Origin of the sequence: Eudoraea chungangensis, from assembly GCF_029360665.1 — a bacterium.
In the GTDB taxonomy this organism is placed as follows: Bacteria; Bacteroidota; Bacteroidia; order Flavobacteriales; family Flavobacteriaceae; genus Eudoraea; species Eudoraea chungangensis.
In genome coordinates, this window is the sequence record NZ_JARDUB010000004.1 from 1 (window position 1) to 57,671 (window position 57,671).

The window sequence follows — 57,671 nt, forward strand, 5'->3', positions numbered from 1 at the left end:
GCACCATCGCCCGTAGCAACATAGGTGTCCCGAAACTGAGAAGACCAGGTGATTAAACGACCATCAGGTAGGTTAGCAACCGCTACAGGAACTATTCCAAATCCTATGGGATCACTCCACGAACCTTCCACAGAGGCGTCCTGGGCCTTAAGGTTAAAGCCGCATGTAATTGCGAGAATAAGAAGTGTAAAGATGAATGAGTAATTTTTTATCATAGCAAAAATTTAAATCACAAATATCCGAAATGTCAACAAAGTTACATATTAAGATGGTGTTAAGATATTCTGTTGTCCTTTAATCGATTAAGCCTAGCAAAATATCGGTAAGAGGTTCTAAAAATCCCCCCTATTCCATTAAAAAAAGAACCGTTTTAGCTGATTTTAGCAATTGTAAAACTGACTATATAAACTTAGAGTCTCAGCCAGAAAGTAAAGATTCTAAATCCCCAAGGCTTTTTGGATAAAAAACAATAGGCCCTGACTAAATAATTTAATTAAACTTCCACCAGGCTTGGGTAGTTTTTCCGTAGCCATAACCGTATTTACCGCCATAACCCAAATTAGTAGATTTAACACCATTGACAATAAAAGATAGGCCTTTTAATTTACCTTCTTTTCGCAGTCGCACCGGGAACTCTAAAGCTTTTAATTCCGTAAAACCTGCCCGTGTGACATATAAAATTTGATCCGCAAATTCACTTATTAACAAGGTATCTGATACTACCATTAAAGGTGCCGTATCTACAATAACATAATCATAGTCTTCTGAAGCTTTATCCAATAACTCCTTCATCCTTTCACTCAACAACAACTCCGCTGGATTTGGAGGTATCTTACCAGAAAAAACAACATCTACCGTCTGTTCATGGGCTAGAATGGAAGTAATAATTTCACTTTCAGAAACTGCAGGGTTTACCAAGTAATCCGTAAGTCCTAAGTTTTCTTTATTTCTATAAGGTTTGCCCAATTTATCTACATGTTTTCCAGAATAAAACTGGTATATTTTTGGATTACGAATATCTGCTCCGATTAGAAGGACCTTCTTCTTAGTATTGGCAAAAATCATCGCCAAGTTAGATGCGACCAGTGTCTTTCCTTCTCCGGGAACACTAGAGGTTACAAATATTATATTTCCCTTATGACCCGAAACTTTCCCTTTTAATAGATAATCGAGGTTTGTTCTCAAAATTCTTAAGGCCTCGGATAAAACTGTTCGTTCACCACTCCTCACTAGGGTACTTTCATTTTTGCCTATTTTAGGTAATTCTGCCAAAACTGGTATGCTCCCAATATGCTTCTCAAGACCTACCTTATTATGTACTTTATTATCTAATAATTGATGAGCATAAATTGCAGAAAAAGGAAAAATAAACCCTAATAATAATGCAACTAGTAAAACAATAGATTTTTTAGGTGAAACTGGTAAATTATTTGCCGCATATGCTCTATCGATAACTTTAGATTTAGGAGAGGTAGAGGCAAATGCAATTTGAGATTCTTCTCTTTTTTGAAGTAAATACAGGTATAATGCCTCTGTTGTTTGTTGTTGTCGGGTAATATCTCTTAAGGCTCTTTCATTACCTGGAGCCGCATAGATACTAGCATTAATAGAAGATTGCTGGCGACTTAAATTATTAACCTGCAGGTTAAGATTGTTCGTCATACTGGCTAAACTAGACTGTAAATTCCTTCTTAATCCCTGTAATTGTTGATCTACATTAACAATAATTGGGTTCTTTTCATTGGAACTTTTTAATAGTCTATTTCGTTCTAAGACCAATTCATTATAACGGGCAGTAGTATTAGCAATTGAAGGATCATCCAAACCAACATTTGAAGGAAGTACTTCGTATTCTGATTGGTTATCCACAATATCCTTCATGGAAGCGGCTATATTTAATTGAATAGTCCTGTTCTGAAGTTCTTGTCTATTAGAAGCTCCAACATTTAAATCAATATTAGATTGCGAAGCCACATCGGTAATCCCGCGTCCTTCTTTGAAATCTTCAGCACTCTGATCAACCTGACTAAGATCTCCGTAAATATCGGTTATCCTGTCATTAATAAACTCCGTTGTACGGTCTGCTATAATTCTCTTGTCTTCTATGGCGTTTCCGTTATAAGTATCAATTAGTGTATTAATTATATCCAAAGATTTTTTAATTACTGGACCGTTAAGACTAATAATAACAATGTTAGAGTATTCTTCCGCGATTGAAATGAGGAGGTTCTTTTGAAAGAACTGAGCAACTAATGAAACTGGACTAATAGTAACTTTGAAATCTCTATCCAAATGCTTTATCATGTTGTCTTCATTTGGCAGTACTACAAATTCCCCGATCGGCGAAGTAATTGTATTTCCAAAACTGTATACCTTAATTGGGCTGTCTTTTTCGTCTGCATACGAAAAAGTCGTTTCCGACAGTACCTCGATAAAAAATTCGTCTGTGGAAAGGTATACTAAGGAATCTGGTATAAGAAAATTTATCTTAAATGGAGGATTTTCGTAAAGCTCTGTATTATGTATATTTCCTAGTGATAAGATCTTAACATTTAGCCCCAAATCCTTGACAACCTCCATTAAATTGGTTCTGGAATTAAGGATTTCTATTTCATCTTCAACTTTTGTATTCCCACCGCCTAATAGTTCTAAATCCCTAAAGGCAGTAAGTTCTGAAGTACTGGCCTGATCTTGAACAACCTGTATTTTGGCCTGCACGGCATATTTCGGGGTAGCATACCTAACATAGACGAATGCAAGAAATAATGTGCAAATAACAGATAGTACAAACCATCTCCAATGCTTCAAATAAGGCCGTATTAATTCCTTGTAATCCAGCTTGTTATGGCTAGAATGTATTGTGTTTTGATTCTCCATAAGTATAAAAAATGCTATTTCTTAAATAAAATTTTCGTTAACGACGTGTAATAATAAGAACAGCAGAAGTAACAAATAAAGAAAACAGTGTAACATAAATGGCGGTTTGAGGACCAATCTGTGTTGCGTTTCTTCCTGCTTTATTAGGTTCGGCGTATATCACATCATTTTGAGTTAAATAATATACCGGGGACTTTGCCAATTCCTTAGAGGTAAGGTCTATTCTCGTATATACTTTTGTGCCATCAAAGTCGCGAACTACCAAAACATTTGTTCTCTCGGCATATAAGGAAAGGTCACCGGCCAATCCCAAACCTTCCATAACAGTAATCCTCTCTCCTGAAACCGGGTAAGTTCCTGGCCTATTAACAGCACCTAAAACAGTTATAGTAAAATTTCTTAATCTTATATTAATAATTGGATCCTTTAAATAGTCAGACAACAAATCCCTAAGCAACACGCGGAGTTCATCAGGAGAAAGTCCTTCAACACTAACCTTTCCGATTACTGGAAAATCAATCATCCCATCCTGATCAATTAGATAATCCACTTGTTCCGGTCTAAACCCACCTTCAGACTGTCCTCTATAGAGATTAAAAGGTGCGCTGGCTTCAGGATCTAACGAAGACACATGAATAGAAATAACGTCGTCTACCTTAAATTTTGTAGACGAACGGTTGTTGTCTACAATGGTTTCGAAATCCCCTGTGTCCTGGAAGTAAACTACTTCTTCTCTCGTTGCACCACAAGAAGCTAACAGAATTGTTAGACTAAATAGTACTAACTTTTGTAAAATGGTTGCTTGTTTTTTTAAATACATAAGTAAATGGCTTTTGGCAAGTAAAATTTATGATTGAAATATTCTTTTGATCTCTTTGTCCTTTTTAGTAGGCATTACTTTCCCGCTTTTTGATTCTTCTTCATCTAGCTTACAGAAATCCGAATTGTTCGAAACATATTCCGGCACAATTTTTTTCATTAAGCCAACCGTATCTGCATTGAAAAACATATTAGAAACACATAATTCGTCAATTTTAGACCTTACATCTGCATAATCCAACTCTCGGACTTTACTAATCATAATTTTTTTATGATAAGTAGGCAGTGTATTTTCTCCACTAGCTAATAATTCTTCATAAAGCTTTTCTCCAGGTCTCAATCCAACTACTTTAATATCTATATCATGCGGATATCTTAGTCCGGATAGTTTGATCATGTTTTTAGCTAAATCAAAAATCTTCACCGATTTACCCATATCAAATATAAATATCTCCCCTCCTCTACCCATGGCACCAGCTTCTAGCACTAACTGAGACGCTTCTGGAATGGTCATAAAATATCTAGTAATATCTTTATGAGTCACTGTTAGGGGGCCTCCTTGATCTATTTGCTTCTTAAACAGTGGGATAACCGAACCATTAGACCCTAAAACATTCCCGAATCTTGTAGTAATGTAACGGGTTTTACTTTCTTGGTGTTTACAACTAATGTACATTTCAGCTATTCTTTTGGTAGCACCCATGACGTTAGTTGGGTTAACAGCTTTATCTGTAGATACGAAAACAAATTTTTCTACCTTATAGTTAGCGGCAAGATCTACCAATACCTTTGTTCCTGCAACGTTTATTTTTATGGCTTCATATGCGTTATATTCCATTAAAGGAACATGTTTATATGCGGCTGCGTGAAATACAATATTGGGTCTATACTCCTGGAAAAAAGAATTCATTCTATTTTTATCCCGAATATCTCCAACGATCGGAATAATATTATGTATTCCTTTTTGCTTTAATTCTTGTTGTAAGTCATAAAGTGCTGATTCGGCATGATCAATAATAAGAAGAGACTTATAATCATAGCTGGTTATTTGCCTAACAATTTCACTACCAATAGAACCGGCACCACCAGTAACCATTATCACTTTATCCTTTAATTCATTAGATATTTTGGAATTCTTTATTGAAATAGGTGCCCTATTTAACAAGTCCTCTATTTGTACTTGTTTTATCTGGGACACCTTTAGCTCTCCGTTGATCCAATTGTCTACCGGAGGAACAATTTTAACCTGTACCGGAAATTCTACAAGACTTTCTACTAACTCCTTTAAAAATCCGTTCCCCTCGTTATGAATGGCAACAATTATTTCTGATACATTTCTTTTATCAATTAGAAAAGCATTTAATTCATTACGTCCATAGACTCTTATTCCGTTAAGGTTCTTACCGACCTTTTTGGGATCATCATCGATATATCCAACAACATTTGTATAACTTGCTGTATGAGCCGTAAGAGCATTAAATGTAAGTAATCCAGCCTCTCCCGCTCCGTAAACCAATACATTTTTCGAAGCTTTAAATCCTCTTTTAAGGTTGTAATACATCGCCTTAAAAAGGTACCTAGAAGCAGTTAAGACTATAAAACTTATTAAACTATGTATTATTATAATCGACAAAGGAATCGTAAACCCATCCATAACACTTATCTGCCTATTTACAATAACCAAGAAAATGGTCACTATACTTGACAAGCAAATAGCATTAAAAATATTATAGACATCTCGAACCCCGGTATGCCGAACCACTCCTTTATAAGAACCAGTTAATAGAAAGGCTATACATGCAATTCCTGCAACTAGAGGTAGCTGAAGGAAAAGACGTTCGGTATCAAAGTTTAGGGTAAGATTAAACCGTATAAAATACGATAGAATAAAACTTATTGATATCAAGGTAATATCAATAGCCAAGACAAGCCATTTAGAGGCATATCTATGGGCATTGTTAACAAGGTAGTCTTTAATCATAACTTTACTTTTAGGATTAAGTTCACTATTCTGTGTAAGTCATCCTCACTCAGATTGGACCCGCTGGGCAAACAAAGTCCACGTTTAAAAAGATCTTCTGATACACCATTCGTATAAAATGGGTTATCCTTAAATATAGGTTGCAAATGCATAGGCTTCCAAAGTGGTCTTGTCTCAATATCCTCCTCTTCAAGGCTACGTCTTATTTTTTCTCGGGCTTCATAAGATGGAGTTAACATACAAGATAACCATCTATTGGAATACGAACCTTGCGGTTCATTTAAAAATTCAAAACTTGATGAAAGTTCCAAAGAATTTTCATAAAAGTTATAGTTAAACCTTCTGGCTTTAACTCTATCTTCCAAAACGGCCATCTGACCTCTTCCTATACCGGCAAGAACATTACTTAACCTATAATTATATCCAATTTTTGAATGTTCATAATGCGGTGCTTTATCTCTTGCCTGGGTGGCCAAATGAATGGCTTTATTTTTTATATTCTGGTCCTGACACACAAGTGCACCGCCACCAGAAGTTGTAATAATTTTATTTCCATTAAAAGACAATACTCCTAAAGTACCCAGCGTGCCACATTTACGGCCATTAAAAGTACTCCCCAAAGCTTCAGCACTATCTTCCACTATCGGAATATTATATTTTTGGGAAATTGTAGTAATCTCTCTGGCTTTATATGGCATACCATATAAATGTACTGCAACGATTGCTTTTGGTTTTTTACCAAGGGCCATACGTTCAATAATGGCCTCTTCTAATAAAACAGGATCAATGTTCCAGGTATCCTTTTCACTATCTATAAATACAGGAGTAGCTCCTAAGTATGTTATAGGATTAGCAGAAGCTGAAAATGTAAAACTTTGACACAACACTTCATCTCCATAACCAACCCCTAAAATCTCTAATGCCAAATGCAATGCTCCTGTACCTGAGCTCAAAGCTGCCACCTTAGAATCTTCTTCCAGATATTCTTCAAGGGCAATTTCGAACTGATTGACGTTAGGTCCTAAAGGAGCAACCCAATTGGTATCAAAGGCTTCTTTTACATATACCTGCTCAAGATTTCCCATGTGTGGGGAAGAAAGCCATATTTTGGTCTTGGTCATCAAGGATTTGTAATTTTTAATTAAATTAACCTTTGGCATGTCGTTCTCGAGACATGTTTGCTTTTTCAAAACTAATTTTTAGTCCATCTACAAGATACAACATATTCAGTTCTTTCTAAAAGCCTTGGAAAAGTAAAACTCCTATACTTTCCGGGTGTAAAAATAAGTATCCTTCATCATAGACCATAAAAAAGAATATCTTATTTCGTTAAAATGATCATATTGTCGGTTTTTAAGAATTACTATTGCGATTTACCCAATAAACATACTTAACAACCTCATTATTTTAAAAGTAGCACCATTCAAAACTCTTTTGAACTAACGTATAACATCTGGCACATCTAATATTTTGACTTTTGTGCCTTTCAACATCAAAATTGATGCGTTTAACAACAATATTAATTATGGTTCAATAATTATTTATAATATTTGCTCCTCATTTATCAAATCTCACTATGAAAAGTATAAAGAATATTTGTTGTATTGGTGCTGGTTATGTCGGTGGACCGACAATGTCTGTTATTGCCAAGCAATGTCCAGATATCAATGTTACCGTTGTTGATATTAATGAAGATCGAATCGCGAAATGGAATAGTTCTAATTTGGATGAACTTCCAGTTTACGAACCAGGTCTAAAAGAAATTGTGGCCGAAAGCAGGGGAAAGAATTTATTTTTTTCTACCGAAGTAGATAAGGCCATTGATAATTCCGAGATAATTTTTATTTCAGTAAATACACCGACTAAAACCTATGGAAAGGGCAAAGGCCAGGCTGCAGATTTAAAATATATCGAATTATGTGCTAGAAACATTGCCAAGGTTGCTAAGACTGATAAGATTGTAGTAGAAAAATCTACCCTGCCGGTAAGAACGGCGGAGGCCATTAAAAGTATATTAGACAACACTGGGAATGGGGTAAATTTTGAAATTTTATCCAATCCGGAATTTTTGGCAGAAGGTACAGCTATTGATGACCTCCTAAATGCAGATAGGGTCCTAATTGGCGGACAGGATACTCCTAGTGGTCAAGAAGCCAAAGATGCCTTAAGCTCCATTTATGAACACTGGTTACCTAAGGAGAGAATACTTCAGACAAATGTATGGTCTTCTGAGCTTTCCAAACTAGTAGCAAATGCCTTTCTAGCGCAAAGAGTGTCTTCGATAAACGCTATTTCCGCGCTCTGCGAAAAAACGGATGCGAATGTGCAAGAGGTTTCAAGAGCAATAGGGTATGATAGCAGGATTGGTTCAAAATTTTTAAGCTCTTCCGTAGGATTCGGTGGATCTTGTTTTCAAAAAGACATTTTAAACTTGGTTTATATTTCCAGAAGTTTTGGCTTAAACGAAGTTGCTGATTATTGGGAGCAAGTGATTATAATGAATGATTACCAAAAGAGACGTTTTGCAGAAAATATTATTACTACTCTATACAATACCGTAGCAGGGAAAAAAATAATTTTTTATGGCTGGGCGTTTAAAAAAGACACCAATGACACCAGAGAATCTGCTGCCATTTATGTTGCCGACGCCTTATTGGACGAAAAAGCAGAATTAGTTATCTATGATCCAAAAGTATCCGCAGAAACAATTTATGCGGATCTAGATTACCTTAACACAAGGTCCCCAGAAGAAAATCGGAAACTATTAAAAATTTGTTCGGATCCGATTGAAGCCTCTAAGGATGCACATGCTATAGCAATCCTAACAGAATGGGACGAGTTTAAAGCATACGATTGGTCTGAAATCTACAATTTAATGCTAAAACCCGCCTTTATTTTTGACGGTAGAAGACTTTTAGATAAAGATACTATGGATGCCATAGGATTTAAATATTATAAAATTGGTCAGTCATGAAGATTTTAGTTACCGGCGCGGCCGGTTTTATTGGATTTTACGTCTCTAAAAAGTTATTGGATCATGGTCATTCGGTAGTTGGTTTGGACAACATAAATGATTATTACGATGTTGGGCTTAAATTCGGGAGACTTACGGAACTCGGCATAGAAAGAAATAAAGCTGAGATTTTTAATGTTATTTCTCGCAGTAATAGTAATCCAAACTTTAGTTTCATTAGACTATCATTAGAAGACAGAGAAAATCTTCCACTTCTATTCAAAGAGGAGGGTTTTGAAGTAGTATGTAATTTGGCTGCTCAGGCAGGGGTACGTTATAGCCTTGAAAATCCTGAGGCATATGTAGATAGTAATATAGTAGGCTTTTTAAATATACTTGAGAATTGCAGAAACTTTAATATAAAACATTTGGTCTACGCCAGTAGTTCCAGTGTTTATGGTTTAAATAGCAAGGTACCTTTTGAAACCACAGATTCGGTCGACAATCCCATTAGTCTCTACGCTGCCTCTAAAAAAAGCAACGAACTAATGGCCCATACCTATAGTCATTTATATGGATTTGCTTCAACAGGATTGCGTTTCTTTACCGTGTACGGACCTTGGGGAAGACCAGACATGGCCATGTTTTTGTTTACAGATGCCATCCTTAAAGGCCAACCAATTAAGGTATTTAATCATGGGAATTTAGAACGTGATTTTACCTATATTGAAGATATTACGGAAGGGGTTGTTAGAATTATTGAGTTGCCTGTAAATGAAAGAAAGGATCCAAATACTTTGTACAAAATATATAATATAGGTAACAATAATTCTGTAAAATTAATGGATTTTATAAAAGCCATTGAAGAAACCTTATCTATTGAAGCTAAAAAAGAAATGCTCCCAATGCAGGCAGGTGATGTAACCAGAACATGGGCAAATGTAGATGCTTTAATAAAAGACTATAATTACCAACCAAATACCCCAATTAAAAAAGGAGTTGAAGAGTTTATTTCATGGTATAAGTCTTACTATTCCATCGAACATGGAAATTGAGAATATAGCATATTTACAAATAATTATATAAAAGATTCTTTCTAAAGTACAAACCTAAAAGAACTATCCAATGTCTGAAACAGAACAACGAGAAAAATTAAAGGTAATATATTGCATGGGTTCTGGAAGGTCCGGATCAACCCTTATGAGTATTATTTTAGGGAATCACCCAAAAATTTCTGGTCCTGGAGAAATATATACTATTCATAGGCTTAAAGAGGAGAATTTTAGTTGTTCTTGTGGTGAGCGTGTAGAAGAATGCACTTATTGGGCCAGTATACTGGAGGAATGGAAATCCAATGTGGGTATTGATTCATTTAACCAATATGTTTTTCAATCAAAAAATGTGGTTGAAAATTTTAAGTCCCCGATTGCCTGGCTTAATTTAATTTTGAATTATCCAAGTAAAAGAGCTCTTTATAAAAATTACCAAGATAATACTTATCACTATCTTTCATCAATAATCAATCATAGTAAAAAGCCAATATTAATCGATATTTCTAAAAATCCTTTGCGGGCTTTTGCGCTTTTAAAGCATCCCAATATTGACTTAAAGCTGATTCATTTAGTTAGAGACGGTAGGAGTTTAGCCTTTTCATTGAAGAACTCCAGAAGAGAAAACATTAGAAAGAGAAAAGTATCAAGAACTGCCCTATTTTGGTTAATAGCAAATAGACAATCTGATTTTGTCTTAAAGCGGGCGAAAAATGGCTTACGTATAAAATATGAGGATTTAGCTCTGCATACCGACAGAACTTTAGAGCGAATAGCAAAAGTTGCTGAAGTAGATCCGAAACATCTTTTGGATGTAATAAAAGGAAGTTTGGCTAATGACAAAAGCCATATTATGGAAGGGAATAGACTCAGAAATCAAAAATCTATTAAAATTAAATTGAATACGGATTGGGAGGAACAATTAGATTTTGAAAAGCAGAGAACATTTTATAGGATTGCAGGAAAAACATTAAGAAGATATGGTTACCAGCCTTTACCAAAGAATAAGGGTGTTTCTTAAAATAGATTTAAAGCCTAATCGATAGTTGTTTACTATTCAAATAAAAGAACCAAACTACAAAAATTTAGAAGGTATGAGTATAGATAATGTAATTTTAGAAACAGTAATTAGAGCTTCTGTACAGGCTGGGGTTTCAATACTCGAAGTATACAATGCCCCTTCTTATGTATCCCAATTAAAAGAAGATAATTCTCCTTTAACTGAGGCAGATAAAGCTGCAAGTTTAATTATAAATAAGCATCTCGAACCCACTGGGATACCAATTATAAATGAAGAAATAAAAAATAAACCCTATAATGAAAGGAAGTCATGGGCTAAATGCTGGATCGTTGATCCATTAGATGGAACCAAAGAATTTATAAAAAGAAATGGCGAATTTACAGTTAATATTGCGCTATTTAGCATAAACGAACCAAATATTGGAGTTATTTATGTCCCTGTAAGCAGAGAATTATACTATACAAATATAAAAGGTACGGCTGCATATAAAACTAAATTGGGGGAGAATCATAAATTAGACTTTGACAGTTTATTTCAATCAGAAGATGAAATTAAGCCTAGTATGACTAATACAAATTCAATAAGAGTAGTTGGTAGTAGATCTCATATGAATTCTGACACTGAACTATTTATTGAAGAGCTTAAGCATAAATATGAAGGAGTTGAAATAGTTTCGAAAGGAAGTTCTTTAAAGTTTTGCTTGGTTGCTGAAGGGAAAGCGGATGTATATCCTCGATTTGCACCTACCATGGAATGGGATACTGCAGCTGGACAGGCCATCTGTGAAGCCGTAGGTCTCCAAGTAATATCAAAAGAAACGGATAAACCCTTGAAATACAATAAAGAGAATCTATTAAATCCTTATTTTATAGTCAGACAATAGGCTAATGCGAAATATTTCACATAAAAGACATTTGGCTAAAACCATAACATGGCGCCTTGTAGGTAGTATCGATACTATTTTGCTGTCGTGGATTATTTCAGGCAACCCGCTTACTGGCTTAAAAATTGGATTTTCAGAAGTAGTAACCAAAATGGTTTTGTACTATTTTCATGAACGTATTTGGTTTAATATTGGAATTGCAGATAGTCGTAAAAGGCATGTTATAAAGACAATTACATGGAGGTTAATTGGGACTATTGATACTATTCTCTTGTCGTGGTTGATTTCTGGTAACGCTATGACAGGCCTGAAAATTGGAATGGCCGAAGTGATAACTAAAATGGTTCTATACTATCTTCATGAAAGAGCGTGGTACCGAATCAATTTTGGTTTACCCAAAAGAAATAATGCAGAAGAATGGAAAAAAATATAATAAAACACTCCTATAAAATAAATAGGAAGGCCAGAAATACGGCTTATGGACATAAGTCATTTTTAATCTTTTTTACAGGACTTTCTGGTTCCGGCAAATCCACTATTGCAAATATTCTAGAAGAATTGTTATTTCAAAATGATTATAAAACCTATGTTCTGGATGGGGATAATGTCCGAAGAGGCATAAATAGAGGATTGAGTTTTAGCCCGGAAGACAGGTCTGAAAATCTTAGACGAATAGGAGAAATTTCTAAACTATTTATTGATGCTGGCATAATTGTACTAGCCGCATTTGTTGCTCCTTACAAAAAGGATAGAGCCTTTATTGCCAAAACTGTTGGTACTAAAAATTATATAGAGATATTTGTAAACACAAGTTTAGAAGTTTGCGAAGCAAGAGATGTTAAAGGTCTATATAAAAAAGCAAGAAATGGAGAGATTGAAAATATGACCGGAATTTCAGCTCCATATGAGAATCCTGATAATGCAGATGTCATTGTCACAGAAAAAAATACTGCAGAAGAAGCGGCAGCATTGATATTTGATAAAATTAAAAACAAATTAACTCTTTAAAAAATGAGTAAGTATTTTTTGAATTATTTAGATGAATTAGAATCTGAAGCGATTTATGTTTTAAGAGAAGTATGGGCCCAATTCCAAAACCCTGTAATTCTTTTTTCAGGTGGTAAAGACTCTATTGTGGTAACACATCTAGCCAAAAAAGCATTCTATCCCAGTAAGATACCTTTTGCATTAATGCATGTAGATACGGGACATAATTTTCCAGAGACGATTAAGTTTAGAAATGATTTAGTGGCCGAACTCGATGTGAGACTAATCGTAGGTTTGGTACAAGATTCAATTGATCAAGGTAGGGTTGCTGAAGAACAAGGAAAACATGCAACGAGAAACGCGCTTCAAATCACTACCTTATTAGACACTATCGAGGCCAATAAAATAGACTGTGCCATTGGTGGTGGACGTAGAGATGAAGAAAAGGCTAGAGCAAAAGAACGTTTTTTCTCCCATAGAGATGATTTTGGGCAGTGGGATCCGAAAAATCAGAGACCTGAACTATGGAATATCTTTAATGGTAACCATTTCGAGGGAGAACATTTTAGGGTATTTCCAATTAGTAATTGGACCGAAATGGACGTTTGGAACTATATTAAAAGAGAACAAATAGAGATTCCATCTTTGTATATTGCCCATGAAAGAGAGGTAGTATGGCGTAATGATTCTTGGATCCCTAATTCCGAGTTTTTAACACTTCATGAAAACGAGACAATAGAGAAGAAAAAGATTAGATTTAGAACCTTGGGTGATATTACGATAACAGGAGGTATTGAGTCGGAGGCCGATACTTTAGAAAAAATCGTTCAGGAAGTTTCAGCAATGCGACAAACAGAGAGGGGTAATAGAACCGATGACAAAAGATCGGAAAATGCCATGGAAGACAGAAAAAAACAAGGTTATTTTTAAAATTGATAAAAGATGGAAATAAATAACAATCAATTATTACGATTTACTACTGCAGGAAGTGTAGATGACGGAAAAAGCACACTTATTGGAAGATTATTGTATGATTCTAAGTCAATTTTTGAAGACCAACTGGAGGCTATTGAGAATACTAGTAAGCAAAGAGGTCATGAGGGTGTGGATCTTGCCTTATTTACCGATGGTTTAAGGGATGAAAGAGAGCAAGGAATTACTATAGACGTAGCGTATAGATATTTTACAACACCCAAAAGAAAGTTTATCATTGCGGATACTCCAGGACATATTCAGTATACCCGTAATATGGTTACAGGTGCTTCCACAGCTAATGCAGCAATAATACTTATCGACGCAAGGCACGGGGTTATAGAACAAACAAAAAGACATGCATTTATTGCATCTCTTTTGAATATCCCCCATGTTATTGTGTGCATAAACAAAATGGATTTAGTAGACTTCTCTGAAGAAGTTTACAATGATATTATTAAGCAATTTGAGGCCTTTTCTTCAAAATTCATTGTAATGGATATTCGATTTATTCCTATAAGTGCCCTTTTAGGAGATAATGTAGTGAATAGATCAGAAAATATGGACTGGTACCAAGGAGGTGCTCTCTTACACACTCTTGAAACGATACATATTAGCAGTGATATCAATAAAGTGGATGCTCGATTTCCTGTACAAACAGTCTTGAGGCCCCAAAGAGAAGGGTTTATCGACTACCGTGGCTATGCAGGCAGAGTAGCCGGAGGCGTATTGAGAACTGGAGATAGTGTTACGGTAATGCCATCAGGGTTCACCTCTGTAATTGAATCCATACAAGGACCTAGTGGTAAGTTAGAGGAGGCATTCGCTCCTATGTCCGTAGCACTGACATTAACAGACGATATTGATATTGGAAGAGGTGATATGATTGTAAGGAGTACTAATGTTCCTGAAGCCTCTCAAGATATAGAAGTATGGCTGTGTTGGCTACACAACAATCCGGCCAAACCAAGAGCTAAATATACCATCAGGCATACGTCTAATGAACAAAAAGCTATGATCAAAGAAGTAGTGTATAAGATAAATATTAATACACTGGGTCGTAACACAGATGACAAAGACCTGAATATGAATGATATTTCCAAAGTTAAAATAAGGACGACAAAACCTTTAATGATTGATCCCTATCGAGAAAACCGGACCACTGGGAGTATTATACTCGTTGATGACACTACCCATGAGACAGTTGCAGCTGGGATGATTGTTTAATCGGTAATCCGATTAAAAAATAGGATAATATAGTTCATGAAAAATCGTTAATATTAACTTAACGGTGTGCTTATCGATATTTTTTAATATTAATCGAATAAAAAATAAAATCGTTAAGCTTTAAGCAGATAGTACTTTTCTTTGGTTTATGAAAAAATTGCGATTATATTTTATTGGAATTGTTGGTTTACTTATTTTTTCTGTCCTACTTGCCTCTAGCATAAGGAATATTTATGAATCGAAAGATGGAGGAATAGGGCGATTAGGATTTATGGCCAAGCCACTCAAATTTATGGCGGAAATACCGTCAATTATCAAACATGTTGTTTCACCTGCAGAGTTTTTTGTCTTAAACAATAATTCCAAGGACGGTCTTAATAGTTTTGATAGTAAAATAGACAAGACATACCCAAAACTCTTAGTTACTTATAAAGATGAGCCGTTTAATCAAAAAATTGATTTAATAGACTTAAATAACGGTCAAGTACTAAAACAATGGACGCCGAATAACAAAGAACTTTATGCAATGGCCTATAACGAGGATAATCCTAGAAGACCGGCAGAAGGTAGTGATCTTTATTTTATGCATCCATTATTGTTAGAAGATAACACTTTGATGTTTACTGCCCAATTAACGAGTTTATTGGCTAAAATTGATGGTAATAGTGAGATACTCTGGTTAAAAAATGATCGGACTTATCATCATACATTGGAGTTAGATCATGAAAACAATATCTATTCGTGTACAAGACCTTTTATTTCAGATGAGTACGATTTTTTTCCAGATGACTACGAAATGTATAAAAAGCATTTATTAGATGATCATATTACCAAAATAGACCCAGAATCGGGTAATGAAATATTTGATAAGTCGGTGATTTCTATTTTGATAGAAAACGGTTATCAAGACTTGTTAACGGCAAAAGGGCAAACAAACAGTGACCCTATTCATTTAAATGATATTCAACCGGCCTTAACCGATACAGAACATTGGAATAAAGGCGATCTATTAGTTTCTTGCAGAAATTTAAGTGCCATCTTTTTATATCGACCTTCGACGAATAAAATTATTTGGCTTAAATCTGGTCCCTGGTTTAATCAGCACGATGTAGATTTCTATGGCAATGATAAGGTATTAGTATTTGGCAATGACGTAATCCGAGAGGAAAGTATTATAGACCCTAGATTAACGACAAAAAACCTTTATTTTCCTAAGGCCAGACCCAATAACAATGCGTATGTCTACCACATTTCAAACGATAGCGTTTCCAGGCCTTTTTCTGAACTATTTAGGAAGGAAAACATTCAGACATATACTTCAGGTAGATGTGATGTTTTATCTAATGGAGATATTTTTATTGAAGAAACCAATCAGGGAAGAATAATTATAGGAGATTCCATAAATAAGAAAATGGAATATGTAAAAAGACTAAATGAAGAATATATTTCAAGTCTTTTTTGGAGTAGAATAATAAATTAAAAATAACTATTATGTTTTTGTATTTAGGTCCAGGCCTCGGTGGAGGTATTATCGCAATTATTTCAGGTATTTTTTTAACAATTTTCGCCTTTTTAGTAGCTGTTTTTTGGCTTCCATTAAAACGGTTTTTCGGTTTTATTAAGGGAAAATCAAACAAGAGCTAGTTTGCCATATTTAGTAGTAATTTTATTAACAGTTCTATCCTGTGTACTGTTTGACAAGTCGAAAATTAAAAACTCCTTAGATGAACTTCTAAAGGCTTACAAAGAGCAATTTCGGGTGATGTCAGACAAAAGTATGGCTGATGATCAGAAACAGAAGGAGCTGATGCAATTAATTCCTAAACAACTAAAAGGGTTAGGAAAACTAATTTTTGGAATAGTACTTTTTATTTCACCTTTTTTAAGTCTGTTTGTCTTAGAATATTTAAATCCAGAACTAAACCCCAATATTTTAGTCACGTGGTGGGGCTTATTGCTTCCCATTTTAACGGTGTTTGTATATATCATCTTAAAGAAAAAATATGGCAGGCTATAGTAAAACGGATAAGTTTCTACACCGCTTTTATCTTTCAAATTATAGCATTTCCAAAGCCACTTTGGAAATGGAGGAAATTGTCAATGGAGCAAGAATAAAAAATTTAAATATAGAGCAGCTTGTATTTGTAACCGGGCTAGCGAGATCTGGCACAACTGCGGTGATGCGAAAGATATTCAATACCAATGCTTACGCTTCTCTGCAGTACGCGAATATGCCGTTTCTTCTCTGCCCTAACCTATGGAATAGAGTTTCCAAGATTGAATCGCATGAGAGGGCTCACAAGGACGGTATTGTAATCGACGGAAATTCTCCGGAAGAATTTGATGAATACTTTTGGAAAGCATTCTTAAACGACTCCTATATTAAGGAAGAAGGTTTAGAATTACATGAACCAGACGAAGACATACTAAAAAAGTATGAGACCTACGTTTCTCTAATTTGTTTAGCAAAAAATAAGAAGCGTTATATCTCAAAGAATAACAATAGTATTCTTCGTATATCTTCCTTAGAAAGAATCCCAAACAGCAAAGTCATAATTCTTTATAGGCATCCAATTGACCATGCCTCTTCGTTAATGAAATTAGATAAGAATTTCTCGAAGGATCATTCCGATGACCCATTTAACTTGGAATATTTTAATTTTCTTGGTCACCATGAATTTGGAATGAATCATAAACCATTTTTATTAACAGATGAATTTGAATCTAACAGAATAAAATATGACAAAAGCAGTCTAAACTATTGGTTGAGTATATGGCTTAATTATTATGAGTATGTTTTAGCACATAAAAATGACGCACATCTCCTAGTCTCTTTTGAAGAGCTTATTGAAAAACCAAACCTAAATTATAAGCGAATTGCCTCATATTTAGAAGTTGATTTTAATATCAAGGATGCAAAACCCTATAAACCAACAAAATACCACAATACGGAGTTTGATGAGGTTTTATTGGAAAAATGTATCAAAGTATATAATACGCTTAACGCAAATGAGTAAAAACTTGGATAATTAGTATCCAATAGACTAAATAAAAAATCAAGGCCATAGCTACCTAATTAACTATAAATGAAACAAAAGCCATTTACATTACCTTCTAAAAAGACAATACTTGTTACCGGAGGAGCTGGTTTTATAGGATCAAATCTTTGTGAAGTCCTCTTAAAAAATGACAACAGCGTTCGATGCTTGGATAATTTTGCAACTGGTAAAGTTTCCAATATTGAACCTTTATTGGACGATTCCAATTTTGAATTAATTGAAGGAGATATCAGAGATCTAACCACCTGTATAAATGCTGCTAGTTCTACAGACTTTATATTACATCAGGCAGCTTTAGGTTCTGTTCCCAGATCCATAAAGGACCCTATAACAAGTAATGAAGTGAATATTTCTGGTTTTCTAAATATGTTAACCGCGGCAAAGGAGGCAGGGGTAAAACGATTTGTTTATGCCGCTAGTTCGTCCACCTATGGCGATTCTAAGGAAATGCCCAAAATTGAAGATCGAATAGGTAAACCCTTATCCCCATACGCAGTAACAAAGTACGTAAACGAGTTATACGCAGATGTCTTTAATAAGACCTACGGACTAAATACTATAGGCTTACGTTATTTTAATGTATTCGGTAGAAAGCAGGATCCAAATGGCGCTTATGCCGCTGTTATTCCAAAGTTTGTAATGCAGCTTATGAGACATGAATCGCCTACTATCAATGGAGATGGAAGCTTTTCTCGAGATTTCACCTATATTGATAATGTCATTGAAATGAATATTCGTGCAATGATGTCAGAAGATAAAAATGCCTTAAACACGGTGTATAATGTAGCCTTTGGCGAACGTACAAACCTAAATCAACTTGTTGACCTTTTAAAGCAATATCTGTCAAAATTTGATGAGAACATTTTAAATGTTGAGGTAAAACACGGGCCCAATAGACTGGGAGATGTACCTCATTCACTGGCATCTATCGAAAAGGCAAAGAGACTTTTAGGTTATGATCCAAGATTTGATATTAACCAAGGCTTAAAAAATGCCGTAGATTGGTATTGGAATAATTTATAAGACTAGATACTAGTTTATCGGAATAAACCCTGAGAAATGAAAAATAAAAAAATTGCAGTAATCGGATTGGGCTATGTTGGATTACCATTGGCTAGGTTGTTCGCAACAAAGTACGCCGTTGTGGGCTTTGATATTAATTCCAATAGAATAAATGAATTGTCTAATGGAATTGATTCTACAAAAGAGATAGATAGCAAAACCTTGAAGAAAGTACTAAAACAAGAAGCAAATTCTGATATTGGCTTGCTGTGTTCCAATTCTATGGACGACTTAAAAGAATGTAATTTCTTTATCATTACCGTTCCAACCCCAGTAGATAACACTAACAGACCAATTTTAACCCCCCTGTTTAAAGCAAGTGAAACAGTAGGTAAGGTACTTAAGAAAGGGGATATTGTGGTATACGAATCTACCGTTTACCCAGGAGTCACGGAAGAGGAATGTATCCCTGTTTTGGAAGATATCAGTGGTCTAACCTTCAATAGGGACTTCTTTGCCGGATATTCGCCGGAAAGAATTAATCCAGGCGATAAAGAGCATACGGTTGAAAAGATTTTAAAAGTTACCTCGGGCTCCACTCAAGAGATAGCATTACTGATAGATGAGGTATACGCTTCTGTAATTACCGCCGGAACACACTTGGCTCCCTCTATAAAAGTGGCGGAAGCTGCAAAAGTCATTGAAAACTCTCAAAGAGATATAAACATCGCTTTTGTGAATGAACTTGCCAAAATTTTTAACCTGATGGACATTGATACCAATGAGGTATTAAAGGCAGCAGGTACCAAATGGAATTTCCTTCCTTTTAAGCCCGGTTTAGTGGGCGGACATTGTATCGGGGTAGATCCGTATTATCTTGCTCAAAAAGCGCAGCAATTTGGTTATCATCCAGAAATTATTCTGGCCGGAAGAAGGCTGAATGACAGTATGGGAAAATATGTATCTTCTGAGGTTATAAAATTGATGGTGCAGAGAGATATTAAAATCAAAAATTCTAAAATTCTGTTCTTGGGAATCACCTTCAAAGAAAATTGCCCTGATGTGAGAAATACTAAAGCAGTAGATGTAATTCTAGACCTAAAGAGCTATGGAACGGAGGTAACTGTATACGATCCATGGGCCTTGGCAGAAGAAGTTAAATCGGAATTTGGCTTTGAATTGTCGCCAAACATAGAATCCACGAAGTACGATGCTATCGTTTTAGCGGTAAGTCATAGTGTTTTCCTAGAACTCGATTTAAGGTCTATGCTTGCAGAAAACGGTGTATTATATGATGTTAAAGGTATTCTTTCAGAAAAAGTAGATGGTCGACTTTAGTATTTTAAACAATAATTTGAAACCTAGTTATTTAGAATAACTAGGTTTTTTTTTGTCTTTATTTCTTCAATCTTAGGGAGGAAAATTAAGCCCGGGTGTCTTTTTTTCGTTTAAAAGTTAAAAAAAAGTGTAGTTCATCGAATATAGAGTTTTCAAAAATCCAAACCCCTCCAACCTTGCGTACCAAGTATTTAAATAAATAAATGTATTTCATCGAAAATACAATAGTTTTTAACGATGATTTGAGTTTTTTTAGATAGATTTATAGAACCCAAATCTAATAATACGAATACTTAACCTATCTTACACATGAAATTCAACGCCTTAACCCCAAAAAGCGTGCTATACTTTCTTTGTTGTTTTCTTACGTTCTATTCCTGTTCTAAGGACTCAGATTTATTTACTGATTATATTTCTGAAGATTCCAATTTAGTAATTGAAAACTTAATACGAAATGATGCTTACCAAGTGGCAATAGTAAATAATTCCGAGGAAGAAATCACAGAAATTATTGTAAGTGATGAGAATTCGGGCTCCAATGAAATAATTGGATCGAATGATAATGATGGAACAATAGTTAATGATAATTTTGAACTTATTGGGGAGGTAAGTATAGTGCTGGATGTTTTGGCCAACGATACATTTGTTAATAAAGAGACAGCCACTATTATTGAAACAACACAACCAACTAATGGAGAGGTAATTATAAATAGTGATAATACCTTAACCTTTATACCTACTGTAACAGGAAATAATGTAAATAATTTTTCCTATACTACAGAATTCATTAAATCTAATGGCTCTGTAGGGAAAGAAACTGGTTCAGTAAGCGTAGCCATCACGGAAAATCCAAATAAGATTTCGGAGGAACTGGGAGAATTAAAAGCATTTCCCGGAGCTGAAGGCTTTGGAAAAAATGCTACTGGAGGCCGAGGCGGGATTATTGTAGAGGTAACTAATTTAAATGACAGTGGCCCTGGCAGTTTACGCGAAGCATTAACGATGACCATGACGCGTACTATAGTTTTTAAGGTAGGCGGGACAATCGAATGTGATTCGTATTTATCGATACCCTCTAATTCAGGAAATTTAACTATTGCGGGTCAAACAGCACCAGGTACTGGTATTACAATAAAAGGAGCCGAATTGAGAATTTCCGCATCCAATGTCATAGTAAGGTACTTAAAAATTAGACCCGGAAACATTTCTAATAATGAAGCTACTGACGGCTTAAGAATAGTTGCCTTTAATGGATCTCAGGTTAAGGATATAATAGTAGACCATTGCAGTATCGCCTGGGCATCTGACGAAAACCTAAACATTGGTGGTGTAGGAAGTAATAGCTCGGTAAGAAATATTACTATACAAAATTCTATAATTGCGGAAAACATAGCAACTGGTTATGGTCTACTAATATGGCAAAATGCCAAAAATATATCAATTTACAGAAATTTATTAGCCCATAATAGTACCAGAAATATACGCTCTTCGACTTGTACCAGTGATTTTGAGATGGTTAATAATATTCTATACGGCTTTAGAACGGCAACCGTACCAACTTATGAGAACGCTTTTGATATTGTTGGAAATGTATATAAATCTAATCCTAACACCCCTGTCAGTGACAAGACAGTTAAGCTGGAGGCGTCCGTCAACAATTGTCCTGATGGAAAAGCTAGTTTAACTAAGGCATATATATCAGATAATCTTTTCGATGGAGGTAATATAACAATTGAATCACAGCTTAATTCGTACTTGGTTAATAATAAGATCTTCAATTCGGGTATTCAAGCATTAAACGCAGATGAAGTAGAAAATTCTTTGCTGAACAATGTTGGTGCTTCGATATTACGCGACGACATCGATAAAAGAATAGTAAATGATGTTAAGAATTTATCTGGCACCTTAAAATCTTCTACTGCTGCAGCAGGAGGATATGATTATACAGAAATTACTAATAGTTATCAGGATACAGACAAAGATGGTATTGATGATTCCTGGGAACAGAGTAATGATCTAAATCCTAACGACACTGATGATGGAAGTTTAGATATTAATGGGGATGGTTTTACAAACTTGGAAGAATTTTTACATTATCTAACCATCAATTAACTATAATACTTATATATTCTATAAAAAAGAGGCTTATTTAAGTCTCTTTTTTTTTAGCGAATATCTTATCGGAAGCAATGAGATAGCGCGGTGAAATAAGCCTATGGCCTTTTACGACTAATTTCTTAGACACTGAACGCGTTTTTTTATAACAAATGATATTAAAACTGATATTTGTCAAAAACTAATATTATTCATCTGAAATTATTTTTGAGAAGATTATTAATTATTTGTTTGGTACTATTTAATTTATAATTATAATCGAAATAGTTATGCTTAAAATATTAAAGAAATGAGCAAACCCAAAATCGCATTTGTGTTACCTGCATTAAATATGGGCGGTGCCCAACGCGTAGTATCAGTGCTCGCGAATGCCTTAGTACGCCATTATGATGTTTTTATAATCACCTTTACTAAAACTAAAAGATATTACAACTTAGACGAAAATATTACTTTAATCAACTGTGTAGATAAAATAGATCCAAGCAAAAGTGTATTTCAGGCAATAAAAAGTAATTACATTTTAATAAGGAGAATCCATTCCATTGTAAAAAAGCATAAGATCGATTTATTAATTAGCTTTTTAACCTCAGCCAATATTATTACCACCTTAGTCGCTAATTTTTGTCATCTACCAGTGATTATAAGTGAAAGAAATAATCCATACTCCCAAAAAATTTCAAAAATTTGGGATTTGATGCGATCTTTCACTTATCCTAGGGCCAACTTTGTAGTAGTACAGACGGAGACTATCAAGAGCTTTTATTCTGATAAAATAAAAGAAGACCGACTACGTATTCTTCCAAATCCAATTTCACCAGAATTGACTAATAAGAGAAATCCCAATACTAAAAAAGAGAATCTAATTTTGAATGCCGGGAGGTTAACAGATCAAAAGGCTCAGGATGTCTTAATAAAAGCTTTTGCTCGCATCGAAAAAGCTGATTGGAAGTTAATTATAGCAGGCGAAGGATCAAATAGAGAGAAATACGAAAAATTAATTGAGGAATTAGGCTTAGGAGAGAAAGTATTGCTCTTGGGACGTCAGAAAAACATTTATGCCCTTTACAATAAGTCTAGAATATTTGCATTTAGTTCTATATACGAAGGCTTTCCCAATGCCTTGATTGAAGCCATGCATTTTGGCCTGGCCTGCGTTTCAACAGATTGCCCCACAGGACCTTCTGAATTGATTGAAGACGGTAAAAATGGATATTTGGTTCCAATGAACGATGATGAAGCCTTCGCTGAAAAATTATCCGTCTTAATGAATGATTCCGAGGAATCTGAGGCTTTTGGTAAACTGGCAAAAAAAGCGGTGGAAAAGCTTGAAGTTAACACCGTTGCAGAGAAATGGAATCAATTAATTAGCAACTGTTTACAATAATCCTTTAAACAATCAAGGATTTCATTTTGAGTTTAGTAAATTGTCGCTGTCAATCATACAAGTAAACTAAAAAGCTAAATAACAGTATATACTGGTGTATCGTCGCATCAGCAGGTTTTTTGTTAATTTTGTCTTTTTTAATTCACCAATTTTTATTTTCTCGCTAATTTAGGCTGCAATTCTTTTGAGGTGCTATATTTTAGACTCTTAGGAATTACTAAGGAATTGAAATTTGTGATAAAAAGAATCTTGATATTACCAATTATAATCAGTCATAGGAAGTTCTAAAAGAGATATCACCTTCTTAATTGTTTTTGTTTTAGGCTTGTATCAAAATGCTAATTTCCAAAGGAAGTTTCTTTGTAAATATAATTTCTAATACGTTTAAAATTAAATACCCATATCACAGAAGTATGATAATGAATTTTTTAAAATATTCAATTTTATTTTTGATTCTCTGTAATATACCCAGTTATTCGTTGGCATATTTTGGCGGCACTCTAGGATCCTTAACTTCTTATGCTTCCTCCTTACTATTAATTGTCTTCTTTTTTTTTGTAAAAGATAGGAATAAACCTCTTTTGCCTTTTATTATCCTTGGCTTACTCTATTTTCTAATAGGGGCAATTAATTATACTCATTTAGACGAGGGTAATTATTTCGTAAAGGAGTTTATTCGATTTATGATTGTGGTAGTCTGTGGTGCAGAAGTAATAAAAAGAACAACCACAAAAGACATATATTTAATTCTTCTACTAGGAGGATTAAGTGTCCTTATAAATGCCATTATATTCCCTTCGGCGAATGCTAATTTCAGTGCCACTTATGGCAGATATAGTGGTTTTTACTTAAACCCAAATTTTGCAGGACAAATATGTTTGGTTGGTTATGCGATTTCATTTTCTATTTCCCGACAAGCATGGAAACTAATTGGACAATTCGTTTTTACCCTAGCCGGGATATTAACCTTCTCAAGAACATTCATTGTCGTATGGCTCGTTATTAGCTTATTTGCAATAATTCAGAGCAAGAAGAACATAAGAGTACCAGCTATAGGAGCCATTGTAATAATTTTAGTCTTAGCATTTGCTGAGAGTATGACTTTAAACAAGGATCGTTTCTCCGCATTCCAAAGTATTTTTGGATCAGAGCAGGTAAAAACGAAAATTATTAGCAAAGATACAAGAGATCAAACATGGAGCCTTTATTATGATATGGCATTAGATAAACCCTTTATTGGAAATGGTTATTTAAAGCTATCAAAAAAGTATCAGGGAAAACCTGGTGCGCACAACTCATTTTTAATGATTTTTGGCGAGGCAGGTGTAATACCTTTACTCGTGATGCTGGGTATTTATGGTTATTTATTACTCAAGAGTTTTACTTTCTTTAAAACCCAACCTGAGGTTTTTTATATTACCCTAGTAATTGTATTAGCCTTAATGACTAGTCATCAATACTTTACCGTTTTTTATTTCGTTTTTGTTTCAATGTTCGTCTATTTTAGACTGGAAGAGCTTTCTTCTGTTCAGAATACAAGCTTAAATTTACCCAATAATAAACCTCCTACCACCCTCCCTAATTAAATAACCTAAAAGATAAATGGCAATTACCATTCACAAAACTATTTACCACAAAACCCTAATGGGTAACTTCGTGAGATACTGTTATAACTGGTCTAAATATCACATGGTTCCAAAAAAACTTGTATTGCAAAAAAGGTTTCAAAAAAAACATGGACGCAGACTTAATCTAAATAATCCTATTAGCCTGAATGAGAAAATTGTTTGGCTTAAACTATATAATCACACTCCCTTACACACTCAATGCGCAGATAAATATGCCGTTAGAGCGTATATTAACGAGAGGATTGGAGACCAGTATTTAGTACCATTATATTACCACACACTAAAACCTGAGAACATTATACCCGAGAACCTGCCAACCACTCCCTTTATAATAAAAGCAAACCACGATAGCAGTGGAGGAATATTTGTCACGGATAAGAATAAAACAAATTGGGGAGAGGTGCAAATAGAACTAAAAAATCGTTTGAAAAAGAATTATTACTGGAGATCGAAGGAATCACAATATAAGGCCATCGAACCACGAATTATTGTTGAGAAATTATTACAAGATAAGAATGGAAATATTCCTTTTGATTACAAATTACACTGCTTTAATGGCAAAGTACGAATGATACAGGTAGATATGGGTAGAGGAACATCCCAGCATTATCGCAATTGGTATTCGACCGATTGGAAAAGAGAACCATACCAATGGGACATGCCTAATAAAGATGGTGGATTTACTGAGTCGACAAAAGAAGACATTGATAAACCGGTGACTTTAGAGAAAATGATTGAACTCTCCAAGATTTTGGCCAAACCTTTCTGTTATGTCCGCGTAGATTGGTACGATGTTGATGGAACATTGTATTTCGGAGAACTAACCTTTCATCATGGTGGTGGAAATGAACCTTTTACACCAAAAAAATGGGACGAAATACTTGGTAAAGAATTGGTTTTAAATAATCGTTAATAGAATTCGAATTAAAGCTAACTCGTTATTAATTAAAATAACATCATTAGTCTGTTCTTATTAAGGAAATTTTGGTGCCTTTTTCAATAAAAAAATGTGAATATAAAATAATGGTTAACACAACTAAAGTTAAATGTATCGCCGTTTCATCCTATAAAATAATTTAATAGGCTTAGTTGTCTTCCAAATATTTTTGAGTCACTTCTTTTGATAAATCCGCATGTGCTTCGCAACGCATCAGGTTTAATTGAGCTGCAATTGCCCTTATATTTAAACCTGTAAATCCAAGTCTTCTCAAAACTCCGCTAACATATCTATTTTTAATATATGCATATGCAGACCAACGATTTATATAATTATTGTATTTATTATCCACTAACTTTTTCCATTCTTTGTATAGACTCTTCTTATCGGAGATAATTTTATTATAAGCGGAAACTCTTTTTAAGACTATATCTTTCTCACGTCCATGTAACATACTTAATCCAAAAGTACTTTTTTGCTGTTGTACTGGAAACAATTTGGTAGTTAGGTTGTGGTCTTTAATTTCAATCTCCAAGACCATCCCAGTGTACCAATCGTCATTTTTGTTATCACTTGTAAATAAGAAATTTCCAAGGCTATAATATATAGGAACTTCTTTGTAGACTTCAAATCCGCTGATGCAATGGGTATGATGGCCAACTACCAAATCTGCACCACATTCGGCATAAAATCGATATTGTTTTTGCATTCTAGGGCTTGGTAGGTTATAATATTCATGCCCTCCATGAATAATAACAAATAAATAGTCGGCTTTTAACTTAGACTCCTTTATTTGTCTTACATTATCTATAATATCCATTGGATTTGCCCCTGCCCTTTTCTCGGTAGCACTAGCCCATTCGTTTTCTGCAAAGTTGACTATCCCAATTTTGCCAACACTTGTATCAAAATAAAAGGTTTTCGACGCATTTTCTAAATTAGTCCCGGCTCCTACGGTATTAATATCATAATCTTTACAGAACTGAAGTGTATCCTTAATTCCCTGATGATCATAATCCAAAACATGATTATTGGCAAGGGTTACTAAATCTACCTTCAGTTCTTTTAATATCTTCCTTGTTAATTCTATATCTGATTTTAAATGGGGACCCGTTTTAATAATTTTAGAAGTTGTAGTAGTAACCGGAGCTTCTAAGTTTACAATATTCAGGTCAGAATTTTTAAAAAAATCAATGACATCAGAATCCAGGGTATAGCTTTTATTTATAACTAAATCCCCGGTTATTTTTATATTCATGATGGTACTATAATTTTGGAAATTATTACTTATTTCTTATTTTAAGGAACCCTTGTTTTCCAATTTTAAGTAATTCCTTTAGCTCCTTAAATCGAAGTAATTTCGAGCACAATAAATAAAGAGCAAAATATAAAATAAAATTCGTAATTATTAATACTAAATCATTTTCCAAAAATTTACTAAAGAATAAAACATTCAAAGAAAACATAATTACTGTTAAAACGAAGCATAATAAAAATATTGGAAATACGTCGATTATTTGATTCCGAACTGGATAGTTTATGAGCCTTCCGCAAAAAAAGGTATTTACAAATGCGTGTATAAGCATGCTAATTGCCTGAGCATAAATTACACCCCAAATTCCAAAGGGTATTATTAGAAGTAAAAACATGATAGAACTCAACTTCTTTATTAGTTCCATTTTTAAGTGCAAATCACTTCTACCCTTTGCAAGAACAATATTTAAATTGTACATACTCAGGGGATATACTATAGCGCTTAAAGCCAATACTTGAAAATATGGGGCCGCAGGCAACCATTTTTCTGTTAATAAAAATCGAAACAAGGGTTCCGCTACAATCACCAAGTAAAGCATAACTGGAGTTACAACAAAAAAGACTAATGCAGTTATTTTTCTAAACATAGCCTTTAAACGTACATTATCATCCTGTATGGAAGAAAAAACTGGATATGTAACTTTCCGTAATGCTGTTGTGAGGTTTTGTACCGGGAACATTCTTAAAGTATTCGCCTGATTATAAAACCCCAATTGTGTCGCAGAAAACATTTTACCAATTATCAGTGTATAAGAATGGTGATAGGCCGTAGTAACCAATCCAGACAAGGTAACCTTATATCCAAAATCAAAATGGTGTTTTAATTTATTCTTATCGATAACAAAATCAGGCCGCCAGTCAGTTCTAAACCAATGTTGAACCATAAATACAGTGGCTGTAGTTAAATACATCAATACTAAGCTCCAAACTCCAAATCCATTATAAGCCAAAATAATACCAACGATTCCTCCACATATTGTAGCCGGAATTTGCATATACATCTGAAGTTTAAAATTTAGTTCTTTTGTTAAGCGAGTAGTTTGAACATTTCCTAAAGCCTGTATTATGAATGATAAAGTATAAACCCTTAATAAAGCAGTTAGCTGAGGCATCTCAAAGAAACCAGATATGTATGGCGCACAAAAAAAAAGAATAGCATATAAAACAAAGCTGGCCATAAGATTTAAGAAAAATACCGTCGAGTAATCTTTCTGATCGGCATCCTGAGTCCTTATTAAAGAAGAGGTCATGCCACCGTCTACCAAATTTCTTCCTATAGCTACAAAAATTCCTACAATTGCAACGAGCCCATATACTTCGGGCATCAAAATTCTAGCTAAAATTATTTGAACAACAAAAGATATTCCCTTAACGCTGAATTGCTGTGAAAATGTCCATAAAATACCAGTTAAAGTTTTTGATTTTAGACTCATTTTTTTGAATTAGAAAGAATGCAACATTAATAATAAAAGTTTACAAAATAAAAACTATTAGCCAAGCGCGTAAATTTAGACTTAATCAACAATAAATTTAGACTTAATCAATAGAATCTATTCGAATTAGAAGTATTTATTTATGTACACCAGTGAAATAAGTTCTTAACTTTGAAGTTTATAAATATAACAATCGACAAAGTTGGTAATTTGTTTATCTAGATAATTTAATTAAATAGTTATTTAGTTGTGTAAATAGAATAATAACACTTAATACCCAGCATGAGAAAAAAAATTAATGTCGTTTTTATTGTTCCATCCTTAAGGCCTGGAGGAGCTGAAAGAGTTGTTTCTTACATAGCTGATAATATAGATAAACAGCTATTTCAAGCGCATTTACTAATAATAGGTACAAAAGACGACAAAAGTTATAATATCAATAGCGTTCCTGTTACTTTTCTAAACAAAAAAAGAGTAAAAAACAGTTTTTTCTCCATAGTCCAGTTTATTATGCGAAATGAAGTGGATGTCGTAATGAGCACTATGGCTCATCTAAACGTAATGACATCTCTAATTTCATTATTATTCCCACAAATCAAATTTGTTGGCAGAGAAACTATTGTAAGAAGCGGAAAAATTGGGTATAAGAAAAAAAAGGTCAAAGATCAATCCTTAGCGGATAAGGTTAAAATTCATTTATTAGACGCAATAATTTGTCAGTCTATTGATATGAAAATGGACTTGGTAGAAAATTTTTCTTATCCTGAAAATAAGACAGTCGTTATAAACAATCCAGTAACGAAAAAATTTAAATTAAAAGTAAGGCAAAAGACTAAAAATGAGGTCTCTTTTATTACGGTAGGAAGATTAAGACCACAGAAAGGATATTTTAGAATAATAGATGCATTAGCTAAATTCAAAGAACCATTTCATTATACAATAGTTGGGAAAGGCATTGAGAAAGATGATTTAATCGACTATATTGATCAAAAGGGCTTGAGCAATAGTGTTTCCTTTATTGATTTCACGGACTCTGTTGAGAATTATTTGGCACAAAGTGATATTTTTCTTCAAGGTTCATATGTTGAAGGTTTTCCAAATGCGCTTTTAGAAAGCTGCGCAGTAGGTACTCCAGTAATAGCATTTGATGCTTTAGGCGGTATCAATGAAATTATCCAAAACGGAGTCAATGGCTATATCGCCCGTGACGAAGTAGAATTTGTAGAAAAGTTAAAACTTGCATGTAAACAAGAATGGAACCCGGAGACTGTACGTTCTTCGGTTTTAGATAAATACTCCGAAGAGATAATTCTAAGTAACTATGAAAACTTTTTTATGAATCTCATTAAAGGAAAAATTTTTAACCTTATCTAAACACTACTACATTGATTAATTCGATTAAAAAATTTTATCTCTCCAATAAAACGGCCCAAGCAATAATTCGACCGATTTTAAATTTCAGTAGCGCGCTAATTCCTCAAGATCTTCTCCTTAAATTACGATTTAGAATTCTAGCTGGCTATGCGCTAGACCTTGATAACCCAAGATCTTTTAATGAAAAAATACAATGGTTAAAGCTAAATGACCGAAGTGAACTACATATACAGTGCGCCGACAAGTATGAAGTTAGAAGTCATATTGCAAAAAAAATAGGTGAATCTTATTTAATCCCTTTAATACTAAGCTCCGATGATGTAGAAGATTTACGACCCGATTCATTACCAAATTATCCGATAATTATTAAATCTAACCATTCTAGTGGTGGTGTATATATTATCCGAAATAAATCGGAAATAGATTGGGTCAAGGTAAAAGAAGATTTTAAAGCACAATTAAGTCAAAATTATGGCGACGGTAAGGTAGAATGGCAATATGAACAAATAAAACCTCGGTTTGTTATTGAAAAATTACTTTTGGATGAACACAACAAAATTCCGAGTGATTATAAATTTCACTGCTTTAATGGAAAGGTTGGAATGATTCAAGTGGATATGGAACGTGGAGTAAATCATAAGCGAAATCTATATGACCGTGAATGGAATTATCTGGATTTTACTTGGAATTATTACCCAAACAGAGAACCAGAAATTAAACCCAAGAATTATGATAAAATGCTAGAAATAGCTGAGATATTGGCTAAAGATTTTTTATACGTTCGAGTAGACTTATATACCGTTGGAGAAAATATTTATTTCGGAGAAATGACATTTCATCCAGCATCAGGTTTTGCAAGATTTGTGCCCCAGAAGTGGGATTATTATTTTGGCGACTTATTGAAGTTACCGACGAATTAATCATTTTACAATGACTACAAAAATTTTTTTAATACTCTCCTTCCTTAGTGACTAAAAATGAACGAAAAAAAATGGCTCTTTGTTATTCCCGCCGATACCTTACATGGATCAGAGTTGATAGCCAAAACTTTTGTTGAATTCTTAGTTAAGAAAAAACAGAAGTGTCATGTTATCATTCTTACAAGGAAATATAGCGAACAATGGGAGCATCTGAGACCTGAGGTAGAGATTACTTACCTATCTTTTAATAACTATTTTAAAGGAGTCTTATGGTTATTACCGCATCTCCTCAGGAATAATCAAGTCAGGTTCGACTATACCTTTACTTCACAATCTGTCATTAACGGAACAATTGGCTTTGCAAAAAGATTAGGCCTGTTAGGTAACCCTATTGTAATCTTAAGAGAATCAAACTCTATTTTCAAACTTCTAAAAGGATACAAGTCAAAGATTTACAGCTTCTTTTATCATTTAGGATACAAATATTCGTCTTTAGTTGTTTGTCAGACCACTTATATGAAAGAGCAGTTAGTCTTAGCACAACCAGGATTAACTAAAAAGTTAAATCTAACGGTAATATCCAACCCCTTTGAGGTGGATAAATCAAAGTCTCCCAAAGACCCCCTGCCTTCGAAGTTTGAGAAAACTAGTTTCCTTGTAGCCGCCGGCAGGCTTGCACCCGCAAAAGGTTTTGATATTTTAATTAATACGTTTAATAAGTATCAAAAAGAATTAGAAGGGGTTAGCCTTATTATTTTAGGAGAAGGTCCCGATAGAAAGCTATTAGAAGAGCAGATCAATGATCTTAAATTAGAAAACAGAGTTTTTCTGCCAGGATATGTCCAAAATGTATACCCGTATTTTCATAAGGCTAAAGCCTGTGTTATTTCCTCAAGAATTGAAGGATTTCCAAATGTACTTTTACAAATGATGTCTGTAAACGAGAAAATTGTCTGTACTTTATCGGCAGGGGACATAGATTCTATTCCTGGTATATATACATGCATCACTGAGGATGAAATGGCTTTAGGCAAGTCTATAATCGAATGCATTTCTGCTAGTTCACAGGATAATCGATCAGTTTTTGATTACTATTTGGAACAAAGGTCGTGGGAAAATTTTTATAGGGCTATTTTAAACCAAGTATCCGGAACAAAAGGCTAAAGTAAAATGGTTTTAAAAAACTATGACTATCTTTTACTTCCCGCTTCATATTCTTTGACAATTAATGAAAAAGCTAAGCGTTTAGATAATAGCACATTTAAATATTTTTAACTTTGTCTTATCATCAGTCCTCCTTATATGACTAAAAAAAGAATACTACTCGTAGGATCTGCTGCTCGTTCCTTAATTCATTTTAGAGGAGATTTTATTAAGAGCCTGCATGCATCTAATTATGCGGTATACGCAGCCGCACCAAATATGGAGATTGAAGTTCAGGAGGGTCTTAAAAATCTTGGGGCCATACCCCTAACCTTCTCTCTTTCGAGAACAGGTTTAAATCCGTTTAAGGATATTAAGTCTATTATGTCTCTAAAACAAATTGTGGACAAGTATAATATAGACATCATATTTCCATATACTATTAAACCCACTATATATAGTTCGGTTGCTGGTAGATGGGCAAAAATTCCCGTTGTTTCTCTAATTACGGGCTTGGGATTTACCTTTAGTGGCAATTCAAAAAAGGCGCTTATGCTTCAAAAGCTTACCAAAAAAATGTATCGCTTTGCCCTTAGAAAGAATAAGGTTGTCATCTTTCAAAACAGAGATGATCTAAGGTTATTTGTTGAAAACAAACTGTTATCTAACACCCAAAAAACTGCCATTGTAAGCGGTTCTGGTGTAAATCTTGGTAAATATCCTTATCGAGAAAATGCAAACGATTCTGAAGTAATAAGATTTATAATGGTGGCCAGACTTATAGAGGAGAAGGGAATCTCTTTGTATCTCCAAGCCGCTGAAAACTTAAAAAAACTATTTCCTAAAGCAGAATTTCACGTAATTGGCAGCCCTGATAGATCTCCTTCGGCAATTAAACTCGAGGAGATTCAAGAACTGGCTGATAAGAATATTATAGTCTATCATGGTAATCAAAAGAATGTCCCTAAGTATTTAAGTAATTCGGACATCTTCGTATTACCCTCTTTTTATAGAGAAGGTATCCCTAGATCAATTTTAGAGGCATTATCCATAGGAATGCCAATTATCACTACCGATTCGCCTGGATGTAGAGAAACTATCAAAGAAAATACCAATGGAATTCTAATTACCCCAAAAAGCCAAAAGTCCTTGCAGAATGCCATGCAATTCTTCCTTGAGAATCCTGCTAAAATTAAGGAATATGGGATGGAAAGTAGAAAATATGCCGAGGAGCGTTTTAATGTGGATATAATAAATGCTGATTTATTGCATATAATTAATCGAAGTCTTGAAAAAGAATTAACCAACTTGGATCTTATTCTTTAAATAGGGATTTAGAGGCCTTTTTTTAAGGACTCCTACCTTAGATATAAAGTCAAAAACGTATGTACAAACTATTTTTCAAAAGACTTATAGACTTTGTTCTCGGTATTGGGTTATTCCTAATGCTGTCGCCACTTTTTATATTAGTAATGATTTTTCTCTTTTTCGCTAATCGAGGGAAGCCATTCTTCTTTCAACACAGACCAGGAAAAAACGAAAAAATTTTTTCAATTATTAAGTTCAAAACAATGAATGATAAAACGGATGAGGATGGGAACTTACTAGCTTTTGATAAGCGAATCACAAAAGTAGGTTCTTTTGTGAGAAAGTATTCACTTGATGAAATTCCCCAATTACTAAATGTCATTATTGGAGATATGAGCCTAGTAGGACCAAGACCTCTTCTTGTAAAATACTTGCCCCTTTATAATTCTGTTCAAAAAAGGCGGCATGAAGTTAAACCAGGTATTACCGGATGGGCACAAGTAAATGGGAGAAATACTATATCCTGGGAGCAAAAATTTGACTTTGATGTCTACTATGTGGATCGTGTCAGATTTCTATTCGACCTTAAAATTTTATTCCTAACTGCTAAAAAAGTATTGATAAAAGAAGGTGTTAATTCTTCAGATTCTTTGAATATGGAAGAGTTTAATGGAAGTTAAAAGAGAAAATCCATCCTTTAAACAAATACCTATACTTACTTGACATTTTTTTTATACTTTAATCCGTTTTAAAGAAAGACCTCTAATTCAGATTTTTATCTTATTTTAACTAGCGAGAGCATGAACATTTTAATTACTTCCATAGGACGACGCGTTTCGCTTTTAAAAGCATTCCAAAAGGAATTAAAATTGTTATTCCCATCCGGGAAGGTATTTGGTGCAGATGCCCGCCCAAATTTATCTGCTGCCTGCCTTGTCGCTGACGGTTATTTTCGAGTACCTTTTGTGGAAGAAGAAGACTATATTTCAATCCTTATTGAAAAGTGTTTAGAGGAAGAAATTAAAATGATTATTCCAACAATAGATACAGAACTACTGTTGTTGGCAAAAAACAAAAAACTATTTCTAGAAGTAGGTATTAAGGTAGTCATTTCCTCTCTTGAGTTTGTTTCCGTTTGTAGAGACAAAAGAGAAGTGCACAAATTCTTCAAAAACAGAGACATTCCTGTTGCAAAAGAATTTGATAAGAACAACTATGACCTCCCATTATTTATAAAGCCGATTGATGGAAGTAGAAGCATTGATAATTTTATAGTAAAAAAAGAAGAGGAGTTAAAAGATGCTTATTTTCAGAATAAGAAATTAATGTTCCTAGAATATTTAGACCATGATGTCTACGACGAATTCACTTGCGACCTCTACTATAATCAAGACAATCAATTAAAATGTGTTGTTCCTAGAAAGCGGATTTCAGTTCGTGATGGAGAAGTTAATAAGGGCCTAACTGTATTTAACGAGTTAATCCCATTTTTAAGAGAACGTCTTTCTGTTATTGATGGTGCTGTTGGTTGTTTAACTCTACAGTTGTTTAGACATAAGGCGAACAAAAATGTATTTGGAATTGAAATAAACCCCAGATTTGGTGGCGGTTATCCCCTCTCCTATTTGGCAGGTGCCAATTTCCCCAAATGGATATTACAGGAATACTTGTTGGATTTAGCCATTGAAGATCAATTTGAAATTTGGGAGAAAGATCTATTAATGATTAGGTATGATGATGAAGTCTTAGTACATGGATATAAAAGTAAATGACAAATCCGTCCTAATTTTTGATTTGGACGACACGCTTTATAATGAAATAGACTATCTAAAATCTGCCTATAAAACTATCGCCTCCGAACTAGAACCGCATTCATGGAGGCTTTTATATTCCAAGATGTTTTCTCTTTATAGAAATAAAGAGAATGTTTTTAGCTTCCTGTCGGGTACATATAATATTTCATTAGACGATCTAGTAAAAACATATAGACTACACAAACCAGCCATAGTACCTTTTGACGGCGTAGTTCCTTTTTTAAATTCTGTACAACAAAAGGGAGCTTTGATGGGAATAATTACAGACGGAAGAAGCGTAACACAACGCAATAAAATTAAATCTTTACGCATCAATGATTATTTTCAAAAGATTGTAGTTTCGGAAGAACTTGGCACGGAAAAGCCCCATCCAAATAATTTCAAAGTAATGGAAGACCATTTTGGACCTAAACATTACCACTATATTGCAGATAATTTTAAAAAAGACTTCATAACACCAAATAAAATGGGTTGGACAACCGTTGGACTATTAGATAACGGTTTAAATATTCATTCTAACAGCTATCAGTATACTAATAAGGAAAATACACCTGACATTCTGATAGAATCTTTTAAAGAAATTGTTTTAAAAAACTAAGAATATCTAAGCAAATAGTTTGTTTAAACCCAAATCAGCTATTACTAATGATAACTTTGATCGAAAATAAACAGGACTGGTGCTCTGTAATTGAATCTATAAAAGATGCTGATTTTTATCACACTTATGACTATCACCATATAGCAAAAAATGATAATGAGAAACCCTACCTGATAAAGTTTGAAGAAAACGGCCATATTATCGCATTACCCTTATTAGTTCGAAATATTCCAGGCACGCCTTACAAAGATGCTACCTCTGTTTACGGTTACCCAGGTCCTATAACAAATGGCCTCTCCTCCACTTTCGACAATCGAGAATTTGAAATACAACTAAAAGGACTTTTCCAACTGAATAAAATTGTATCCGTTTTTTCTAGATTAAACGCCTTTGTACCCTATCAGGAGCTGGTACTAAACAATTTAGGCGATATCAGAGTTCACGGCAAAATAGTAAATATTGATCTTACCAGTGATATTGATTATCAGAAAAGTCATTACCAAAAACGCCTAAGAACTTATATAAATAAGTACAGAAGAGAATGTAGTATTCGCAAGGCAACAAGTCAACAAGATGTTAAGCTCTTCATAGAAATGTACTATGAAAATATGTGTAGGGTAAATGCAAATAAAAATTATTATTTCCCGGAGGAATATTTCTTTTCCCTAATTGGGAGCAATTCTTTTAAAACGGATATATTACTCGCAACCGATACTAAATCAGGGGAAGTTATGGGAGGTGCTATGTTCATTAAAAAGAATAGAATTGTCCAATACCATCTTGCCGGCACAAAGAACAAATACCAATCTTCAAATCCATTAAAACTACTTCTAGATGAAATGCGTATAATAGGCAGCAAGGAAGGTTACAGCCATTACAATCTTGGTGGCGGTGTAGGTAATAAAGAAGACAATCTGTTCCAATTTAAGTCCAGCTTCTCCCACGAGTTCCGACCATTTAAGCTCTGGCGTTATATTACAAATCAAAAAGTTTACGACGAACTTGTACAATTAAAAAAACAAGGAATGTGTCAAAATTTTGTAAAAGATTGTGGAGATTATTTTCCCTGCTATCGATGTGAAAAATAGAAGTATTGGATAATATTACATGAAAACTAACCCTTTTATTTCTTCCATTTTCGTTGAAAAATGGATTAAGCATTTTATACCTGAAGATTTGGTCTATCAATTTAGGGGCGTAGAACATGTTTCATTTTACAAAAAAAAACTACTCCCACTCTATGTAAATTTGGGGAGGAATCTAACAAAAGGGCTTTCCTATAATCTTACGCTTGATACGGCAGATATGCTAAAGGGGAAAGTATTCTTAATCTATGACATTCCTACTTATTTTAATACCAACACTTTACAGCTTCCTGAAAGTATAGGACTCCATAAAGTAGAGCAATATCCGGGATTCCTCATTGATTTGGAGAAATTTGAAGATATAACTTCCTATTTACAAGCTACATTCAGTAAAAGTAGTCGGTATAAACTAAAAAAGTATTGGAAGCGATTTGAAACTTGTTTCGAAGTTAAATATACTATGTATTGGGGCGAGATGAATCCCGAGCAATTCAACTATATATTCGATTGTTTTTATGAATTATTACAGAAGCGTTTTAAGGAAAAGGCAGAGTATAATAATAACCTGGATTTAAAAGAATGGAACTTTTATAAAGAAGTAGCTTATCCCTTGATTTTAGAAGAAAAAGCTAGTCTTTTCGTAATTTATAATGCAACCAAACCAATAGCCATCACTCTAAACTTCCTTGACAAAGAAATACTAATCGATGCTATAACCGTCTTTGATACCGATTATGCAAAGTTTCATCTGGGGTCTATTAATATTATAAAACAAATTGAATGGTGTTTAGAACGGAATTTTAAAACTTTCGACTTTTCAAAAGGTTTCTTTGATTATAAAGAAAGATGGTCAACACTAAGATATAGTTTCAACTACCATATTCTTTATGATACTACTTCTCTTGTCTCAAAAGGAATCGCCAACTCCTTGAGTCAGTATTATAAATTAAAAAAAGAGCTGAGAGATAGAGGCCTGAATCGTCTTTTTCACAGCCTCCGTTTTAAAAATGGCCAGAAGAAATCTGTTAGATCAAAAATGTTATTCGATTATGTACAGTATAATAAGACCATTGACCTAGCTCAATTAATAAGAATCGGAAATCCAATTACTTCCACTACTCTGCCTGTGAGTCTTTTATTTGATTTTCTTTATCTAAATCAGATAAAGTATGAGGAATTGGAGGTATTTGAAGTGGTGAGTAAGAAAAACCAATTTTTATTTCAAGTGGGAGATAAAAAAGTATTAGCAACCATTAATAATGTCGCATAGAAACGTAAATATTACATTATTAACCGAAACTTACTACCCTCAAAGTAAGTCGTCTGAAATAATACAGGAATTTTATGACGAAGAAACAAACACATTATTATGGCAGTCGAAACCGTTAAATTCATTGAAGAAAGGCAATACAAAAAGTTTTTATCTCATTGAAAATGTGCCTTCCTGTTTAAATGTTAAATACTATATAAGACCAAATTACAAGCTTTGGAAGTTCTATTCTGTAAAAGGGTTTGCTATGAAGTTAGAGGAAGTGAATTCTGTTGAAGCATACATGAAACAGTTTCTTCCCAAAAAAGTAAGAGCAAATATTAATAGATCCATGAGACGACTGGAGCACTCTTTCCCTATTCGTTACAAAAGGTATTATGGTGAAATAAGTAGGGAAAATTATAATTACTTAATGACTGCTTTAAAAGAAATGATTGTTACCAGGTTTAAAGAGCGGGGAGAAAATAGCAATACACTTTCTAATTGGGATAGCATCTATGAAAACGGGCTTATATTAATTAAAGAGAAAAAGGCTTCCCTATATGTAATATATGACGATCAGAGCCCAATTTCTATATCTCTTAGTTATCATTATGGCAAGGTGTTTTTTTATTATATCACTTCGTATAATATTGATTATTCAAAATTTAGTCTGGGAAATACCATGATTGTTAAACAATTGGAATGGTGCTATGAGAACAAACTAAGTATTCTCGATATGGGGTGGGGAGACCTTGACTATAAAAGACGCTGGTGTAATTTGAATTATAAAAACACTAACGATTTAGTACTACCAAAAAAAATTCAGTTAGCACATTTTCCAGTCTTTTATATTTTTCTAAAAAAGAGTATAATAGCTTACCTAGTAGATAAAAACATTCATACTAAATTCCGAAACTTAAAAAAATTACTCATTGGAGCAAAAACCAAAAGTCCTGCTACAAATTTTAATACTTTATATATCGATAATAAAGAGAAAAACTTAAATCATAAACCAGTTTCTCTTAGCGATTATCCCTTCATAAAACCTTATGTCTATAGGTTTCTCTATAACGCTATGGAATCTATCTCGGACATAGCCATTCTAAAATCTAACAATAATGAAAACTGTTTTTATGTAATCGGTATCAATAAAGCCATGAAAATTTTTGAAGCAGCTGAAACGGATGAAAATTTTTAATGGAATGAAGCGTTAGAATAACTAAGACATTACTAAATACAAGACCTATAGCTTTATGCTTTTTAATTCAGTAGAATTTCTTTTATTCTTGCCCACGGTATTCTTCTTATACTGGTTTGTATTTAAAAAAAATGCGACCACCCAAAACCTTATAATTATCCTTGCTAGTTACCTATTCTATGGATGGTGGGACTGGCGATTTCTGTTACTGATCATGGGCAGTACTCTGGTTGATTTTATTGTAGGTCAAAAGATATACACCGCCGAGACTAAAAAGCAAAGTAAACTTTGGCTTTGGGTAAGTGTTTTTTTTAATTTATCGCTTTTAGGAGTATTTAAGTATTATAACTTTTTCGTGGATAGTTTTGTCCAATTAGTAAGTAGTGCGGGATATGAAATTAAGAGTATATGGACCTTAAGTATTATACTTCCGGTAGGAATTTCATTCTATACTTTTCAGACAATGTCTTATTCCTTAGACATTTATTATAAGCGCGTTAAACCAACAAAAGACTTTACTTCTTTTGTAGCCTTCGTAGCCTTTTTTCCACAACTAGTAGCTGGTCCAATAGAGCGTGCATCTAATTTACTTTCCCAGATAAAAGAAAAAAGAATTTTTAGCTACCGGCAGGCTAGTGATGGCCTGAAACTAATATTATGGGGATTTTTCAAAAAATTAGTTATTGCCGATTCTTTAGCCCCGGTGGTAGACGATATTTTTGCAAATTATGCTACCTATCCGGCATCAACCTTAATACTCGGAGTTTGTCTCTTCAGTTTTCAGGTATATGGCGATTTCAGTGGATATTCTGATATAGCCATTGGTACAGCCAAACTATTTGGAATAGAACTGATGTCTAATTTTAAATTCCCAAATTTCTCAAGAAATGTAGCAGAATACTGGCAAAGATGGCATATTTCCCTCTCTACCTGGTTTAGACACTATCTCTATATACCTCTTGGCGGTTCCAGGGTAAGTAAACTTAAATCGGTCAGAAATATATGCATCATCTTTTTGGTCAGTGGTTTCTGGCATGGAGCAAACTGGACTTTTATTTTCTGGGGTGGACTACACGCCCTTTTCTTCATTCCGGTATTCCTGATGGGGAAAAACAGACTTTATAAGGACAACGTTATAGGACAGTCGAGCGCATTACCTTCAATAAAAGAAGTAGGTATGGTTCTATGGACCTTTTGTCTAGTCACCTTTTCTCGAATCTTTTTTAGGTCCCCAAGTTTACAGGACGCGTTTAGTTATATAAGGCAAATAAGCGATAGGTTCTCCTATGAAAACTATGTTCATCCTATGGGCTATCGAATGATAGACTTTTATATTCTCCTCGTGGCATTCATTCTCTATGAGTATCGCATAAGAAAACATGAAAGATCACCTTTCAATTTTAAATCAAAATGGATCAGATTTCTAATTTATGTCGGTGTAGTTCTGGGAATTCTTCTTTTCTATGACGATGGAGTAAATAGATCCTTTATATATTTTCAATTCTAGGCATTATGAAAAAGTTTATTCTCAAGACATTTTTATACATAATTGCCATACTGTTGGCCCTAGAGATTACAGTGCGAGTATTTCATCTGTATACAGAAGATCCTCCTAGATATATAGATGAATATGGAGTTGAGAAAAGGGTACCAAGGAATAACGGAATTGCTGTTTATGGAAACCGCAACCAAGCCTATTCCGAATTTGATATTAATAATGCAGGATTTAATTCCTTTAGAGACTTTTTGCCTTCCTATGAGAAGTTTGAGCTTGCAATTACAGGAGACTCTTTTATTGAGGGCTTTCACCAAAACTATCAAAATTCTATAGGTAAAAAAATTGAAAACAATATTCCTAGTATTGAGGCTTATGAATATGGCTATGCGGGTTATGATTTGGCTAATCAGTTACATCTAATACATAGCTACAAAAAAGACTTTGATAAGATTGATGAAATAATTGTTTACCTCAACTATGAAAATGATTTAAAGCGAGGAGTTTATACCCCAAATTATGAAAGAATAAAAATGCTCAAATCTCCTCTTTTTAAAATGAGAGATCAGATAAAATTACTGGCATATGGTTCTAAAATTGGTGTCTTAGAACCTATAAAGAAATTCGTTAGCGGCAAGGCCTTTCAGGATAAAGAAGAGGGGTATAAAACGAATGAAATTGAAAATTCTGATTTGGCCAAAGAAAAGGACCAACTGTATCTGCAAAATTTCAAAAGTCTAATAAAACACTACGGTTTTGATAAAACAAAAACAGTACTGCTTTTGGATAGTAGAAAAACAAGTAAAGCCTTTCTTGACTATTGCGCTCGGGAGGGAATTGCATATCTAGACTTTTCAGAAAAATTTAAAAATTCCAAAAAGGCTACAACACTAATATATGATTGGCACTGGAACGATCATGGACGGTCGCTTATTTCTGAAACTATATCAGAATATATACTAGCCAAATATCCTAGTATGAAGCAGTAGTCATGGAGTTTTGAACACTTAAATTGAGTTTCCCTTTAACTATTTAAGAAAATCCTTATAAATAAATTAGCTTTTTGGTTCAAGAGTCATGGCATCTAATGAAGTAGTCACATCGCTCATAGAGCAACTTTGAAAGCCATATTTAGTTTGCAATTCTTGGTAGTGCTTTAAGATTTTCTCTAAAATTAGAAAATTCTCGTCCTGATATGTTCCAAAATTATGGGGATGCCACCACAAATGGTATAACAGACCATTCTTTGCCGCATGAGTCATACTCCTTTTTATACGTCTTAACTTAAGCCATTCAAGTATCGGCAATTTGGCTTTATAAGGTCTTAAGAACCTACTAGATGGGATGTTGTAAGGTTTCTCTGATTTAAGATCTTCAAGTTTATAACAATGATGGCCACCAATATTTATATAACAATTTAGTGTCCTGAATACTCGTTTTTTCAATGATATACTCTCTTCACTTTCGCTTTTATGAAACCAGGAATTTTCATTACCACGATAAGAAGAGATATTATTACTATTTAGAATCTTCAAATACTCTTTATTAAATTGGTTTCTTGGAAAAACCAGAGAATCTAATTTAATATCATTAACTTCAGCTATAGACCTCGCTGCCTTCATATCAGCGTCGAAGTCGTTAGGTTTCTGACCCTTTTCTAAACAATAGTAATGTGAAAAAGTATGGGTGGCAATTTCCTGACCCTCGGATTTTTTTAATAATTCAATTAACCTTGGGGCATAATGGTATAAGTCTGCCTCTTCCGGAAGCTCATTTATGTCTTTTCCGTAAGGTGATAAATTAGCGTCTTGGTATTGCGGTTTAATGGGAGGCACAAAGCGAAGAAGTTCATTTTTATTTTTGGCAAATAAAAATCCAACCGTAGCAAAAGTAGACCTTATTCCGTATTTCTCAAACAGATCTAACATTCGCGGAACAATATCGTGCACCTTGGCTAAGGAAGCACCATAACTCTCTATAGTCCTTTTATCTCGGACTCCCCAAAATAATTCAAAATCCAGGGAAATAACAAATTTACCTTTACCAGTCACCTATATTTTTTTACGTTTAGACAAAGTTATGGTTTGAATGTTTATTTATGGATAATTTTACGATATATTGCCGTTTTTAAAGTTTAAGGAAATTGCTTTTCGAATAACCTATGAGAGATCTCGGTACTTTACTTTTTGTTGTAAACGTAGACTGGTATTTAATTTCACATCGCATAAAAATTGTGGAAGAGGCTGTAAATGCCGGGTGGAATGTCTATGTTGCTTGTGAAGACACGGGCAGGTCTAATGAAATTGAAAATACAGGGGCAAGGTTTATCCATTGTCCTATTTCAAGGTCCGGCACAAATCCTTTAGAAGAACTTAGGCTTATAAGGAACTTATACAAGCTTTATAAAGAAATTAAACCAGATGTAGTACATCATATTTCATTAAAACCTGTTATTTATGGATCGTTCGTAGCAAAAAGACTTAAAATAAAAGGGGTCTTAAACGCTGTCAGCGGCCTGGGCTATGTGTTTACCGATAAAAGAACTAGCTGGGTGCAAAAAGTAATGTTACGCTTAATGGAATATAGCTTTAACCGCAAAAATGTAGCATTCATATTTCAAAATCAGGACGATTATAACGAATTAAAGGAATTAGGAGTACTAACACCGGATAATATTATAAACTTCATCAAAGGTTCCGGCGTTAATCTGAGTAAATATTCCTCTGGCGATTTTCCGTCGGATAAACGTATTAAAATCCTTCTCCCATCAAGAATGCTCTGGGACAAAGGTGTTGCAGAGTTACGCGAAGCAACGCAATTACTAAAAGATGACTATGCCGATCGAATAACCTTTGTTTTAGCCGGCATGGTTGACGATGGCAATAAGGCCAGTGTACAAAAAGAATATTTGCATGAATGGGAAGAAGAAGACTATGTTACTTGGATTGATCATCAAAAAGATATGGTCTCGGTCTTCCATAATTCCCATATCGTTGTTCTTCCTTCCTATAGGGAAGGTATGCCCAAATCCCTAATTGAAGCCTGTGCTACCGGGAGACCCATAATTACGACTACTGCCGTGGGTTGCAAAGAATGTGTAGATGAAGGAGTGAACGGATTTCTTGTACCTGTAAAAAATGGTCCTAAACTGGCAGAGGCTATTTCAAAATTGGTGGATGATAAAGAACTAAGATTGAGGATGGGAATTGCTTCAAGAAAAAAGGCTGAAAAAGAGTTTGATCTTCAAGATGTTATACATAAACATCTAAAAATTTACACCAACTTATCCGATAATTAGTGATTTTCCAAAAAATCTAATTAAATTTATCGAAATCAATTGCATTTAAACGCCTATTTTGGGGATTAGATACTTTTAAATTTATCTTTAAAACTTGAATTGGTTGAAAATTTCTAAAGAGAAACGCCCTTAAATCGACTTTTTATTAACCTCGGCTATTTTAAAATTAATTTCTATGGCAACAAGAATTCATTTTTTGATATCATCCCCATTAAAGGGTAGCTATAGATTATAAATAAATTGTGTTGATCTATACATTAAAAGGATATAGCGAATATATCACGTAAATCTAAAAGATGGATTATATTCTTCCTACTGTACTTTTGATTGCATTCTCTTTCGGCTATAGAATGCTTGCCAAAAAGTATGGTATAATTGACAAACCGAATATGCGCAGTTCGCACATATATCCTACTGTTAGAGGCGGAGGGGTTATTTTTTATTTCGCTACAATAATATTCTTTTTAGTTTCTGGTTTTAGCTTTCCTTACTTTTTTATTGGACTAACACTGTTAGCCCTAATAAGTTTTATCGATGACGTTTTTTCCTTATCTGTACTTCAGAGACTTCCAGTTCATTTTGTGGCGATCTTTCTAGCCTTATTACAGGCTAATCTATTAAGCTTGCCTTTATTATGGGTGATGCTCCTATTATTTATTGGAGTTGTATTTATTAATCTGTATAACTTTATGGATGGGATCAATGGTATGACAGGCTTCTATAGTTTTTTAACTGTAGGGACCTTCTTATTTCTGTCCTTTGAAGAAAACTTAATGGATCAGAACTTTCTCATTCTAATCCTAATATCCATTGTGGTATTTGGTTATTTTAATTTTCGAAAAAAGGCGATTCTCTTTGCTGGAGACGTAGGTAGCATGACCATGGCTTACATTGTTTTTATGTGTACCCTGATTTTTTGCTTTGCACTTAAGTCTCCCTTAATAATTTTATTAGTATCTGTTTATGTAGCAGATTCTGGTTTAACCCTTCTTATACGGTTTTTTAAAGGTGAAAAGATTACAGAACCTCACAGAGAGCATTTGTACGAACGTTTAACAAATGATTTAGGTTATCCCCATTTAAGAATCTCCTTTGTTTATTTTGTAATACAAGGCCTAATAAATATAATTGTGATCTTTAATTACAACAAAGACTTGAATACGCAACTTATTATACTTTGTAGTGTTATGGCATTTATTTGTTTAGGCTTTTTCTTTATCCTGAAAAGTGTACAAAATAAAGTTGCCTTAAAAGAAGTAAAGAAACTCTAATATTAGTATTCAGCTGTTCAATTATAATGGTGTAGTATTTCAGTCTAGTACTTCTTTTACACTACCACACGTAAGCATTTTATCTCCAAAATAGGGATTTCTTATTTTTTCATTTAGACTTATCCACGATGCGCCCTTGTTTTTGTCTGCCATAGGGCAGAATTGAACATAAAGGGCACGCCCAAAGCGAGGAGAACGTTTGGCAAGACTAACCATTTCATCAGAAAGAGGCTTAAAGCTATTTCTTTGATCCTCAATATCCTGCATCGCTGCTATATCCTTAGCAATTGGTTTAATATTTGCTATAGCCAGTTTGAGTTCTTCATTATTAAATTTATCAGTTTCGATACCCTGAAGGACTTCTGTCAAGGTTTTTGCCATCATTGTGCTTTGTTTTATATCCGTAGAAACTAACGCATCCTTTAACATAAGATAGGAACCCAATACGTCTCCTATTTTACTCTTAGTATAGGAATTTATTTGCAGTTCTTTCGGAACTTCTTTCTCCATTTCCATTGGAGGCCTCTTTCGCTGTATCATGGAGTTCTTTCTGCTTAATTGAGCCGCTGCGTCTACTGTAAATGTACCATTAATCACTATTTCATCACCAGCCGCAAGACCGTCCAACACCTCATATTCATCAGCATATGTATCTCCTAGGACAATTTCTACCATCTCAAAAGTTGATGAAGTAGGGATGGGTTTTCTATATACAATAGATCTTTTACCAGTCCATAAAACTGCCGATTTTGGAACCGTAATATTCTTTCCCTCCCGATTAATCAAGACCACTGCTTCTGCAAACATGCCAGGTTTTAATTCTCCCTTAGGGTTGGGAATCTCTACTCTTACCGCTACCGTCCGTTTGGAGGTCTGCAGCAAAGGTTCAATAAAACTTATCCTACCCTTAATCTTTTTGCCTTTTAGGGCATTAAGTCTAAGCACTACTTCCTGGTTTTTTTTAAGAGAACCGATCTGACTTTCATAGGCATCAAAGACTGCCCAAACTGAATTTAAATTAGATACTTTAAATAAGGCATCCCCTTGGTCGTAGTAATTACCCTCATTTGCAATAATTTCCGTAACGGTCCCAGAGACATCTGCAATTAATGGAAAATTTACCATAGGCTTTCCACTTTCTAATATTTCATCTATTTGTTCATCCGTCATTTTCCATAAGCCTAGGGAGTTCCTGGCTGCATTGTACAGTTTCTCATGTGTATCTTTATAAGAAGCTGAAGTAAGAAGTTTGTCTTGTGCAAGATATAGCTCCGGCGAATATATAACCCCTATTTCGTCTCCTTGTTTTACATATTGGCCAACAGATTTTATATACAATTTATCTATTCTTCCATCAAAAAGAGTTGTCTGTACAGCATTGGTGTTTTCGTTAGACTGAATCACCCCAGATAATACTAACTCACCCTTTTTTTCTATGGATCCATCTACTACCATTGTCTGAATATTTGCAAGCGCAACAGCCTCTTCACCCATTTCAAATTTGCTAAGACTCAAGACGGATGTATTATTAGAAACTATTAAATCCATACCACAATGTGGACACTGTCCTTCTTCGCTAGAATCATATTGTGGATGCATGGAACAGGTATAATGAAGTTTTTCTTCCTTATGCTCGGCGTTTTGTTCTTGGATAACACTGTCGGTGCGGAAAACAAAGGTTCCTAGTAGGATACCAACAATTAATATTCCGATATATGGCAGTGCTTTTTTTATACTTTCTACTTTATACTTTTCCATAATTCTCTCTTTTAAAGTAAACTTCTTCTTGCCAACAGTAAAGTAAAGGTACCATAACTAAGGTGATTAAAGCCATAAACATTCCTCCCAGAATTGGAATCGCCATTGGCAACATAACATCACTTCCTTTGCCTAAGGAAGTTAGAATAGGTAATAAAGCCAGTACTGTGGTAGCCGTTGTCATAAGACATGGTCGTATCCTTTTCTCTCCTGCCTCGACAACCGCAGCTCTTATTTCATTAATACTTTTTGGGGTTCTTTGTTTAAAAGTCTGTTTCAAATAGGTAGCCATTATTACGCCATCATCTGTAGCGATCCCAAAAAGGGCGATAAAACCAACCCAAACAGCAACGCTTAGATAGATGGTTTTAATGTGGAATAATTCTCTAAAGTTAATACCGAACAAATCGATATTTAAAAACCATGGTTGACTGTAGAGCCACAGTAAAATAAAACCTCCCGAAAAAGCCAAAGCTATTCCGGTAAATACCATAAGGGATATCTTAACTGAATTGAACTGTAAATATAGGATTAGAAAAATTACCAAAAATACCAAGGGTATCACAATCATGAGTCTTTGCTCAGCCCTTAGATGATTCTCATGGGTGCCACTAAGTTTATAGTTAAGACCAGAGGGAATTACTAAACTTCCCTCCTTAAGTGCCTCATCAATAGCCCTATCTACTGCATTTATCACTGTAACCTCTGAAATATCTTCTTCCTTATCGAAAATAACATATCCAGTTAAGAAGCCATCTTCACTCTTAATAATTTGCGGTCCTCTCTTATACTCTATGGAAATTAAATCGCTTAAGAGAACTTTGTTTGAACTATCGATATCTACGTAAATAGCAGCAATGTCTTCTGGTGTAGCTCTCAGTTCTCTAGGATATCGTATCCGAACAGCATAATTTTCCCTTCCTTCAATTGTTCTGGTTAGAACCTTTCCCCCCACAGCAACTTCTAAGACTTCTTGAACATCATTTATTGAAATATTATACCTCGATATTTTCTTCCGATCTATGTCTATTTCTAAATAAGGTTTACCTACAATCCTATCGGCAAATACAGATTCACTTTTGACACCCTCGGTGTTGATTAAAATTTCTTCCAGAGCAATTCCAAACTTTTCAATTTCATTGATGTCTTGGCCTTGTACCTTAACACCAAAGGCAGAGCGCATACCAGTTTGCAGCATTACCAGTCTAGTCTCAATGGGTTGTAACCTAGGAGCTGATGTAATCCCCGGGAATTTGGTAACCTTTACAATTTCGCTCCAGATATCTTCCTTTGAATTTATCTCTTTTCTCCAGTTTCTATAATAAGATCCATTCTTATCTTCTACTAGGTCCTTTTTCTGAATCCCAGTACCCATGGCAACCCAATTTCCATTAACTGTCTTAAACAAACCTTTGTCATTAACTTCAAACTTTAAAGGACTACCGGAGTCATCTAAATAATATTTTGGCTTGTATTGTATTAGATTCTCGAACATAGAAAGGGGTGCAGGATCTAAGGGTGTTTCAGCTCTACCAGCCTTCCCAACTACCATTTCTACTTCTGGAAGTTGTGCCACAGCCATGTCTAGTTTTTTAAGAACCTCAGCGTTTTCCGATATACCAGCATGTGGCATAGAGGTTGGCATCAAAAGAAAGCTACCCTCGTCTAGAGAAGGCATAAATTCCTTTTGTATATTCAACAATACCAAGAAACCCAAAATAAATAAGACAATAGGTAGTAGTACAAAATTGAATTTATTAACCAGGAAGTACTGTAGAATACTGGAATAATACTTTTTAAAAAAATAAAGAGGTAATACTACTATTGCGGCGGCTAGTAAGACAAATATGGAATTAGAAATAAACGAAAATTCTGGTCCTAATGGACGCCAATAATAACTCAATAAGAGCCAAACAAAAAATAGGACGAATCCTAAATTTACCTTCTTTTGTTCTTTGGTATCCCATGCTTTTTCAAAAGCATAAATTCTAAAAATCCCAAAAAAGACAAGTATTGAGCCAATATATGTACCCAGATAAATCGAATAAAGACCTACTAAGATCAGGCAAATAGAAGCTATTTGTTTCCAAAAAGCATTTATTTTTAGTGGCTTTAGAATAACAGCCGCTAAAGGCGGTATCACAAATAGAGCTACAAACATAGAGCCACTTAATGCCAAGGTTTTGGTAAATGCTAAGGGATAGAACAGTTTACCCTCTGCACCACTTAACATAAATACTGGTATAAAGCTTACAATAGTGGTAAGTCCGGCAGTTACAATGGCACCAGAAACTTCTGTAGTTGCCTTATAAACCGTTTCATCTATGCTTTCTTTTCTGTTTAATTGTAAGTGCCTTATTATATTCTCGGTTAAAATTATGCCCATATCTACTACGGTGCCTATGGCTATCGCAATACCTGAAAGGGCCAAAATATTTGCATCCACTGAAGATAGCTTCATCCCAATGAAAACCATTAAAACCACTAATGGCATAAGACTAGAAATAATAATGGAGGTGCGAATATTCGCCAATAAGATAATAACAACCAATATGGTTATTAATATTTCAAAAGATAGTGTTCTTCCTAAAGTTCCTAGAGTTTCTTTAATTAATTCGGACCTATCATAGAATGGTATAATGGTAAGCTTACTTTTTCTTCCGTCTCTTAACTCTTTTACTGGAAGACCTATGGAAATATCTTTAATTTTTTGCTTAAGATTAGTAATAACCTCCATTGGATTTGCCCCATATTGTGCTACCACTACTCCACCTACAACCTCAGCGCCCCCTTTATCGAGGATACCTCTTCTTTCCGCAGGGCCCAGGTTCACTCTGGCAATATCCTTAATATAAATCGGCGTAAATTCTCCAGCCCTAACAACCAAATCTTCAATATCTTCTGAAGATTCTAAATATCCTAAACCTCGGACAAAATACTCCACACTATTAATCTCCAAAGTTTTTGCGCCAACATCCTTATTACCTTCTTTTACAGCTTTTACTACCTGTGCAAGGCTAATATTGTATTGTCGCATTATCTCGGGATCAATATCTATTTGATATTCTTGTACAAAACCACCAATAGAGGCAACTTCAGAGACACCTGGAGTGCTCGAAAGACCATTCTTAACATAGAAATCTTGAATACTTCTTATTTCATGAAGATCCCATCCACCCGTAACCCGGCCGTTTTCATCTCTGCCCTCTAGAGTATACCAGAAAACCTGGCCAAGTGCAGTAGCATCGGTCCCTAATGTTGGTACAACTCCCTCCGGCAAAAGGTCTTGGGGAATAGAGCTTATCTTTTCGAGGACACGGTTTCTAGACCAGTAATAGTCTATTTCATCCTCAAAGATTATATAAATACTGGAAAAGCCAAACATCGAAGAACTGCGAATAGTTTTCACTCCAGGAATTCCGTACAATCTGGAAGTTAGTGGATAGGTGATTTGATCTTCAATATCTTGTGGCGACTGCCCCACCCATTCGGTATATAGAATTTGTTGATTCTCACCAATATCAGGAATTGCATCGACAGTAACGGGAGATTGAGGGACTTCAAATGGTAAGCTAAATGGAGTGTGATAAACCCCCCAAGTAAAAAACAAAAATAGCAGCATAAACGCCACTATCTTGTTTTCAATTAAGTATTTAATAACCCTATTGAGCATTACATCCAGAATTAAGCTTTGAACAATCTTTGTTTATTAACTATATCCAAAATTACTAAATGATTACCGTTTACTTTCCACCTTATGCAATTACCTCTAAAATTTATTCCGGTGGAAGGTCAAGTTCACAGCAAAACCCCTTTGGCAGCCATAATAATACCTAATACAAGCTTCACCAAGAGACTTTGCAAACTAACTAAAGAATTATTTAATTAGTGGTATCCGACATTATCTTAATTTCGAACTGAGATCGTCTATTTTCCTTATGCTCTGCTTCTGTACAACGAACCCCATCGGAGCATTTATTGGTCAATTGCGTTTCTCCATAACCCACTCCTTCTAATCGAGCGGCAGCTATCCCTGCTGTTACAAGGTACTCAACTGTTCTATTTGCCCTTCGCTCTGATAACCAAAGGTTATATTCACTTCTACCTCGAGAGTCCGTATGTGACGCAATTTGAAAATCAACGTCCGGATATTCCTTTAAAATGATTGCTAATTTATCTAGTAAAGACTTGGCATCCTTACTTAAATAAGAAGAGTCAAAAGCAAAATATACATTTCCTAAAGCATTTATTCTATCTTGCAAATCAATAAGACGTTGTTTAGCAGCTTGCTCTTCAGCCTCTTTTAAAGCGGCCAATCTTGCGGCTTCTTTTTCCTTAGCCAACTTTTCGGCCAATGCCGCAGCCGCTGCTTCAGCAGCCATTGCCTCATTAATAGAATCCTGAACTCTTTGCTGTTCTGCTTCCATGGCCTGAATTAGGGCAAGTTTTTCACGTCCTTTTTTATTCAGGTCTTTTTCTATATCAAATTGATATATTACGCCTATCCCATGCTGAATATGATTAGTTGCTTCATCACCAAAAGACCATTTACCGGAAGAACTAAGGTCTATACCCCATCGATCAGAAAACCAAGCTCTAAATCCTATCACCGCGTTATATGTTCCCCGAGGAGTGTTGTTCGCATCGGTATATCCTATACCCCCACCTACATATGGATCAAAAAAACCGGTCTGTCCAAATATTTTATTAAGGTCGTAGCTTATCCTAGAATCAATAGCAAAGTAGTCTATATCCTCCTGGTTTACAGCACCATCAATAATATTTCCTTCCTTATACTTATTATAGGTAGCGATAGCTTCTAATCCTATTCCACTTCGAAAATAACGGCCAGCACTAATCCTCGAAGGAAAAGCTACCGCATTCCATTGGTCTTTTACGGTATAAAAGTCGTTAAACGCATCACCAGAGTCGTCTACAATATTCCAGCCAATACCAATTATCCACGAACTTACTACCATACTGTCTTTGGCAGTTAGTTGAATATCTTCTATTGAACTTTCTGTGGAATTTTCTTGTGCTCTAAGACTACTCAGACTCAAGATACTTATAAATATAAGTATTGTGATGTAGGTTTTCATAATACAACGATTTAGGATAATTACTACTACAAAAGTAAAGAGAGAATAAAACGAAAGCCACAAAATACTTTAATCGACCTTTTTAATCGATAGAATACTTCATAGAGTAAAAAAAAGCTATTCTTGTTCTAAAAGATGAACTTCCCTTTCGTCGAGTGGTAATTTAAATAGATAAAATGGCTGAAGTAAAACAGAATTATAATTTTCTTCGCTAGAAGCATTAGACATTCCAAACTCTAGTGTATCTTCTTGTATTTCAAGACTTACAGAATTCTCATCCAATACATTATTCGTATTTCCCGGACAGTATAAAAGAAGCATGTCTTTTTTAAAATCAATTTGAGGAACCTTTAAACCCGGTTTCCGAGTTCTATTTATCCTGGAATAAAATTCTTTCAAAGATGCTTCCTCTTTTATCACTTCCAAACTTTTCTCTTCGGTACCACCGTAAAGATCTTTTTCAAGGAGGATTATTGCCATCTCCTGTGTTTTGTACTCGCTTTCTTTAGCAGAATTAACTCTTTGTCCTCTACACCCAGCGGCAAGAAAAATTAAAAGAAATCCTATGTTTACTATACGGTTCAAATGCTATTATTATAAGTGGTGTTATAGGCTTTTTCGTATACGGCTTCATACAGTGGCAAAACGTTCTTTATGTCGAACTTAAGAGCTGTATGGTAAGCATTTTCTTTAAATTCGGCAAGAACCTCATCGTCTTGAAGAATTAATATGGCATTCTTAGTCATATCCGCTATGTCGCCTACATTACTTAAAAATCCGGTATAACCATCAATGTTAACCTCGGGGATACCTCCGGTATTACTAGATATGACAGGAACTCGATTTATCATAGCTTCTAAAGCCGCCAATCCGAAACTCTCTGATTTTGATGGCAATAAAAATAAATCAGAAAAGCACAAAATTCGATCTATTTCATTACTATTTCCTAAAAAAACCACCTTATTTGAAATTCCCAACTTCTCGCATAACAATTCTGCGCCTTCCTTTTCAGGGCCTTCCCCAACCATAATCAATTTAGCAGGCATTTTCTGCTGAATTCCATTAAATACACGAATTACGTCAGGGATATGTTTTACTTGTCTGAAATTACTAATGTGGGTAATAATCTTTTCCTCCTCATCGGCCATAACGGTGCGCTGACAATCTGTGAACTCTGTATTATACTTGGTACTATCAATAAAATTTGGTATAACTTCTATCTCTTTTTTTACTTCAAAAAAATCTAGCGTCTTTTGTTTAAGATTTGCAGAGACCGAAGTAACGATATCACTTTTATTTATGCTAAAATTTACGGCTGCTTTGTAAAATGGATGCTTACCAACTAAGGTAATATCAGTTCCATGAAGAGTGGTAATCATCGGAATATAAATTCCTTCCTCTTCTAAGATTTGTTTTGCCATATATCCGGCGTAGGCATGGGGGATCGCGTAGTGCACATGCAATAACTCAATTTCGTAAAGCTTTATGGTATCAACTAGTTTACTGGAAAGTGCCAACTCATAGGGTTGGTAGTGAAAAAGAGCATATTCAGGTACATGTACCTCATGAAAATGTATTTTATTACTTAACAGTTCTAGCCTTACGGGTTGCTTGTACGTCACAAAATGAATCTCATGACCCCTATTGGCCAAGGCAATTCCCAATTCCGTAGCGACAACACCACTACCCCCAAAAGTTGGATAACATACAATTGCAATTTTCATAAGTCAATATTTTAAAATAGGCATAGCATATAAGCTCACCTTAAAAACTGTTCTTCTAAACAAAATTAAGGTTTAATTTCCTGATTAATTTATAAGAGAATCATAAATCACTTGCTGAATCCTGCTACGCAATCCAGATTTCACCAATAGTCTATTTGAAGCACTGGGATAAGTTCGATTTGACAAAAACACATAGACAATTTCCTCTTCCGGATCGGCCCAAGTGAATGTTCCGGTAAACCCACTATGACCAAAGCTCTTTCTAGAGACACAATTACATGTTGGACCTTGAGGAACAAGCTGTGGCTTATCAAAACCAACACCCCTTCTAACATTCTTATCGCAGAAATAGCATTTGTTAAACTTTTCCACAGTCCTGGTCTCTAAATATCTATTTCCACCATAATAGCCTCCTTGCAGATACATTTGCATGATCTTGGCTACGTCATTGGCATTACTAAACAATCCGGCATGCCCGCCTACTCCACCTTGCATTGCAGCTCCCATGTCATGTACATAGCCGTGTACGGTCTGGTATCGGTAATAATTATCTACTTCAGATGGCACAATTAATTCCAAAGGGAACTTCTCTATAGGGTTATACGCGGTATGGTTTGCGCCCAGAGGAGCGTACAAGAACCTGTTAGCCAAATCATCTAATTGAGCTTCAAAAGTATTCTCTATATATTTTTTTAGTACATAATAGGCAACGTCACTATATCTGTACCTGTTTGACTTTAAACTTTGTCGTCCAATCCTATTATAAATAGAATCGTTATACGCATCCTGCAGGAACAATTCATTCGCAACCTGCGTACTAAATCCATCAGTTGAAATTTGTCTGTAAAACTCAGGGGATGGCTTTCGTTTGTTATTCAGGGTCTTTAAATAAAAGGCTATCCAAGCAGGTAGTCTGCCATAATGACTAAGTGCCTTAAGTACTGTAACATCTTTAATTTCTGTATCGGCATAGCTCGGAATCAACTCTCCAAATGTATTATTTAAAGCAATTTTCTCCTCCTCTTCCATCTTCATTACAACAGGAAGAGTCGCCAGTATTTTAGTTAAAGATGCTAAATCAAATAAATGAGTTTTGGTAAGTTCTACATCAGTATCGTAGGTTGGCTTTCCAAAAGCCTTATGATATACAATCTTTCCTCTCCTTGCAACCAATACTTGAGCCCCTGGAAACATAAGCGAATCCAAACCATTTTGCATTAACTCATCTATTTTAGACAACTTAGAAGAATCTATATTAACCCTCTCAGGAATACTATAACCAAGTCTCTTCATCTCAGGAGATAAAGAGGATGAATTTACGGGTAATTCTGCATGTGCGGTAACTGGCAGCACTCCTTTAGCCGCTATGGCGCCAAAAAGTATTTCCGCCGTTTTTTCTTGTGCTAGTTTACTATTCTGATAAGACACAACAACCGCATCAATATCAGATAAGGAGACCACATCCAAAAGGGCATAGGGGCTTGCGAAAACATTCAAAATCACATTAGAGCTGGCCTGCCGGCCTATCTCCTGAAGCCAAAAAAGCTCTGTCTGCGAAAAGCGATAAGACTTCCATGGTGAAGCATTGCTTTTATGAAAGCCGATAATCACTAAATTAAAGTCCTCTAACTTCCGCTTTAGCGTGGCAATGTCTTTGGCTTTTATCTCTGTTACATCTGCGTACTCTTTTAATCTACCAAGGAATGGGTTATGATCATCCTTACCAAATTTAACGTAGGCTATCTTCTTATTATTCAGGTTTTTAATCCCAACTATATTAAGTGGGTCTTTGGCAATGGTAATAGCGTTTTCGATGGCCTCTTCATAGACCATATCGTTGGCAGAACTGTTTAATTCGGCATTTAAATTCTCCATTTCAATGGGAGAATACTTATGTAAGCCAACCTTATACTTCGCCATCAATATTTTCTTAACAGACAGCGCAAGCCGTTCTTCTGTTATTAATCCGCTCTGAATTGCCTGTAAAATGGTATTCTTACTCTTTATAAAATCTTTAGGCATTAATAGCATATCGTTTCCTGCCAAAAACGCCTCTAATTCTGTTATTCCATTTTCCGCAAAATTAGATACCCCATGCATATTAAGAGCGTCTGTAAATACTAGACCACTAAAGCCCATTTCATTCTTTAATAGATCAGTAATGGTACTTTTAGACAAGGAAGTGGGTCTTTTTGGCTCGGACTCCAAAACCGGAACACTTAAATGCGCCACCATTACACTTTCCAGGCCTTCTTTTATTAATTTTTTATAAGGATAGAGCTCTATACTGTCTAATCTTTTTCTCGTCAAGTCAAGAACTGGTAAGGTTTTGTGAGAATCTGCTGCGGTATCTCCGTGGCCTGGAAAATGCTTTCCACTTGTTAAAACACCTGCCCTCTGCAGACCTTTCATGATTGAAACGGCTTTTAAGGAAACATTTTCCCTGTCTTCTCCAAAAGATCTATTTCCAATAATGGGATTTCTAGGATCTATATTTACATCTACCACGGGTGCAAAATTAATATGCACTCCCAATCGTGCTGTATTTTTACCTATTTGATAGCCAACTCTTTCTACAATAGAAGAATCAGAAATAGCACCTAAGGTCATATTCCAAGGAAATGCATATGTGGAATCTAATCGCATTGCCAATCCCCATTCGGCATCCATTCCCACAAGTAGTGGGATTTTGGCAAGTTTTTGGTAAGCATTGGTAACTTTTGCCTGACGTCGTGGACCGCCTCTGGAAAGTATTATGCCTCCTAAGGAATGTTCTTCAATATAGTTACTAATTTTTTCCTGAGCCTTGTCTCCATTTTCTGTGGAAGTCATGACCATAAATAATTGGCCCACCTTTTCCTCCATCGACATTTGGTCATAGGTAGTTTCTACCCATTGCCATTGGTAGATACTGTCGGTAGAACTTAAAGGAGAGTATTGCCCCCAAGCCGAAAAAAATAAAAAAACCAAGATTAAGGATAGTAGATATTTCCCCATAAATATTTCCTTAAAACTTTAACTATAAAGAGTAATTAATATTGTCTTCAAATAATTTCAGTTAATACCTTGTAATTGCGGGGTTGTTTTTAGCTAGAATGCGCAAAATTTATAAAAAGCGGCCATGCCAGCTTTCCGATGCCGGAACCTCCCAATGGTTGATATATTCTTGCTTATTTACCACAAGATTATTAAATACTATAGTGTTTTTAGAAATTGCCTTGGCCTTAGCCATCTTCTTAAACTCCTGTAATGGCTTATAAGTGATATATGGCCCCTGTTTAAAACTAACATTCATTTTATCCAAGAGAACAATTTGAAACTTTTCTTCTAATTGCTGAATAAAGCGCACCGACGC

At 34.7% G+C, this 57,671-nt stretch carries 46 protein-coding genes (1 of these 46 running past the window's edge); 31 read left to right on the plus strand and 15 right to left on the minus strand.

What is annotated here, in order from left to right:
- From PXG98_RS10095 to PXG98_RS10115, 5 genes are all read right to left on the minus strand, one after another.
- The coding region (locus tag PXG98_RS10095; RefSeq protein WP_276390804.1) for a hypothetical protein at positions 1–215 on the minus strand (215 nt) is incomplete at its 3' end.
- Positions 216–489: 274 nt separating this feature from the next.
- Positions 490–2,877, minus strand: a complete 2,388-nt coding sequence (locus PXG98_RS10100) for a GumC family protein (protein ID WP_276390805.1) — start codon at positions 2,875–2,877, stop codon at positions 490–492.
- A 37-nt stretch (positions 2,878–2,914) separates the two neighbouring features.
- Positions 2,915–3,697, minus strand: coding sequence for a polysaccharide biosynthesis/export family protein (locus tag PXG98_RS10105; protein ID WP_276390808.1), 783 nt, complete (start codon positions 3,695–3,697; stop codon positions 2,915–2,917).
- Positions 3,698–3,724: 27 nt separating this feature from the next.
- The gene (locus tag PXG98_RS10110; protein WP_276390809.1) at positions 3,725–5,677 is read right to left on the minus strand and encodes a polysaccharide biosynthesis protein; all 1,953 of its coding nucleotides are present in this window, start codon (positions 5,675–5,677) and stop codon (positions 3,725–3,727) included.
- On the minus strand, positions 5,674–6,798 hold the full coding sequence (locus PXG98_RS10115) for an aminotransferase class I/II-fold pyridoxal phosphate-dependent enzyme (RefSeq protein ID WP_276391543.1): 1,125 nt from the start codon (positions 6,796–6,798) through the stop codon (positions 5,674–5,676). The genes PXG98_RS10110 and PXG98_RS10115 overlap by 4 nt, the downstream gene beginning before the upstream one ends.
- A gap of 455 nt (positions 6,799–7,253) precedes the next feature.
- Here PXG98_RS10115 and PXG98_RS10120 point away from each other — a divergent pair, with 455 nt between their 5' ends.
- From PXG98_RS10120 to PXG98_RS10200, 17 genes are all read left to right on the plus strand, one after another.
- Positions 7,254–8,651, plus strand: a complete 1,398-nt coding sequence (locus PXG98_RS10120; RefSeq protein ID WP_276390810.1) for a nucleotide sugar dehydrogenase — start codon at positions 7,254–7,256, stop codon at positions 8,649–8,651.
- The gene (locus PXG98_RS10125) at positions 8,648–9,685 is read left to right on the plus strand and encodes an NAD-dependent epimerase (protein WP_276390812.1); all 1,038 of its coding nucleotides are present in this window, start codon (positions 8,648–8,650) and stop codon (positions 9,683–9,685) included. Before PXG98_RS10120 ends, PXG98_RS10125 begins: the two co-directional genes overlap by 4 nt.
- A 70-nt stretch (positions 9,686–9,755) precedes the next feature.
- The gene (locus PXG98_RS10130; RefSeq protein WP_276390814.1) at positions 9,756–10,700 is read left to right on the plus strand and encodes a sulfotransferase; all 945 of its coding nucleotides are present in this window, start codon (positions 9,756–9,758) and stop codon (positions 10,698–10,700) included.
- A 73-nt stretch (positions 10,701–10,773) separates the two neighbouring features.
- On the plus strand, positions 10,774–11,583 hold the full coding sequence (cysQ, locus tag PXG98_RS10135) for a 3'(2'),5'-bisphosphate nucleotidase CysQ (RefSeq protein ID WP_276390816.1): 810 nt from the start codon (positions 10,774–10,776) through the stop codon (positions 11,581–11,583).
- Positions 11,584–11,587: 4 nt separating this feature from the next.
- Positions 11,588–12,016, plus strand: a complete 429-nt coding sequence (locus PXG98_RS10140; protein ID WP_276390817.1) for a DUF2061 domain-containing protein — start codon at positions 11,588–11,590, stop codon at positions 12,014–12,016.
- Positions 12,001–12,591 carry an adenylyl-sulfate kinase gene (gene cysC / locus PXG98_RS10145; RefSeq protein WP_276390819.1) on the plus strand — a complete coding sequence of 197 codons (591 nt, stop codon included), beginning with the start codon at positions 12,001–12,003 and terminating at the stop codon, positions 12,589–12,591. Before PXG98_RS10140 ends, cysC begins: the two co-directional genes overlap by 16 nt.
- Positions 12,592–12,594: 3 nt before the next feature.
- Positions 12,595–13,500 carry a sulfate adenylyltransferase subunit CysD gene (gene cysD, locus PXG98_RS10150; protein ID WP_276390821.1) on the plus strand — a complete coding sequence of 302 codons (906 nt, stop codon included), beginning with the start codon at positions 12,595–12,597 and terminating at the stop codon, positions 13,498–13,500.
- A 12-nt stretch (positions 13,501–13,512) separates the two neighbouring features.
- Positions 13,513–14,769: a sulfate adenylyltransferase subunit 1 gene (locus PXG98_RS10155; RefSeq protein ID WP_276390822.1), complete on the plus strand. Its 1,257-nt coding sequence runs from the start codon at positions 13,513–13,515 to the stop codon at positions 14,767–14,769.
- 148 nt (positions 14,770–14,917) lie between these two features.
- Positions 14,918–16,249 carry an arylsulfotransferase family protein gene (locus PXG98_RS10160; RefSeq protein ID WP_276390824.1) on the plus strand — a complete coding sequence of 444 codons (1,332 nt, stop codon included), beginning with the start codon at positions 14,918–14,920 and terminating at the stop codon, positions 16,247–16,249.
- A 165-nt stretch (positions 16,250–16,414) separates the two neighbouring features.
- A complete protein-coding gene (locus tag PXG98_RS10165; protein ID WP_276390825.1) occupies positions 16,415–16,786 on the plus strand; it encodes a hypothetical protein in 372 nt (123 codons plus the stop codon).
- Entirely contained in the window at positions 16,773–17,786 is a 1,014-nt protein-coding gene (locus PXG98_RS10170) for a sulfotransferase (protein ID WP_276390826.1), read from the plus strand. The genes PXG98_RS10165 and PXG98_RS10170 overlap by 14 nt, the downstream gene beginning before the upstream one ends.
- A gap of 69 nt (positions 17,787–17,855) precedes the next feature.
- On the plus strand, positions 17,856–18,851 hold the full coding sequence (locus PXG98_RS10175; RefSeq protein ID WP_276390828.1) for an SDR family oxidoreductase: 996 nt from the start codon (positions 17,856–17,858) through the stop codon (positions 18,849–18,851).
- Positions 18,852–18,887: 36 nt separating this feature from the next.
- Positions 18,888–20,168, plus strand: coding sequence for a nucleotide sugar dehydrogenase (locus PXG98_RS10180; RefSeq protein ID WP_276390830.1), 1,281 nt, complete (start codon positions 18,888–18,890; stop codon positions 20,166–20,168).
- Positions 20,169–20,477: 309 nt separating this feature from the next.
- A complete protein-coding gene (locus tag PXG98_RS10185) occupies positions 20,478–22,280 on the plus strand; it encodes an Ig-like domain-containing protein (protein WP_276390832.1) in 1,803 nt (600 codons plus the stop codon).
- 292 nt (positions 22,281–22,572) lie between these two features.
- On the plus strand, positions 22,573–23,667 hold the full coding sequence (locus PXG98_RS10190) for a glycosyltransferase family 4 protein (RefSeq protein ID WP_276390834.1): 1,095 nt from the start codon (positions 22,573–22,575) through the stop codon (positions 23,665–23,667).
- A 419-nt stretch (positions 23,668–24,086) separates the two neighbouring features.
- Positions 24,087–25,253: an O-antigen ligase family protein gene (locus PXG98_RS10195; RefSeq protein ID WP_276390835.1), complete on the plus strand. Its 1,167-nt coding sequence runs from the start codon at positions 24,087–24,089 to the stop codon at positions 25,251–25,253.
- A gap of 16 nt (positions 25,254–25,269) precedes the next feature.
- Positions 25,270–26,208 (plus strand): ATP-grasp fold amidoligase family protein, encoded by a 939-nt coding sequence (locus PXG98_RS10200; protein ID WP_276390836.1) that lies wholly within the window; start codon positions 25,270–25,272, stop codon positions 26,206–26,208.
- A gap of 172 nt (positions 26,209–26,380) precedes the next feature.
- Here PXG98_RS10200 and PXG98_RS10205 read toward each other — a convergent pair whose 3' ends face one another.
- Together PXG98_RS10205 and PXG98_RS10210 are read right to left on the minus strand one after the other, a co-directional pair.
- Entirely contained in the window at positions 26,381–27,490 is a 1,110-nt protein-coding gene (locus PXG98_RS10205; RefSeq protein ID WP_276390837.1) for a CapA family protein, read from the minus strand.
- 25 nt (positions 27,491–27,515) lie between these two features.
- Positions 27,516–28,979 (minus strand): lipopolysaccharide biosynthesis protein, encoded by a 1,464-nt coding sequence (locus tag PXG98_RS10210; protein WP_276390839.1) that lies wholly within the window; start codon positions 28,977–28,979, stop codon positions 27,516–27,518.
- A gap of 282 nt (positions 28,980–29,261) precedes the next feature.
- Here PXG98_RS10210 and PXG98_RS10215 point away from each other — a divergent pair, with 282 nt between their 5' ends.
- The 12 genes from PXG98_RS10215 to PXG98_RS10270 all read left to right on the plus strand — a co-directional run bounded on the left by PXG98_RS10215 (position 29,262) and on the right by PXG98_RS10270 (position 42,155).
- The gene (locus PXG98_RS10215) at positions 29,262–30,353 is read left to right on the plus strand and encodes a glycosyltransferase (protein WP_276390841.1); all 1,092 of its coding nucleotides are present in this window, start codon (positions 29,262–29,264) and stop codon (positions 30,351–30,353) included.
- Positions 30,354–30,364: 11 nt separating this feature from the next.
- On the plus strand, positions 30,365–31,273 hold the full coding sequence (locus PXG98_RS10220; protein ID WP_276390843.1) for an ATP-grasp fold amidoligase family protein: 909 nt from the start codon (positions 30,365–30,367) through the stop codon (positions 31,271–31,273).
- A 57-nt stretch (positions 31,274–31,330) separates the two neighbouring features.
- Entirely contained in the window at positions 31,331–32,437 is a 1,107-nt protein-coding gene (locus PXG98_RS10225; protein ID WP_276390844.1) for a glycosyltransferase, read from the plus strand.
- Positions 32,438–32,575: 138 nt separating this feature from the next.
- Positions 32,576–33,742: a glycosyltransferase family 4 protein gene (locus PXG98_RS10230; RefSeq protein ID WP_276390846.1), complete on the plus strand. Its 1,167-nt coding sequence runs from the start codon at positions 32,576–32,578 to the stop codon at positions 33,740–33,742.
- Positions 33,743–33,801: 59 nt separating this feature from the next.
- Positions 33,802–34,404, plus strand: a complete 603-nt coding sequence (locus PXG98_RS10235) for a sugar transferase (RefSeq protein WP_276390848.1) — start codon at positions 33,802–33,804, stop codon at positions 34,402–34,404.
- Between the two features lie 120 nt (positions 34,405–34,524).
- Positions 34,525–35,496 (plus strand): ATP-grasp domain-containing protein, encoded by a 972-nt coding sequence (locus tag PXG98_RS10240; protein ID WP_276390850.1) that lies wholly within the window; start codon positions 34,525–34,527, stop codon positions 35,494–35,496.
- Complete coding sequence (locus PXG98_RS10245) at positions 35,477–36,136, plus strand: HAD family hydrolase (protein ID WP_276390852.1); 660 nt, start codon at positions 35,477–35,479, stop codon at positions 36,134–36,136. The genes PXG98_RS10240 and PXG98_RS10245 overlap by 20 nt, the downstream gene beginning before the upstream one ends.
- A 47-nt stretch (positions 36,137–36,183) precedes the next feature.
- Entirely contained in the window at positions 36,184–37,224 is a 1,041-nt protein-coding gene (locus tag PXG98_RS10250) for a GNAT family N-acetyltransferase (RefSeq protein WP_276390853.1), read from the plus strand.
- Positions 37,225–37,243: 19 nt separating this feature from the next.
- Positions 37,244–38,491: a GNAT family N-acetyltransferase gene (locus PXG98_RS10255; protein ID WP_276390855.1), complete on the plus strand. Its 1,248-nt coding sequence runs from the start codon at positions 37,244–37,246 to the stop codon at positions 38,489–38,491.
- The gene (locus tag PXG98_RS10260) at positions 38,481–39,671 is read left to right on the plus strand and encodes a GNAT family N-acetyltransferase (protein ID WP_276390857.1); all 1,191 of its coding nucleotides are present in this window, start codon (positions 38,481–38,483) and stop codon (positions 39,669–39,671) included. Before PXG98_RS10255 ends, PXG98_RS10260 begins: the two co-directional genes overlap by 11 nt.
- A gap of 55 nt (positions 39,672–39,726) precedes the next feature.
- The gene (locus tag PXG98_RS10265; protein ID WP_276390858.1) at positions 39,727–41,178 is read left to right on the plus strand and encodes an MBOAT family O-acyltransferase; all 1,452 of its coding nucleotides are present in this window, start codon (positions 39,727–39,729) and stop codon (positions 41,176–41,178) included.
- A gap of 5 nt (positions 41,179–41,183) precedes the next feature.
- Entirely contained in the window at positions 41,184–42,155 is a 972-nt protein-coding gene (locus tag PXG98_RS10270) for a hypothetical protein (RefSeq protein ID WP_276390859.1), read from the plus strand.
- 66 nt (positions 42,156–42,221) lie between these two features.
- On the opposite strand, the gene PXG98_RS10275 is transcribed toward PXG98_RS10270, so the two are convergent.
- Positions 42,222–43,217 carry a polysaccharide deacetylase family protein gene (locus PXG98_RS10275; RefSeq protein WP_276390860.1) on the minus strand — a complete coding sequence of 332 codons (996 nt, stop codon included), beginning with the start codon at positions 43,215–43,217 and terminating at the stop codon, positions 42,222–42,224.
- A 110-nt stretch (positions 43,218–43,327) separates the two neighbouring features.
- Here PXG98_RS10275 and PXG98_RS10280 point away from each other — a divergent pair, with 110 nt between their 5' ends.
- Both PXG98_RS10280 and PXG98_RS10285 read left to right on the plus strand, forming a co-directional pair.
- Positions 43,328–44,464 carry a glycosyltransferase family 4 protein gene (locus tag PXG98_RS10280; RefSeq protein WP_276390861.1) on the plus strand — a complete coding sequence of 379 codons (1,137 nt, stop codon included), beginning with the start codon at positions 43,328–43,330 and terminating at the stop codon, positions 44,462–44,464.
- Between the two features lie 296 nt (positions 44,465–44,760).
- The gene (locus tag PXG98_RS10285) at positions 44,761–45,735 is read left to right on the plus strand and encodes an MraY family glycosyltransferase (RefSeq protein ID WP_276390862.1); all 975 of its coding nucleotides are present in this window, start codon (positions 44,761–44,763) and stop codon (positions 45,733–45,735) included.
- A gap of 39 nt (positions 45,736–45,774) precedes the next feature.
- Here the strand turns inward: PXG98_RS10285 and PXG98_RS10290 are convergent, their stop codons facing one another.
- The 7 genes from PXG98_RS10290 to PXG98_RS10320 form a co-directional block, all read right to left on the minus strand.
- Positions 45,775–47,493 (minus strand): efflux RND transporter periplasmic adaptor subunit, encoded by a 1,719-nt coding sequence (locus PXG98_RS10290; RefSeq protein WP_276390863.1) that lies wholly within the window; start codon positions 47,491–47,493, stop codon positions 45,775–45,777.
- The gene (locus tag PXG98_RS10295) at positions 47,480–51,166 is read right to left on the minus strand and encodes an efflux RND transporter permease subunit (RefSeq protein ID WP_276390864.1); all 3,687 of its coding nucleotides are present in this window, start codon (positions 51,164–51,166) and stop codon (positions 47,480–47,482) included. The genes PXG98_RS10290 and PXG98_RS10295 overlap by 14 nt, the downstream gene beginning before the upstream one ends.
- A 208-nt stretch (positions 51,167–51,374) precedes the next feature.
- Entirely contained in the window at positions 51,375–52,592 is a 1,218-nt protein-coding gene (locus tag PXG98_RS10300) for an OmpA family protein (RefSeq protein WP_276390866.1), read from the minus strand.
- Positions 52,593–52,709: 117 nt separating this feature from the next.
- Positions 52,710–53,177: a hypothetical protein gene (locus tag PXG98_RS10305; protein ID WP_276390868.1), complete on the minus strand. Its 468-nt coding sequence runs from the start codon at positions 53,175–53,177 to the stop codon at positions 52,710–52,712.
- Entirely contained in the window at positions 53,174–54,316 is a 1,143-nt protein-coding gene (bshA, locus tag PXG98_RS10310; protein ID WP_276390869.1) for an N-acetyl-alpha-D-glucosaminyl L-malate synthase BshA, read from the minus strand. Before bshA ends, PXG98_RS10305 begins: the two co-directional genes overlap by 4 nt.
- 84 nt (positions 54,317–54,400) lie before the next feature.
- Positions 54,401–57,313, minus strand: a complete 2,913-nt coding sequence (locus PXG98_RS10315; RefSeq protein ID WP_276390871.1) for a serine hydrolase domain-containing protein — start codon at positions 57,311–57,313, stop codon at positions 54,401–54,403.
- 109 nt (positions 57,314–57,422) lie between these two features.
- Positions 57,423–57,671: the 3' portion of an ABC transporter ATPase gene (locus PXG98_RS10320; RefSeq protein WP_276390873.1), read on the minus strand. 234 nt of this gene lie beyond the right edge of the window; only the last 249 of its 483 coding nucleotides appear in the window; its start codon lies off the right edge, out of view; it ends in the stop codon at positions 57,423–57,425.

What these genes read in the sequence shown, in the direction of transcription:
- PXG98_RS10100 (WP_276390805.1), bottom strand. Translation starts at nt 2,877, where the DNA reads ATGGAGAATCAAAACACAATACATTCTAGCCATAACAAGCTGGATTAC.
- PXG98_RS10105 (WP_276390808.1), bottom strand. Translation starts at nt 3,697, where the DNA reads ATGTATTTAAAAAAACAAGCAACCATTTTACAAAAGTTAGTACTATTT.
- PXG98_RS10110 (WP_276390809.1), bottom strand. Translation starts at nt 5,677, where the DNA reads ATGATTAAAGACTACCTTGTTAACAATGCCCATAGATATGCCTCTAAA.
- PXG98_RS10115 (WP_276391543.1), bottom strand. Translation starts at nt 6,798, where the DNA reads ATGACCAAGACCAAAATATGGCTTTCTTCCCCACACATGGGAAATCTT.
- PXG98_RS10120 (WP_276390810.1), top strand. Translation starts at nt 7,254, where the DNA reads ATGAAAAGTATAAAGAATATTTGTTGTATTGGTGCTGGTTATGTCGGT.
- PXG98_RS10125 (WP_276390812.1), top strand. Translation starts at nt 8,648, where the DNA reads ATGAAGATTTTAGTTACCGGCGCGGCCGGTTTTATTGGATTTTACGTC.
- PXG98_RS10130 (WP_276390814.1), top strand. Translation starts at nt 9,756, where the DNA reads ATGTCTGAAACAGAACAACGAGAAAAATTAAAGGTAATATATTGCATG.
- cysQ (WP_276390816.1), top strand. Translation starts at nt 10,774, where the DNA reads ATGAGTATAGATAATGTAATTTTAGAAACAGTAATTAGAGCTTCTGTA.
- PXG98_RS10140 (WP_276390817.1), top strand. Translation starts at nt 11,588, where the DNA reads ATGCGAAATATTTCACATAAAAGACATTTGGCTAAAACCATAACATGG.
- cysC (WP_276390819.1), top strand. Translation starts at nt 12,001, where the DNA reads ATGGAAAAAAATATAATAAAACACTCCTATAAAATAAATAGGAAGGCC.
- cysD (WP_276390821.1), top strand. Translation starts at nt 12,595, where the DNA reads ATGAGTAAGTATTTTTTGAATTATTTAGATGAATTAGAATCTGAAGCG.
- PXG98_RS10155 (WP_276390822.1), top strand. Translation starts at nt 13,513, where the DNA reads ATGGAAATAAATAACAATCAATTATTACGATTTACTACTGCAGGAAGT.
- PXG98_RS10160 (WP_276390824.1), top strand. Translation starts at nt 14,918, where the DNA reads ATGAAAAAATTGCGATTATATTTTATTGGAATTGTTGGTTTACTTATT.
- PXG98_RS10170 (WP_276390826.1), top strand. Translation starts at nt 16,773, where the DNA reads ATGGCAGGCTATAGTAAAACGGATAAGTTTCTACACCGCTTTTATCTT.
- PXG98_RS10175 (WP_276390828.1), top strand. Translation starts at nt 17,856, where the DNA reads ATGAAACAAAAGCCATTTACATTACCTTCTAAAAAGACAATACTTGTT.
- PXG98_RS10180 (WP_276390830.1), top strand. Translation starts at nt 18,888, where the DNA reads ATGAAAAATAAAAAAATTGCAGTAATCGGATTGGGCTATGTTGGATTA.
- PXG98_RS10185 (WP_276390832.1), top strand. Translation starts at nt 20,478, where the DNA reads ATGAAATTCAACGCCTTAACCCCAAAAAGCGTGCTATACTTTCTTTGT.
- PXG98_RS10190 (WP_276390834.1), top strand. Translation starts at nt 22,573, where the DNA reads ATGAGCAAACCCAAAATCGCATTTGTGTTACCTGCATTAAATATGGGC.
- PXG98_RS10195 (WP_276390835.1), top strand. Translation starts at nt 24,087, where the DNA reads ATGAATTTTTTAAAATATTCAATTTTATTTTTGATTCTCTGTAATATA.
- PXG98_RS10200 (WP_276390836.1), top strand. Translation starts at nt 25,270, where the DNA reads ATGGCAATTACCATTCACAAAACTATTTACCACAAAACCCTAATGGGT.
- PXG98_RS10205 (WP_276390837.1), bottom strand. Translation starts at nt 27,490, where the DNA reads ATGAATATAAAAATAACCGGGGATTTAGTTATAAATAAAAGCTATACC.
- PXG98_RS10210 (WP_276390839.1), bottom strand. Translation starts at nt 28,979, where the DNA reads ATGAGTCTAAAATCAAAAACTTTAACTGGTATTTTATGGACATTTTCA.
- PXG98_RS10215 (WP_276390841.1), top strand. Translation starts at nt 29,262, where the DNA reads ATGAGAAAAAAAATTAATGTCGTTTTTATTGTTCCATCCTTAAGGCCT.
- PXG98_RS10225 (WP_276390844.1), top strand. Translation starts at nt 31,331, where the DNA reads ATGAACGAAAAAAAATGGCTCTTTGTTATTCCCGCCGATACCTTACAT.
- PXG98_RS10230 (WP_276390846.1), top strand. Translation starts at nt 32,576, where the DNA reads ATGACTAAAAAAAGAATACTACTCGTAGGATCTGCTGCTCGTTCCTTA.
- PXG98_RS10235 (WP_276390848.1), top strand. Translation starts at nt 33,802, where the DNA reads ATGTACAAACTATTTTTCAAAAGACTTATAGACTTTGTTCTCGGTATT.
- PXG98_RS10240 (WP_276390850.1), top strand. Translation starts at nt 34,525, where the DNA reads ATGAACATTTTAATTACTTCCATAGGACGACGCGTTTCGCTTTTAAAA.
- PXG98_RS10245 (WP_276390852.1), top strand. Translation starts at nt 35,477, where the DNA reads ATGGATATAAAAGTAAATGACAAATCCGTCCTAATTTTTGATTTGGAC.
- PXG98_RS10250 (WP_276390853.1), top strand. Translation starts at nt 36,184, where the DNA reads ATGATAACTTTGATCGAAAATAAACAGGACTGGTGCTCTGTAATTGAA.
- PXG98_RS10255 (WP_276390855.1), top strand. Translation starts at nt 37,244, where the DNA reads ATGAAAACTAACCCTTTTATTTCTTCCATTTTCGTTGAAAAATGGATT.
- PXG98_RS10260 (WP_276390857.1), top strand. Translation starts at nt 38,481, where the DNA reads ATGTCGCATAGAAACGTAAATATTACATTATTAACCGAAACTTACTAC.
- PXG98_RS10265 (WP_276390858.1), top strand. Translation starts at nt 39,727, where the DNA reads ATGCTTTTTAATTCAGTAGAATTTCTTTTATTCTTGCCCACGGTATTC.
- PXG98_RS10270 (WP_276390859.1), top strand. Translation starts at nt 41,184, where the DNA reads ATGAAAAAGTTTATTCTCAAGACATTTTTATACATAATTGCCATACTG.
- PXG98_RS10280 (WP_276390861.1), top strand. Translation starts at nt 43,328, where the DNA reads ATGAGAGATCTCGGTACTTTACTTTTTGTTGTAAACGTAGACTGGTAT.
- PXG98_RS10285 (WP_276390862.1), top strand. Translation starts at nt 44,761, where the DNA reads ATGGATTATATTCTTCCTACTGTACTTTTGATTGCATTCTCTTTCGGC.
- PXG98_RS10290 (WP_276390863.1), bottom strand. Translation starts at nt 47,493, where the DNA reads ATGGAAAAGTATAAAGTAGAAAGTATAAAAAAAGCACTGCCATATATC.
- PXG98_RS10295 (WP_276390864.1), bottom strand. Translation starts at nt 51,166, where the DNA reads ATGCTCAATAGGGTTATTAAATACTTAATTGAAAACAAGATAGTGGCG.
- PXG98_RS10300 (WP_276390866.1), bottom strand. Translation starts at nt 52,592, where the DNA reads ATGAAAACCTACATCACAATACTTATATTTATAAGTATCTTGAGTCTG.
- bshA (WP_276390869.1), bottom strand. Translation starts at nt 54,316, where the DNA reads ATGAAAATTGCAATTGTATGTTATCCAACTTTTGGGGGTAGTGGTGTT.
- PXG98_RS10315 (WP_276390871.1), bottom strand. Translation starts at nt 57,313, where the DNA reads ATGGGGAAATATCTACTATCCTTAATCTTGGTTTTTTTATTTTTTTCG.